Annotated in this window: 40 protein-coding genes and 1 pseudogene (1 of these 41 running past the window's edge); 18 read left to right on the top strand and 23 right to left on the bottom strand. The window is 38.4% G+C overall.

The window, feature by feature from the left end; genetic code table 11:
* Window positions 1-61: 61 nt before the first annotated feature.
* The 4 genes from B9O19_RS06460 to B9O19_RS06445 all read right to left on the bottom strand — a co-directional run bounded on the left by B9O19_RS06460 (window position 62) and on the right by B9O19_RS06445 (window position 7002).
* Window positions 62-1480: a DHHW family protein gene (locus B9O19_RS06460; protein WP_102365645.1), complete on the bottom strand. Its 1419-nt coding sequence runs from the start codon at window positions 1478-1480 to the stop codon at window positions 62-64.
* 247 nt (window positions 1481-1727) lie between these two features.
* Window positions 1728-2591 (bottom strand): DMT family transporter, encoded by an 864-nt coding sequence (locus B9O19_RS06455; RefSeq protein WP_102365644.1) that lies wholly within the window; start codon window positions 2589-2591, stop codon window positions 1728-1730.
* 30 nt (window positions 2592-2621) lie between these two features.
* The gene (locus B9O19_RS06450) at window positions 2622-5264 is read right to left on the bottom strand and encodes a M13-type metalloendopeptidase (RefSeq protein ID WP_102365643.1); all 2643 of its coding nucleotides are present in this window, start codon (window positions 5262-5264) and stop codon (window positions 2622-2624) included.
* 64 nt (window positions 5265-5328) lie between these two features.
* Window positions 5329-7002: a 2-isopropylmalate synthase gene (locus tag B9O19_RS06445; protein WP_102365642.1), complete on the bottom strand. Its 1674-nt coding sequence runs from the start codon at window positions 7000-7002 to the stop codon at window positions 5329-5331.
* Between the two features lie 1008 nt (window positions 7003-8010).
* Here B9O19_RS06445 and ruvC point away from each other — a divergent pair.
* The gene (gene ruvC, locus B9O19_RS06440; protein WP_102365641.1) at window positions 8011-8511 is read left to right on the top strand and encodes a crossover junction endodeoxyribonuclease RuvC; all 501 of its coding nucleotides are present in this window, start codon (window positions 8011-8013) and stop codon (window positions 8509-8511) included.
* A gap of 458 nt (window positions 8512-8969) precedes the next feature.
* Here ruvC and tuf read toward each other — a convergent pair whose 3' ends face one another.
* The 5 genes from tuf to B9O19_RS06415 all read right to left on the bottom strand — a co-directional run bounded on the left by tuf (window position 8970) and on the right by B9O19_RS06415 (window position 14010).
* Window positions 8970-10172 (bottom strand): elongation factor Tu, encoded by a 1203-nt coding sequence (gene tuf, locus B9O19_RS06435; protein WP_102365640.1) that lies wholly within the window; start codon window positions 10170-10172, stop codon window positions 8970-8972.
* 213 nt (window positions 10173-10385) lie between these two features.
* Window positions 10386-12467 carry an elongation factor G gene (gene fusA, locus B9O19_RS06430; RefSeq protein WP_102365639.1) on the bottom strand — a complete coding sequence of 694 codons (2082 nt, stop codon included), beginning with the start codon at window positions 12465-12467 and terminating at the stop codon, window positions 10386-10388.
* A gap of 234 nt (window positions 12468-12701) precedes the next feature.
* Window positions 12702-13172: a 30S ribosomal protein S7 gene (rpsG, locus tag B9O19_RS06425; RefSeq protein ID WP_102365638.1), complete on the bottom strand. Its 471-nt coding sequence runs from the start codon at window positions 13170-13172 to the stop codon at window positions 12702-12704.
* A gap of 130 nt (window positions 13173-13302) precedes the next feature.
* Window positions 13303-13713, bottom strand: coding sequence for a 30S ribosomal protein S12 (gene rpsL, locus B9O19_RS06420; protein ID WP_102365637.1), 411 nt, complete (start codon window positions 13711-13713; stop codon window positions 13303-13305).
* A gap of 54 nt (window positions 13714-13767) precedes the next feature.
* Window positions 13768-14010, bottom strand: coding sequence for a ribosomal L7Ae/L30e/S12e/Gadd45 family protein (locus B9O19_RS06415; RefSeq protein ID WP_102365636.1), 243 nt, complete (start codon window positions 14008-14010; stop codon window positions 13768-13770).
* A 1078-nt stretch (window positions 14011-15088) separates the two neighbouring features.
* Between B9O19_RS06415 and B9O19_RS06410 the strand changes: the two genes are divergently transcribed.
* Window positions 15089-17866 carry a response regulator gene (locus B9O19_RS06410; protein WP_102365635.1) on the top strand — a complete coding sequence of 926 codons (2778 nt, stop codon included), beginning with the start codon at window positions 15089-15091 and terminating at the stop codon, window positions 17864-17866.
* A gap of 741 nt (window positions 17867-18607) precedes the next feature.
* Here B9O19_RS06410 and ppdK read toward each other — a convergent pair.
* The 3 genes from ppdK to B9O19_RS06395 form a co-directional block, all read right to left on the bottom strand.
* The gene (gene ppdK, locus B9O19_RS06405; RefSeq protein ID WP_102365634.1) at window positions 18608-21229 is read right to left on the bottom strand and encodes a pyruvate, phosphate dikinase; all 2622 of its coding nucleotides are present in this window, start codon (window positions 21227-21229) and stop codon (window positions 18608-18610) included.
* A gap of 100 nt (window positions 21230-21329) precedes the next feature.
* Window positions 21330-21761, bottom strand: a complete 432-nt coding sequence (locus B9O19_RS06400) for a nucleoside deaminase (protein WP_102365633.1) — start codon at window positions 21759-21761, stop codon at window positions 21330-21332.
* Between the two features lie 138 nt (window positions 21762-21899).
* Window positions 21900-22127, bottom strand: coding sequence for an HPr family phosphocarrier protein (locus B9O19_RS06395; protein ID WP_102365632.1), 228 nt, complete (start codon window positions 22125-22127; stop codon window positions 21900-21902).
* Between the two features lie 153 nt (window positions 22128-22280).
* Between B9O19_RS06395 and mtaB the strand changes: the two genes are divergently transcribed.
* The 6 genes from mtaB (at window position 22281) to B9O19_RS06365 (ending at window position 29892) form a co-directional block, all read left to right on the top strand.
* Entirely contained in the window at window positions 22281-23627 is a 1347-nt protein-coding gene (mtaB, locus tag B9O19_RS06390; protein ID WP_102365631.1) for a tRNA (N(6)-L-threonylcarbamoyladenosine(37)-C(2))-methylthiotransferase MtaB, read from the top strand.
* A gap of 48 nt (window positions 23628-23675) precedes the next feature.
* Entirely contained in the window at window positions 23676-25556 is a 1881-nt protein-coding gene (locus B9O19_RS06385; RefSeq protein WP_102365630.1) for an NAD(+) synthase, read from the top strand.
* 14 nt (window positions 25557-25570) lie between these two features.
* Window positions 25571-26305 (top strand): copper amine oxidase N-terminal domain-containing protein, encoded by a 735-nt coding sequence (locus B9O19_RS06380; RefSeq protein ID WP_102365629.1) that lies wholly within the window; start codon window positions 25571-25573, stop codon window positions 26303-26305.
* Window positions 26306-26493: 188 nt separating this feature from the next.
* Window positions 26494-27630 (top strand): LCP family protein, encoded by a 1137-nt coding sequence (locus B9O19_RS06375; protein ID WP_102365628.1) that lies wholly within the window; start codon window positions 26494-26496, stop codon window positions 27628-27630.
* A 165-nt stretch (window positions 27631-27795) separates the two neighbouring features.
* Entirely contained in the window at window positions 27796-29436 is a 1641-nt protein-coding gene (locus B9O19_RS06370; protein WP_102365627.1) for an RCC1 domain-containing protein, read from the top strand.
* Between the two features lie 15 nt (window positions 29437-29451).
* Window positions 29452-29892: a hypothetical protein gene (locus B9O19_RS06365; RefSeq protein WP_102365626.1), complete on the top strand. Its 441-nt coding sequence runs from the start codon at window positions 29452-29454 to the stop codon at window positions 29890-29892.
* Window positions 29893-30603: 711 nt separating this feature from the next.
* Here the strand turns inward: B9O19_RS06365 and B9O19_RS06360 are convergent.
* Window positions 30604-30927, bottom strand: a complete 324-nt coding sequence (locus B9O19_RS06360; RefSeq protein WP_102365625.1) for a helix-turn-helix domain-containing protein — start codon at window positions 30925-30927, stop codon at window positions 30604-30606.
* A gap of 234 nt (window positions 30928-31161) precedes the next feature.
* Window positions 31162-31485, bottom strand: coding sequence for a helix-turn-helix domain-containing protein (locus B9O19_RS06355; RefSeq protein ID WP_102365624.1), 324 nt, complete (start codon window positions 31483-31485; stop codon window positions 31162-31164).
* A gap of 182 nt (window positions 31486-31667) precedes the next feature.
* Here B9O19_RS06355 and B9O19_RS06350 point away from each other — a divergent pair, with 182 nt between their 5' ends.
* The 10 genes from B9O19_RS06350 (at window position 31668) to B9O19_RS06305 (ending at window position 42182) form a co-directional block, all read left to right on the top strand.
* Entirely contained in the window at window positions 31668-32597 is a 930-nt protein-coding gene (locus B9O19_RS06350; RefSeq protein ID WP_102365623.1) for a ComEC/Rec2 family competence protein, read from the top strand.
* Between the two features lie 230 nt (window positions 32598-32827).
* Window positions 32828-33544: a tRNA 2-thiocytidine biosynthesis TtcA family protein gene (locus B9O19_RS06345; protein ID WP_102365622.1), complete on the top strand. Its 717-nt coding sequence runs from the start codon at window positions 32828-32830 to the stop codon at window positions 33542-33544.
* Between the two features lie 68 nt (window positions 33545-33612).
* On the top strand, window positions 33613-34491 hold the full coding sequence (gene galU, locus B9O19_RS06340; protein WP_102365621.1) for a UTP--glucose-1-phosphate uridylyltransferase GalU: 879 nt from the start codon (window positions 33613-33615) through the stop codon (window positions 34489-34491).
* A gap of 2 nt (window positions 34492-34493) precedes the next feature.
* Complete coding sequence (locus tag B9O19_RS06335) at window positions 34494-35294, top strand: ABC transporter permease (RefSeq protein ID WP_102365620.1); 801 nt, start codon at window positions 34494-34496, stop codon at window positions 35292-35294.
* A 308-nt stretch (window positions 35295-35602) separates the two neighbouring features.
* Window positions 35603-38200 carry a cation-translocating P-type ATPase gene (locus B9O19_RS06330; RefSeq protein ID WP_102365619.1) on the top strand — a complete coding sequence of 866 codons (2598 nt, stop codon included), beginning with the start codon at window positions 35603-35605 and terminating at the stop codon, window positions 38198-38200.
* 146 nt (window positions 38201-38346) lie between these two features.
* Window positions 38347-39147 carry a prolipoprotein diacylglyceryl transferase gene (locus B9O19_RS06325; RefSeq protein ID WP_102365618.1) on the top strand — a complete coding sequence of 267 codons (801 nt, stop codon included), beginning with the start codon at window positions 38347-38349 and terminating at the stop codon, window positions 39145-39147.
* Between the two features lie 92 nt (window positions 39148-39239).
* The gene (locus B9O19_RS06320) at window positions 39240-39623 is read left to right on the top strand and encodes a hypothetical protein (protein WP_102365617.1); all 384 of its coding nucleotides are present in this window, start codon (window positions 39240-39242) and stop codon (window positions 39621-39623) included.
* A gap of 253 nt (window positions 39624-39876) precedes the next feature.
* Window positions 39877-40644, top strand: a complete 768-nt coding sequence (locus B9O19_RS06315) for an amino acid ABC transporter substrate-binding protein (protein WP_407937704.1) — start codon at window positions 39877-39879, stop codon at window positions 40642-40644.
* Between the two features lie 100 nt (window positions 40645-40744).
* Window positions 40745-41395, top strand: coding sequence for an amino acid ABC transporter permease (locus tag B9O19_RS06310; RefSeq protein WP_102365615.1), 651 nt, complete (start codon window positions 40745-40747; stop codon window positions 41393-41395).
* A gap of 10 nt (window positions 41396-41405) precedes the next feature.
* On the top strand, window positions 41406-42182 hold the full coding sequence (locus tag B9O19_RS06305; protein WP_102365614.1) for an amino acid ABC transporter ATP-binding protein: 777 nt from the start codon (window positions 41406-41408) through the stop codon (window positions 42180-42182).
* Between the two features lie 925 nt (window positions 42183-43107).
* On the opposite strand, the gene B9O19_RS06295 is transcribed toward B9O19_RS06305, so the two are convergent.
* The 9 genes and pseudogenes from B9O19_RS06295 to rny form a co-directional block, all read right to left on the bottom strand.
* Window positions 43108-43815 carry a hypothetical protein gene (locus tag B9O19_RS06295; protein WP_102365612.1) on the bottom strand — a complete coding sequence of 236 codons (708 nt, stop codon included), beginning with the start codon at window positions 43813-43815 and terminating at the stop codon, window positions 43108-43110.
* Window positions 43816-43835: 20 nt separating this feature from the next.
* Window positions 43836-46421, bottom strand: coding sequence for a DNA gyrase subunit A (gene gyrA, locus B9O19_RS06290; protein ID WP_330400509.1), 2586 nt, complete (start codon window positions 46419-46421; stop codon window positions 43836-43838).
* A 724-nt stretch (window positions 46422-47145) separates the two neighbouring features.
* Entirely contained in the window at window positions 47146-47898 is a 753-nt protein-coding gene (locus tag B9O19_RS06285; RefSeq protein WP_102365611.1) for a nitroreductase family protein, read from the bottom strand.
* 390 nt (window positions 47899-48288) lie between these two features.
* Window positions 48289-50100, bottom strand: coding sequence for a pectate lyase family protein (locus B9O19_RS06280; RefSeq protein WP_102365610.1), 1812 nt, complete (start codon window positions 50098-50100; stop codon window positions 48289-48291).
* Window positions 50101-50674: 574 nt separating this feature from the next.
* Complete coding sequence (locus tag B9O19_RS11900) at window positions 50675-53674, bottom strand: hypothetical protein (protein ID WP_179947302.1); 3000 nt, start codon at window positions 53672-53674, stop codon at window positions 50675-50677.
* A 470-nt stretch (window positions 53675-54144) separates the two neighbouring features.
* Window positions 54145-55569: an S-layer homology domain-containing protein gene (locus tag B9O19_RS06270; protein WP_154058631.1), complete on the bottom strand. Its 1425-nt coding sequence runs from the start codon at window positions 55567-55569 to the stop codon at window positions 54145-54147.
* A 297-nt stretch (window positions 55570-55866) separates the two neighbouring features.
* Window positions 55867-56826 carry a glycosyltransferase family 2 protein gene (locus tag B9O19_RS06265; RefSeq protein WP_102365608.1) on the bottom strand — a complete coding sequence of 320 codons (960 nt, stop codon included), beginning with the start codon at window positions 56824-56826 and terminating at the stop codon, window positions 55867-55869.
* 418 nt (window positions 56827-57244) lie between these two features.
* Window positions 57245-57463: pseudogene (secG, locus tag B9O19_RS12285) on the bottom strand (preprotein translocase subunit SecG); the annotation flags it as partial.
* A 197-nt stretch (window positions 57464-57660) separates the two neighbouring features.
* Window positions 57661-57671: the end of a ribonuclease Y gene (gene rny, locus B9O19_RS06255; protein WP_281254348.1), read on the bottom strand. It continues 1564 nt past the right edge of the window; the window shows 11 of its 1575 coding nt (coding positions 1565-1575); its start codon lies off the right edge, out of view — the gene reads right to left on this strand; the stop codon is at window positions 57661-57663.

The raw sequence follows: 57671 nt of genomic DNA, 5'->3' as shown, positions 1-57671 counted from the left end.
AACAATTTACCTAAAATATAAAACCGCATTACTTAAAGCAATGCGGTTTTGCATAGTTATCCTATTTCATATTCTTTAAAAGATTTCTCATTGAACCATATGCCATCATTGGCGGATATGTAATTATAACAAGATCGTCAAAATGAATATCCTGATAAAGTGATGAAAGACTAAACGTATTAGCGTTTCCGTCATTTCCGTTAAAACGGCGAATATCAACGATATATACTTCGCTGTAATCATTTACTGTCCATGTTGAAAACGCATTCCCATAAGATTCTTTAAGAATAACCAATTTCTTTCCATTGCCGGCTGATGTTTTATAAACCGTCATCGGATTGTCGCCTGCAATAAAAGCTATATAAGAATTGTAATCTTTAATTACCGGAACATTTTCGTATTTAACCTGCTGTCTCTCCTGGTCATTATATATTGTGCCATTCGCTTCAACCAACGGCATAAATTTTTCAACATAATCAGGATTATCTTTTAAAATCTCCTCACCGGGAGTTCCCTCCATTTTCGCTGCAAATGAGCCGACGTAGTTTTCACTCACCTGACGTTCATAACTATCAAGAGGCGGCGCAGTTTCACCCTTTGCCTCTTTAAATGCCTGATAAGCATAATATGAACCGCGTTGAGTCCAATGGTGGTCAGTTGAAAAATAAATCTTTTCAGACGCATGATCCCACAGTGGTTTTACAGCATTTACTGCGGTCACATTGTCGTTCAGATTTTCATATACAGTCTTAAACGCACTGAGTTGGTCCTTATAATATGACTTTGGAGCATAAAATTCATCTGAGGTTGGAATCAAAATATTATATGTATTAACACCCGGCAAACTGTCCGCCACCTCATTTACTACACTTGCATAAGCTTTCGCGCTGTCCTGTGTAAGTTCCTCAGGGTGCATAGCCATTGTTCCGAACACAAGTATTCCGTTATATGTTTGGACGCCTTCTTCTGATACTCTATAGTCATCACCAATATATGTATCCTTCATAACTAGAGAATTAGCACTAGGAGCATTGCCTGGTGCAGAACCGCTTGTTATTTGAACAGTCTGTGTATCTTCTATCCAGCTGACATTACAGCCCAAACTCTCGGATATAGCCCTAACCGGTACCAATGTGCGCCCGTCTATCTCAAGCGGCGGAACATCCATTTCTATCTGCTGACCGTCTTTAGTTAGCATTTTGTTGCCAATCTGCATCACTATTGTGGTTGAACCCTTATAAGCTGTTATTGTTTGGGTCGAATCCTCCCAATAAACCTCTGCTCCCAATTCCTCAAAAATCACTCTCATAGGAACCATTGTACGCCACTCGATTGTCTGCGGTGGAACATCAAACTGAAGCTGTTTTCCGTCTAAAATAACCTTTATACTTTCGTCAGCTGAAACAGTGACAGCTGAAAGCGAAGTTATCAGCATAGCCGCAAATAAAACAGTGCAAATAATTCTCTTTATATGTCTCATTATACTACCTCCTTATTTATTATACTAACTTCTAAAATATATATAAATCTATTATACATTATTTAAATAAAATTCGCAATGAAAATTAACCTCATATTTTTTCTGACAATATAAAATCCGCCGTATATCAACAAATATTTGTTAATATACGGCGGATTACCTTTACCTATTATCCCGTTTAAAACATTAGAACGCTATAAATTTAATTAAAACATTCTTCTCTAAACGCATTACATTACTTGTTATATTATGACTTCATGTTTCTTTCATATAAAAACATACATATTGAAACTAAAATTATGATTAAGTAACCTATTATGCTGAATATATCGGGAAGCTCTGAAAAGAAAATCAAACCCAATACTGCCACAAATATTATCTGAGTATAATCAAATACTGAGATTTCTTTAGCCGGTGCATATGAGTATGCGGCCGTTATTGCAAACTGTCCGCCGGTTGCCGCAAGCCCTGCTCCCAGTAAACTTAAAAGCTGCCACCATGCCATAGGCCGAAAATCCGCAAGCATTAACGGCAAGGTCGTTAAGCATGAAAACGCTGAAAAGAAAAATACAATAAACGCGCCTCTTTCACCTCGTTTACTCAAAAGCCTGACCATTGTATAAGCGATACCGGCGCCGACGCCACCGATTACTCCTGCCAAACTTGCAGAATTAAAACTCACGCCTGTCGGCTTTATTATAAACAACGCTCCGACAAACGCGATAACAACGGCTAAACTTTGCCATATATTTACCTTTTCACGTAAAATTATAAATGAAAATATTATGGCAAAAAACGGAGAAAGCTTATTCAGCATTGAGGCGTCCGCAAGAACAAGATGGTCGATAGCATAAAAATTTCCTAATATGCCGACTGTCCCAAAAAAAGCTCTCAAAAGAAGATACGGCAGATTCTTTTTATCAAACCTGAATTTTTCTTCTGTTCTCAGCAGCATCACAGCCGCAAATATAAGCGCTACAAAATTCCTGAAAAAACTCTTCTCAACTGACGGCAAATCTCCTGCCATTCTAACAAATGTATTCATAAACGCGAAACAAAACGCCGATATTATTATGCACGTTATTCCTTTTGTTTTACTGGCAGTTTTCAAATTATCTCTCCCTCTTCTTTATAATCTAATTTACCATATTGATAGCCTGCTGCTTTCGTTTCTATACATACCGTCACCGGACTGCAAATGATATAGATTTATAAACTTTTCAAAGTTAGATAACACCATATTCACACGCACTTTATTTGGTGCATGTTCATCAGTCACCAACAGCATTTTAGCATATTCTTCAGTGCAGACAGACCTATAGGTTCTAGTGTAGGTTTTAAAAAGCTCATCCAGGTTCGGATTGTCTTCGCCGGCAATATCAAGCACGCAGGCCATTCCTCCGATATCCGCAATATTTTCACTCAGTGTAAGCTTCCCGTCAACAAAACAACCATCCATCACTTCAAGCTTATCATACTCTGATACAAATTGTTTACATATCTGATTAAACGCAGAAAAATCTTCGGCCTTCCACCAATCATTTAAATTTCCATCTTTGTCAAACTGAGAACCAACATTATCAAACGCGTGAGTAATCTCATGTGCTATAACGCTCCCTATTCCTCCCAGGTTTCCTTCATAACTTGCGTTTGGACTATAATACGGAGCCTGCAGTATACCGGCTGGAATGACTATGCAGTTATTGGCTCTGTCATAATAAGCGTTAACAGTCTGCGGAGTTAATGTCCAGCTTTCCTTGTTAACCGGAACTTTCTCATTTATCAAAGTAACATCCTGATTATGCGCCATCTTATTATAGTCAATAAGATATTCCATAATGGTTCCGCCATCCTCAATGCTGCGAATTGAATAATCACGGTTCGTATAATTTATAAGATAATCAGGATAGCCTATTCTTATTGATATAGCGCTCAGCTTTTCAATAGCGACATTTTTCGTTTCATCACTCATCCAATCCAATTCTTTAATCCTGTTTTCAAAAGTATCAATTATCACTGACGCCAGGTCTTCTATTTCCTTTTTGGAATCGGAGGAAAAATAACGTTCAACATATTCTTCACCAAGCTCCAATCCCATAAGAGACTGGGTTATTGTTACAGCATAAGCGTCAGGTGTGATTTGGGCGTTAACTCCGCTGATACTATTAATATAATTCTGATATGCATTAAACATCTCAGTATTCAAATACAAAGACGAGTAGTCTAAGACAGACGCCCGCAAGTATTCTTTAAGCATAGGAATGTTATCTCTGTCCAGCAAAGAGTTAATGGTTTTAGCCAATTCTTTATCATATACCATAATCTCACTGACATTATTATACCCTAACTTTTTAAGATATCCCAGCATATTCATATTTGAAAATAAATTTTCCAAACTATTTGTAGAATAGACATTATAAATATCACCGGGATTATCCCACTGAGACTCGTCCATAGTAGCATTGGCGAGTTTAAGACAAAACCTTACTGCCAAGTCAGCCTTCTTTTCAGCTTCGGCCGGCGACTGACCGCTGATTATAAATAATGTTCTGATATAGTTCTTGTAATTTTCTTCAATTTTTTCATATTCCCCGCTTTTAACGACACCCGATTCAATACCTGTATAGCAAGATTCAAACGTAAGCGAATATTTTGTGGAATCCTTAAAATCATTATTAACCCTAATCGGAATCAATGAATGAAATCCATTGTTTTCAAGCTCAGCCATAACATTTGTAAAATCAGAAATATTCTGAATACCGTCTATCATATCAAGATATTTTCTTATTGGCTCTATACCGACGCTGTCACGGTATTTAACATTTGCCGAAGCCTTATATATATCAAGTATTTTTTGTTTATTGCTGTCCTTCGGCGGGATATTTCCTATATAATATTCTGTTATAATATCACCGATTATATTTTGTATTCGATAAGCATTATTTTGAGAAAGCTGCTCAACGTTTGACCATTTAGCATAACCTTCAGGAAGCTGCGTCTCAGAAAGCCACTGTTCATTTACATATTCATAATAATCGTTTTTGTAAAGATTATTTGTAGGAAGAGCATTCTGATATTTAAGAAGACGGGAATACACAAGCAGTACCTGCTCATATGTCATAAAATCGTCCGACCCCAAAGTTCCGTCGCCATAACCTAAAATAAGCCCAGCATTTTTAAGGCGGCAAATATCAGGAACCGCCCAATCCGGAATATCATTAAAAAATGATTCACCATCCCCTAAATCCGTAGGCAAATCATCCTGAGATAAGACGCGGCTCACTATCGCAAACGCCTCAACTCTTGTTATGTAGTCATTACCATGGAGCTTGCCGTCATCAGAGCCATTGACTGCCCCCAAAGAAACTGCAAGACCAAGACTTTTCTGATATATAGGCTCAATTTCAGAACTGTCAGAAAAAACTGATAAATCAGCCGGTTTAACAGCCTTAAGCTCGTCTCCCAAACCGCTTACTAAAACATATACCGCCTGGGCTCTAGTCACATATGCTCCAAGCTCTATGTTTAAGGATGCAAGTTCATTTTCTTCAGAAAGTTTCTCCGGTTCAGGACTTGGCTGCTGACCGACTGTAGATAAAACTTTTACATTATCAAGCGCAACATTGCCGCCCGGTCTGTTTAAAACTCCGTCACTATACTTTACTGATAATGTGTCAAATCTAAATAGACCCTGATAGATATCAGAATCCGCAAACACAGAAAAAGGAGTTAAGATACATATCGATAAAATTATAGCCTCTAGCAGTATAATTATCTTTTTCATGTATCCCAACTCCTATAAAATCAATATTAAATTATTAAAATAATAGAAAAATCTTTCTATATAATTATTTACCCCTTTTGTTTACAGTACGGTTTATGGCGCTGATTAAGGCAATAATTGAAGCGTTTATAATGTCATCATGGATTCCAACACCCCATGTAATATTACCATAGCTGTCTGATAATCCAATATAAGCACACGCCTTCGAATTTGAACCGGTACCTATAGCATGTTCCTCATAAGTATCTATGGTGTATTTACCCATAAGGATGCTGTCAAACGCATTATTAACGGCGTCAAGACGGCCGTTTCCGCTTCCGGTCAGCACTTCATTCTCTCCATCACGCGACACTGTTATATGTGCAACAATACCATTATCCTTCTGCTCAAAATGAGTTTCTATCATCTTCATAGACTTATCTATATTAATATATGTATCTTTGAATATATTAAAAATCTCATCAGGCTGGAGCTCTTTATGTAAATGGTCAGAAACACCCTTTACAATGTATCCGAAATCTTCACGCATCTTCTTTGGTATATTAAAACCAAACCTCTGCTCCATCAGATATCCGATACCGCCCTTGCCCGACTGGCTGTTTATACGAATCACATCGCCGTCATATTCACGTCCCAGGTCTTTAGGGTCAACAGGAAGATACGGAACAGTCCAGCAGTTTTCGCATTTTTCTTCTCTATATTTCATACCTTTGGCTATTGCGTCCTGATGTGAGCCCGAAAAAGCAGCAAAAACCAATTTTCCGCCATACGGTTGTCTCGGGTCAACATTCATTCCTGTTAATCTTTCATATGTCTCGACAACTTCAGGCATATTTGAAAAATCAAGCTTCGGGTCAACGCCATGGGTATACATGTTCAATGCTAATGTTACTATATCAACATTACCTGTTCTCTCACCATTGCCGAAAATTGTTCCTTCAACACGGTCAGCTCCGGCAAGCAGCCCAAGCTCTGTATCAGCAACACCTGTTCCTCTGTCATTATGAGGATGCAGAGATAAAATCACATTTTCACGGCAATTCATATTATCGCTCATATATTCTATCTGACTCGCATAAACATGCGGCAGAGACATCTGCACGGTAACCGGAAGATTAATAATAACCTTTTTTTCAGGTGTTGGCTGCCAAACATCTATGACAGCATTGCAGACATCCAAAGCATACTCAGGCTCAGTTCCGGTAAAGCTCTCCGGGCTGTATTCAAACCTAAAATTACCTTCAGTCTCGTCAGCAAGCCTTTTAAGCAATTTTGCGCCGTCAACAGCAATCTGTTTAATTTCTTCTTTTGATTTTCTAAACACCTGTTCGCGCTGAGCCAAAGAAGTCGAATTATAAACATGAACAATTGCTTGTTTAGCTCCGTCCAAAGATTCAAAAGTCTTTTTTATTATATGTTCTCTCGCCTGAGTCAAAACCTGAATAGTAACGTCATCAGGAATGAGATTATCCTCAATCAATCTGCGAAGAAAGAGGTATTCTGTCTCAGAAGCGGCAGGAAATCCAACTTCAATCTCCTTAAAACCCAGCTTACATAGGAAAACAAAAAACTCCAATTTTTCTTCTAGGCTCATCGGCACCACCAAAGCCTGGTTTCCATCCCTTAGGTCTACGCTGCACCATATTGGCGCTTTTTCGATAGCGTCTTTTTCTACCCATTTTAATGATTTAACGGGCGGCATAAAATAGCCCTTCTTATACTTGTTAAAGTTTTTCATAATAACCTCCTCCTTTCAAAGATATTTACAATTACTGAAAATTATATTGAAAACTCTAACTTACCAAAAGATTATGATTTTAGTAAGGAATTTATTATAGCACAATAACAAACCTTTTGCAATATAATTTTATACAATATTTTTCATTTATACACTTTTGTACAAAATGTTCTATGACCAAGTATTGCGCTATATTTATTTTTAAATATAAAAATTAATTAAACAAAATTATATTTTTAGTTTTATAAAATAAAATACATAACACCTTAATATTTTTTATACCTTAGATTGGTCTGAATAGCTTTATCATCTCAAAATTTTTGACTTAATAACAAGAATATGATATACTGCATGTAGTATTATATTTGATTTATGGTATGAGATAGATTTAGCTAGAATAAGGCCAGCTGATATTATCACTATATTTAAAATTTCAAAAGCATGTAAAATAAAATACAAACTAGATAAAATCCCCGGACACCTACTACTAACAGGGTTCTTTGCACATCAGCTAAATATCTGCAAATTACGGCTTTATCTTCAAACTTAGCATAAAACGGACATTTTCTTGGTGTGATTTTGCTTTAAAGCAAAATAATTCAGCTATGAGTTTTATCAATATTCTATAGTTGTAATCACTATGATAAACTGAATTAGACATGAAACAATAATTGCAGTTTCTTTTTAAACGCTGCATATAAAAGCTACACAAATATAAATCAACTTCCTAAATATATATTTGAAGAAACGATTCATTTCTTTTCATTATATAACTTTGGAAAGAAAAAGAAGCATGAAAAATGAACTATGCGATTATGACATTACATCAGAAGTAATGTCCAAATTAATTAAAAAAATATAAAAACACATTTAACGCAGCAAAGTTAATATCAAGCATTTCAAATAAATTATATGTTTACATAAGTTTTTCACAACATGTTTTTTAGAATTACAACTTTACATATCATATAAACAAACAGAGATTAAAAAGAAATGGAGTAATAAATTTTGAGAATAATTGGAATTGACCCCGGATATGCTATAGTCGGCTACGGAGTTATAGATTATATAGGCAACAAATTTAAGATAGTCGAATATGGCGCGATAACAACTGAATCGAATCAAAATATGAATGAGAGATTTAAATCTATACATGATGACCTCAACACGATAATAGAACGCACAAAACCCGAATTTTTAGCTATTGAGGAACTGTTTTTTAACAGCAACCAAAAGACAGCTATAAACGTCGCACAAGCACGGGGAGTTCTTTTGTTATCAGCTCTTAATCATGGCATAAGCGTACACGAATATACACCGCTTCAAGTAAAACAAGCAGTGGTTGGATATGGCAGAGCCGAAAAAAAACAAGTGCAATTACTGGTAAAATCAATTCTTGGACTGGAAAAAGTGCCGAAACCGGATGATACAGCAGACGCTTTAGCTATTGCAGTATGTCACGCCCATTCATATAATCCCAGAGTTCAAAATATACTGAATCAATCTTAATAGCCGGGAACAAAAAATAAAATATTTCAAATTCATAGTTTGATTATTTTCCAAGATAAAACAATTCCGTTTATTACATAGACTTATCAGTAAATTAACATATAAAAACATATATATTTAATTCTATAATTATTTCACAATTTATTTTTTTATTAAAAATATAGTTGGCTCAATTCATATATTTACATGGTAAATTCTTTATATGCTAAAATACTTTTTCATTAATCTTACATTGACAAATCAAACATAGATAATAAACTAAACCTTTATTACAACTCAAACAGAAGCAACATAATACAACAGTAATAAAAACATTGTATAATCCGTATTTATCTGTATAGAAAATACGTTGGTTAGCCAAATGTTAGTTAAAACTCATATTAATATAATTTTGTAAATAATAAACAACCCCCGAAAACTATAAGTTTTCGGGGGTTAATAAATTATAATCAATAAAATTATTTAATGATTTCAGTAACAACGCCTGAACCAACGGTTCTTCCGCCTTCACGGATAGCGAAACGAAGTCCTTCTTCAATAGCGATTGTTGTTGTAAGTTCAACAGACATTGTGATGTTATCACCAGGCATACACATTTCTACGCCGTCAGGAAGATTAACAACACCTGTAACGTCAGTTGTTCTAAAATAGAACTGAGGTCTGTAGTTTGTGAAGAATGGTGTATGACGACCGCCTTCATCCTTTGTCAGGACATAAACCTCACCCTTAAACTGTGTGTGCGGTGTGATTGTACCCGGCTTAGCAAGTACCTGACCTCTTTCGATTTCATCACGTGCAACACCACGGAGAAGAGCACCGATGTTATCTCCAGCTTCAGCATAATCAAGAAGCTTTCTGAACATTTCGATACCTGTAACAACAACCTTACGTGTCTCGTCTGAAAGACCAACGATTTCAACTTCATCATTAAGGTTAAGCTGACCTCTCTCAACACGGCCTGTAGCAACTGTACCACGGCCTGTGATAGAGAAGATATCCTCGATAGGCATCAAGAAAGGAAGATCGCTCTTTCTTTCAGGTGTTGGGATATAGCTGTCAACAGCGTCCATAAGCTCATGGATGCACTGATACTCAGGAGCGTTTGGATCTGTAGATGTAGATTCAATAACCTTAAGAGCTGAGCCCTTGATAATCGGAATGTCGTCTCCCGGGAATTCATACTCTGAGAGAAGCTCTCTGATTTCCATCTCAACCAATTCAAGCAATTCTTCGTCATCAACCTGGTCAACCTTATTCATAAATACGATGATGTAAGGAACGCCAACCTGACGTGAAAGAAGGATATGCTCTCTTGTCTGAGGCATAGGACCATCAGCAGCAGATACAACCAGGATAGCGCCGTCCATCTGAGCAGCACCGGTGATCATGTTCTTAACATAGTCAGCATGTCCTGGGCAGTCAACGTGAGCATAGTGACGGTTCTCTGTCTCATACTCAACGTGAGCTGTTGAAATTGTGATTCCTCTTTCTCTTTCTTCCGGAGCTTTATCGATCATATCGTAAGCTTCGTACTCTGCTTTTCCATCCATAGCCAATACCTTTGTAATAGCGGCTGTAAGAGTTGTCTTACCGTGGTCAACGTGACCAATCGTTCCAATATTAACATGAGGTTTGCTTCTTTCGTACTTTTCCTTTGCCATTTTACAATGACCTCCTTATGTTTAATAATTAAATTTTTAACTTTAACCAAATAATTCCGGCATTATGAAATTACTATCCCATTGTACTATTAAATTATAGAAATTTCAAGACTTTTTTGTTAAAATTTTTAAAATTTCAAATTCGTCACAAAAATGACATTTATCGTCAATAATCTCATACACAGTCAGTTAAATAACCGCATCCGGTTTTAATTAGTCCTCGCTTGATCTCTCTTTTATAATCTTTTCAGCAATACTCTTCGGCAGCTCTTCAAAATGACTCGGCTCCATTGAATACTGACCGCGGCCCTGTGTTCTGGAACGCAGCTCTGTCGCATATCCAAACATTTCAGAAAGCGGCACGTTTGCAGTAATTTCCTGAGCACCGGTTCTTGCTTCCATACCCTGAATTTGTCCACGGCGTGAGTTAAGGTCACCCATAACATCTCCCATGTATTCTTCAGGAACATTAACAACAACCTTCATGATAGGCTCCATGATAACCGGATTACCTTTCTTACAGCCGTCTTTGAATGCCATAGAACCGGCAATCTTAAACGCCATTTCAGATGAATCGACTTCATGGTAAGAACCGTCTACCAAAGTACATTTTACGTCAACAACCGGGTAACCGGCGAGAACACCTGTCTGCATTGCGCCTTGAATACCTGCGTCAACAGCAGGAATATATTCCTTAGGAATAGCACCGCCGACAATCTTATTCTCAAATACATAACCTTCTCCAGCCGGAAGAGGTTCCATATCCATAACAACATGTCCGTACTGACCTTTACCACCCGACTGACGAGCATATTTATGGTCAACATGTATCTTGTTTCTTATAGTCTCACGGTAAGATACCTGAGGATTACCTACATCAGCTTCTACCTTAAACTCACGCAGAAGTCTGTCAACGATAATTTCAAGATGAAGCTCACCCATACCGGCAATAATTGTCTGACCTGTCTCGTCATCAGTATAAGTTCTGAATGTCGGATCTTCTTCAGCCAATTTTGCAAGGGCAATACCCATCTTTTCCTGTCCGGCTTTTGTCTTAGGCTCTATCGCAACACGGATAACCGGTTCCGGGAATTCCATAGACTCAAGGATAACCGGAGCACTCTCATCACAAAGTGTGTCACCTGTTGTAGTATTCTTTAGACCGACAGCAGCAGCAATATCACCTGCATAAACAGTGTCAATATCTTCTCTGTGGTTAGCGTGCATTTGAAGAATACGTCCTATTCTCTCTTTGTTTCCTTTAACAGAGTTATAAACATGGGAACCACTGTTAAGTGTTCCTGAATAAACTCTAAAGAAGCACAGCTTACCAACAAACGGGTCTGTCATAATCTTAAACGCCAAAGCAGCAAACGGCTCATCGTCTGATGAATGTCTAACAGCTTCTTCCTCTGTTCTCGGCACAACACCCTTAATAGGCGGTACGTCAAGAGGTGACGGCATAAAGTCTATAACAGCGTCAAGCATATTCTGAACGCCCTTGTTTCTGTATGAAGAACCACACAGAACAGGTACCATTTCGTTTGCTATAGTAGCTTTACGGATAGCCTTCTTGATTTCGTCGATACTAAGGTCGCCCTCCTCAAGATACTTATCCATCAGCTCTTCATCTGTCTCAGCAACAGCCTCCAGCATTGCTTCTCTGTATTCAGCAGCTTTATCAGCCATATCTGCTGGAATCTCTTCTATTCTTTCATCCTGTCCCAGTTCATCATAATAAATGAAAGCCTTCATTTGAATCAAGTCAATAAGACCTTTGAACTCGTCCTCAGCTCCGATAGGAAGCTGAATAGGAACAGCATTACATTTCAGACGGTCTTTCATCATGGAAACAACATTATAAAAATCAGCGCCCATGATATCCATCTTATTAACATATACCATTCTTGGAACCTGATACTTATCAGCCTGTCTCCAAACGGTTTCTGACTGAGGCTCAACGCCGCCCTTAGCACAAAGAACAGTAACACTTCCATCAAGTACACGCAGAGAACGCTCAACCTCAACTGTGAAATCAACGTGTCCAGGTGTATCAATTATGTTAATTCTGTGGTCTTTCCACTGTGCTGTAGTAGCAGCAGAAGTAATGGTAATACCACGTTCCTGCTCCTGCTCCATCCAGTCCATGGTAGCAGCACCTTCATGGGTTTCACCAATCTTGTGCACACGTCCAGTATAGAACAAAATACGTTCTGTGGTGGTAGTCTTACCGGCATCAATATGAGCCATGATACCTATATTTCTGGTTTTCTCTAATGAAAACGCTCTACCCATAATTTTCTCCTTCCCGACTAATGTCGTATTACACGCAGGCAAATCCTGCAGCATATCAAGTATTACACACCGGCAGCACCGCCGGCAAAACAATTTCCATTATATAGTTTCCTATATTATCATTTTTATTTACAAGAAAATTTGCTCAGATTTGTCTTTGCAGGAAGCCGACGCGTACATTCGGTACGCTAGGGTTCCGAAAAGACTAAGATGAGTGAATTTTTAAAGTAAAAATTACCAACGGAAATTAGCGAATGCCTTATTCGCTTCTGCCATTCTGTGTGTATCTTCTTTCTTCTTATATGCACCACCGGTGCTGTTTGTAGCGTCAATCAACTCATTTGCAAGTCTTTCAGCCATCGTTCTTTCAGAACGCTGTCTTGAGAACTGAGTAATCCATCTAAGTCCGAGAGTTTGACGTCTTTCCGGTCTAACCTCAATCGGAACCTGATAGTTAGCACCGCCGACACGGCGAGCCTTAACCTCCAGAACCGGCATTACGCTGTTCATTGCTTCTTCAAATACTTCAACAGGATCCTTTCCTGTCTTTTCCTTTATGATATCAAATGCATCATAAACTATTCTCTGAGCAACACCTTTTTTTCCGTCGAGCATGATGTTATTTACGAGACGTGTAACAGTCTTGCTGTTATACATAGGATCAGGCAATACATCACGACGAGCTATATGACCTCTTCTTGGCACTTTCTTCCCCTCCTTCGCTAGGTTTATTCACCATAAGGTACTCAATGTTTTTTAACACTGTCGCGCACATAGGTCATATATAATCAAATTTTATATATAAACATATGCACACATTTTTCAATTAGCGAGACTATTTAGGTCTCTTTGCACCATACTTAGACCTTGACTGTCTACGTGCGTCCACACCTGATGTATCAAGAGTACCGCGGATAATGTGGTAACGTACACCAGGAAGGTCCTTTATACGTCCTCCGCGAATCATAACAACACTATGCTCCTGCAAATTGTGTCCGATACCCGGAATATAAGCAGAAACCTCGATTCCGTTTGTGAGACGTACTCTGGCAACCTTACGCAGGGCTGAGTTAGGCTTTTTAGGAGTCATAGTTCTAACAGAAGTACATACTCCTCTCTTCTGAGGAGAAGCCTGGTCTGTAGGACGCTTTTTGATTGTATTAACACCTTTCAATAGCGCCGGAGCTGTTGACTTCTTTTCTATTGTAGCTCTGCCCTTTCTAACTAATTGGTTAAACGTTGGCAATATGTTCACCTCCATACATAATATAATAAATTTATAAAAACGCCTAAGGCGGTTTTAACTTTTTAATGTTGCGGCAGCAGCTGTAAAAACATCAATGCCGCAGGCTCTTCCGAGCTCTTTTCGTGTTTCGACAATAATAGGTTCTATACCGTTTTCACGACACATTTCAAATATTGATTGTGTCACAGAGGTATCAGCGTCATCTGCAACATAAACCATGTCAGCACGTCCGCTTTTCAAAGCATTTTTCACTTGCTTGACACCAATAACCTTATTTCTATGTTTCAAATTTTCCATAACAAACCTCAAAAATAAATGTAAACGGTAAATATATCCTATTACACCATTCATTACACGAACCATTCTATTATAACACATAAGAGCGGTTTGTCAAGCACTTTTTTATCTACTTTTTTTATAAAAAATTAAAGGTAAAGTAAATAAGAATATATAACTGAAACAAGTGCAGAACTGAAATTTCAACAAAAAACTAGACAGAAAAATTAAGGTCATATAAATTATAAGTAAATTATATAAAAAACGCAGTTTATCAAACATGGGATAGTTTGTCTGATTCATATTGTCTCTTTTTGATTATACATCAATGTTAATAATTTCTTAGTTGTGAAGTATCTGTTTACATACCTTATTAAGTTAAATACCATATTATTTTAAACGCGAATATTAAAGCACGAATACACTTAGAAAAGTTCATTATAAACCTTTTTATAATAAACTTTTGCGTAACTGCGCGCCTTATGCGGCAGATTTCATATGCACTCCGATGTTTGCTATATCACTTTTTTATATAATTTCTATTTTATGATTATTATCCTAGATACAGCGCTTTTTGCTAAACACCGGTATATATGTAACCATGAACACACCGGTAAGGCGTGTGTGATGCAAAGTGATTTATTTTCTATAACCTTCAATGTAAATATTTTGATTACACAAACTCTGACTACATTTTAAAAACTAAGCATTATAAATTTTACTAAATTATATATAACCCTGCAGCGTCAACAATCATACTTAGTTGTGATGTGTACGCAATCACGCCATTTGCTGCTTGTCATACTAGATTTTTATATAGTTTTTTCTGCTTTTATTATACTCACCTTAATTTTTTATACACTTTATTATAACCTTTTCAGCAGTTTAATCAACATTATACTACATTATAAAAACCAAATACTTGTAGCCTTATATGTTTTATATAATTTTTAACAATAAATAATGTTTATTTCTTAATTAATTAAACTAAGTCATATTAATGTTTTCTTTCTCTTGTTTTTTTGCATAAGATAGTGTATAATAAAATGTAATTTTAATAATTGTCAAAAAATTATTTAGGAGATATGATAACATTTATATGAAAAAATTCGTAAGTATATTTCTTATATTTTATATAATATTTCTTTCTGTCTCACCTGTTTTTGCTTATGAGCCGAAGCAGGTTATTCGTGTTGCTAAATTTAACAGCGGAAACTATTTTATTTCTGAAGATGACGGAACCGTTAAAAGTTATGACAAAGAATATCTGGACAAAATTTCTGAATATACCGGAATGCAATATGAATTTGTTGATTGCGGAACATGGCAAAATGCTGTTAAAATGTTGGAGAATCATCAAATTGATTTAGTGGGCACAATGCAAACCAGTGATGAAAGACTGCAAAATTATGACTTCTGCAAATACGAATACGGCGTTACATACGCTTCGCTTGCCTGTCTGCCTGATAAAGATTATACCTTCCAGGATTACACTTCATTTTCAGACGCCAGTATCGGCTGTACTATAGACTATGTCCGCAAAAGCGAGCTTTATAATTGGATGTCTGAACATAACATAACCGGTTCTTTAACTTTTTATGATACCGAACCTCAGCTTGTCAACGCTTTGCAAAATGGAGAAATAGACATTATGGCGGCAAGCGTTCACACTATCCTTCCTGAATGGAACATCTTAGATAAGTATTGTTTCTCTCCATTTTATTTCACCACCTGGAAAGGCAACTCAGCTCTCACCGAAATGATTGATAATGCTATTTTAAAAATAAAACTTTATGAATCTGAATTTGAAGATTCCCTGATTGAGTATTACTTTCCTTATATATCTGTTGACCCTTTAACTTCCGAAGAAAAAGATTATATAAACAATTCAAACGGCATAGAACTCTTTTTCGATCCGGAAGCTGCTCCCATAACTTTCGTAGATAAAAAAAGCGGAAATATGAAAGGCGTAATTATTGACAACTGTGAACTCATTTCACACTCTACCGGGCTCAAAATACAATATAAATCTTTAGTTGACAGAGCTTTAATTGACGATTCAAAAAATCAATATGCTTTTATAAGCATAGTTAATAATTATACATCAGAATATACTAAAGAGAGTGATAACGAAAAAATCACCAAACCAATTTTTGAATTCCCATTCTATTTATACTGTAACTGGGGATTTGATTATAATGTCAATTCTTCATATACAGTAGCTATGACTTCCGGAAGACCGGCAATCAGGGACTATCTTGAACACACTAATCCAAATTATAATATTATAGAATGCAATACTATAAAAGAGTGTTTTGACCTTTTAAAAGAAGGAAAGGTTGATCTCGTTTTTTCAAGCCTATATACCTCAAATAATATACTAATCAAAGAAAACCGCACCGATGTAAATTTTATTCCCACAACTGAAACTAATATAGGAATCGCTATAAAATTTACCGGAAGCGATTCTGAAATACTTAAATCTATCTTTAATAAAGAAATAAGCACTATTAAAAGCGAGGATCAGACGCAAGCCCTTTTGAACTACACAACAAATATGGCTCCGGAAGCAAGCTTAAGTTATTTTATACAAACAAATACAGGAGTTTTTATTTTCATTTTATTTATTATATTTTTAGTTCTTTTATTTGCCTGCATATGGTTAATCAGATACTACGCCATCTCAAAACAAAAAGCAGCTTTATCATCCATAAACGATGAGCTAAGAAAAGCAAATGCTGCAAAAACTGATTTTCTTTCCAGGATGAGTCATGACATAAGAACTCCAATGAACGCAATTATAGGTATGACCAACCTTGCAAAAAAAAGTGCCAATGTATCGGAAGAAACTTTAGATTATTTGGAAAAAATAAATTCATCAAGCAATTTTCTTCTAGGTTTGATTAATGACATACTCGATATGTCAAAGATTGAGAGCGGCAGTCTCAACTTTAATCCTTCGGTATATTTTTATAATGATTTTTTAAGTAACATAAGCGCCATGTTTACTCCTTTGTGCAACAATAAAAATGTGACGTTTATTATTGAAAGAGGATTAACTGAAAACACAGCGCTGTTCGTTGATAAGGTTCGTTTTAATCAAATATTTTTCAACATATTAAGCAACGCTATAAAATACACCCCAAACGGCGGAGAAGTTAAATATGAAATGAAAAATATCTTAGTTAATAATAAAAATTTATCTGCTGATTATATAATTTCCGATAACGGTATTGGGATGAGTGAAGAATTCCAAAAAGAAATGTTTAATCCGTTTGCCAGGGAACATGATGATACTAACACCACAGAAGGAACCGGTCTCGGTTTAGCCATTACAAAAAATATTCTTGATCTCATGGGCGGGAATATTAATGTAAGCAGTAAAGAAGGAAAGGGTACAACAGTAATTATTCATCTTGAAATTCCATTGGCTGCAAAAGAGCAGATTGTTACTAATAAAATAGCTGATAATTTAATAGGTGATTTAAATGGAAAAAAGGTGCTTTTGGTGGAAGACCATCCCTTAAACACCGAAATAGCAGAAAAAATTTTGGAAAATAAGGGAGTCACAGTAGTAAGCGCCAAGAACGGCCTTGACGGTTTAAATAAGTTTAGGTCATCAGACCAATATGAATTTGACGCAATTCTTATGGACATAAGAATGCCGGTAATGGACGGACTTGAGACTACAAAAAAAATAAGAAAACTTAACCGCCCTGACGCTAAAAATATACCTATAATCGCCATGTCCGCAAACGCTTATCAGGAGGATATCGAAAAATCTTTATCAGCAGGTATAAACGAGCATCTTGCAAAACCTATTAATCCGGAACTTCTGTATGCAACTTTAGAAAAATTTATTGGAAAGAATAAATAAAAATCATGCACAGCTTAAGTATATCTAAGCTGTGCATTTTTTATATTTTATTTAGTTTTTTATATGTTTATCAGGTTAATATTTCAAGCTTCAAAAATTACATAATAATAAAGTTTTAATTATTTTTATATATAGCGAAAGAAATATTTACAATTGAATTAAATTGCTGTAGAATAGCTGACAATTTACAATAAATCAGGCAAAAATGTTAAGGTTATATATCAAAAAATAAATATTAAAACTATATAAAAATGTGGTTTTGCAGGCATTGGAGGCGTAACCGAACTTGTAATGCGGAATCAAACCGACCCAATTTCACTATAAACACCTTTAATTTTTCTCTACAATTTATTGTAGTTTACCAAGAGGTGAGTTTTACAGAACTTCCTTTGTTTCACATACTGTGATTACAAAAACTTTAAACATAATTCATTATCTCAAATATTATTCAGTCCAAAAAATTATATTTATGAAAAGAATTTTAATATGATATATCAAGACATTTAACCAGAGCTTACTTTTATTTACTATACTCATATATTATCATTATATTTACCCGCTTATAAGCTGCACTGTCAGACTTACAGGCAGAAAAATACTTCAATTTAATATTATTTATCTGATATTCTCTAACGTATTTAATCATATTTATAAAATCATACTTTTGTTGACAAAAAACAAGCGTATTACTGCCGCCAGCAATACGCTTATTATGATTGAATTTATTTTTTAATGAAATAATTACTTATTATTTACTGCTGCATGAGCTGCCGCAAGCCTTGCTATTGGAACACGGAACGGTGAACATGATACATAGTTCAGACCAACTCTATGACAGAAATCAATAGTAGAAGGATCACCGCCATGTTCTCCGCATATACCTAATTTAATCTCAGGACGAGCTTCTCTGCCTGCCTCAGCCGCCATGCGAACCAGCTTACCAACACCTATTTGGTCGAGCTTAGCAAACGGATCGGATTCAAATATCTTCTTTTCATAATAGTCATTAAGGAATGCACCTGCGTCATCACGCGAGAATCCAAAAGTCATCTGCGTCAAGTCATTGGTTCCGAATGAGAAGAACTCAGCTTCTTTTGCAATTTCTCCAGCTGTTAAAGCTGCACGGGGAACTTCTATCATGGTTCCAACCTCAAAATCAAAGTCCATATTATTTTCTTCAAGAACCTTCTTTGCAGTTTCAACAACAAAACTCTTTACATATTTAAGTTCCTTAACTTCTCCAACCAACGGTATCATAATTTCAGGAACAACGTTTAATCCGTCTTTGTTGCAGGCTACAGCGGCTTCCATTATGGCACGTGCCTGCATCTCAGCGATTTCAGGATATGTTACGGCCAAACGGCATCCTCTGTGACCCAGCATTGGGTTGAATTCTTTAAGACCCTCAACAGTTGCCTTAAGGTCAGCAAATTCGAGTCCCATTTCCTTTGCCAAATCCTTTATTTCTTCATCTGTATGCGGAACAAACTCATGAAGCGGCGGGTCAAGCAGACGAACCGTCACAGGTCTGTCACCCATTACTCTGTACAGCTCTTCAAAATCTCCGCGCTGCATAGGTAAAAGTTTATCAAGAGCTGCCTTTCTTTGCTCAACAGTCTTTGACACTATCATTTCACGTATAGCGGCAATTCTGTCTTCAGCAAAGAACATATGTTCAGTACGGCAAAGGCCTATACCCTGAGCTCCGAACTCAACCGCATGTTTAGCGTCACGCGGAGTGTCAGCGTTTGTATAAACTTTAAGAGTTCTGATTTCATCAGCCCAGCCCATAAACGTTTCAAAATCACCTGCCAGCTTTGCTTCCTCTGTAGGGATTTGTCCAAGATAAACGTTACCTGTTGAGCCGTCAAGAGAAATATAGTCTCCTTCTGAAACTTTCGTATCATTCACATAGAAACAGCTGTTATCATAATCAACTTTAACATCACCGCAGCCGGCTACACAGCATGTACCCATTCCGCGGGCAACAACAGCAGCGTGACTTGTCATGCCGCCTCTTGAGGTCAAAATACCTTCAGCAGCGTCCATACCCTCAATATCCTCAGGCGACGTTTCCAAACGCACAAGAACAACCTTTTCGCCTCTTTGAACCGCTTCAACACAATCTTCAGCAGTAAAATAAACCTTACCGCAAGCAGCACCTGGTGACGCTGCAAGACCTTTTACAAACACATCAGCTTTTTTAAGTTCATCTTGAACAAATGTTGGATGAAGCAGGGAATCAAGCTGCTTTGGCTCAACCTTTAGAATAGCTTCCTCTTTGGTAAGCATACCCTCGTTAACCAAATCAACAGCTATTTTTATTGCAGAAGCTGCAGTTCTTTTACCATTACGGGTTTGAAGCATGTAGAGCTTTCCTTCTTCAATTGTATACTCCATATCCTGCATGTCTCTGTAATGGTTCTCCAATTTTGTTGCAATCTCTGTAAACTCTTTATATACCTCAGGCATATCGTTTTCAAGCTGAGCAATTGGGTTAGGTGTTCTTACACCTGCAACAACGTCTTCTCCCTGAGCGTTTATGAGATACTCTCCATACAGTTTTTTCTCTCCGGTGGATGGATTACGCGTAAACGCAACACCTGTACCGGAAGTCTCGCCCATGTTACCGAATACCATAGCCTGAACATTAACAGCAGTACCCCATGAATAAGGAATATCATTCATTCTTCTGTAAACATTAGCTCTCGGGTTATCCCATGAACGGAACACAGCTTTTATAGACTCTATCATCTGAACTTTTGGGTCCTGAGGGAAGTCTTCACCTTTTTCAGACTTATAGAACGCTTTGAACTTCTCAACCATTTCCTTGAGGTCTTCAGTTGAAAACTCGGTATCAAATGTGATACCTCTCTCCTCTTTCATCTCATCAATAATTTCTTCAAAACGTTTCTTTGAGAGTTCCATAACAACATCTGAGAACATCTGTATAAAACGGCGGTAACTGTCATAAGCGAACCTCTCATTATTTGTCTTCTTAGCAAGACCCTGAACAGCTATATCGTTTAATCCTAAATTTAATATTGTATCCATCATACCGGGCATTGACGCGCGCGCACCGCTTCTAACAGATACCAGGAATGGATTTTCTAAATCTCCAAACTTTTTTCCGACGATTTTTTCTGTCTCGGCCAAAGCCGCATATATTTGCTCTAAAATCTCATCAGATATTTTCTGTCCATCCTCGTAGTATTTTGTACACGCCTCTGTTGAAACCGTGAATCCCTGCGGAACCGGAAATCCCATTCTTGTCATTTCCGCCAAGTTAGCACCTTTGCCTCCGAGAATGTTTCTCATTGACGCGTCGCCTTCGCTGAAAAGGTATACATATTTTTTAGACATTTGTATTTTCTCCTTAAATTTAAGTTTTTTCTAACGTTATATTTTCACTAATTAAATTTTATTATCAAACTATCATTTTATCAGCTTTAAAACATATATATTATTTCCTCAGCTTATCAAAAAACTTTACCAAAGCTGATTTGCATTCTTCTTCCATTATACCGCAATAACATTCAGGCAATTTCAAACCCGGAACAAAATTCGACGCCATATAACCGTTTTCGATATCATAGGCGCCAAAAAACACGCGTCTTATTCTTGACTGAACGACAGCACCGGAACACATAATGCAAGGCTCCAGCGTAACATACATATCGCAGTCGTCAAGCCGCCAGTTATTAAGATAACGGCAAGCACTGTTAATAGCTGAAATCTCCGCATGACACAAAGCGTTCATGTACTTTTCCCTGGTGTTGTGGGCTTTTGCTATCACCACACCATTTTTTACAATCACGGCCCCTACCGGAATATCGCCCGAGGCTTCCGCCAAAGCAGCCTCATTGAGGGCAAGACGCATATATTCGTTTTCCAAACTAACCTCCGCGGCATATTTATACGCCAATATTAAAAATGACAGACACACCACAACCCGATAAAACCGCATACCCCGGAGGCTAATGAATACATCAGCCCCAAAATACGGTATCGGAAAACCTATTACAAATTAAAATTAAACAGTAAACGGCTTTATTTCATCAATAAATGAATCACAATCATCAGTCATAACCTCAACATCAATCGGCTTAGACAAATCAAGACTGAATATACCCATTATTGACTTAGCGTCAACAACGTATCTGCCTGAGATTAAGTCAACATCAAAATCATACTTTGAAACAATGTTTACAAAACTTTTTACATCGTTGATTGAAGCTAATGATACAGTAACCTTTTTCATTTCTCTCTACCTCCAATAAAATTGTTTTAACTTAATTTATTTTTATCCATTAAATTATATAATTTTATCTTGCATTAGTCAATCAAAAATACTATAATTATTGTATAATTTTCTTTAAAGATTTTTATGCAACATTTCCAGCATTTTCAAACAATGTGGCTAAAAATCTGTAAGACTTTCATTTTTCGAGAGGAAGTGACAAAAATTACAGTAAAATTTATTACACTAGGCTGTAAAACAAACATATACGAGAGCGAATCAATGGCTGAGCTGTTCAGAGAATCAGGATATGAAATAATAACCGATGACAACGCTCCTGCTGACGTCTGTGTTGTAAATACCTGTACAGTTACAGGCATGGGCGCAAGAAAATCAAGACAGCAGATACGCAGAGCAAAACGCCAAAACCCGAACGCCTTAATAGCTGTGACAGGGTGTTTTTCACAAACATCACCCGAAGAGGTCAGAGAACTTGGCGCTGATATAATAATCGGCAATAAAGGACGCTCAAAAATCGTTGAATTAGTTAAGGCTGCAGAACAAGGCAAAAAGGCAGATATTGTAGATAATATTCTAACCGAACACGAATATGAAGAACTTCCGGTCACTCATACTCAAAGCAGAGTCCGCGCCAATATCAAGATAGAGGATGGCTGCAATAACTTCTGTACTTACTGCATTATTCCATATGCTAGGGGGCCGGTGCGTTCCCGTAATATAGAAAAAATTGTCAGCGAAGCTGAGACCCTGGCTGAAAATGGGTATAAAGAAGTGGTATTGACCGGTATACATATCGGCTCATACGGCAAAGATTTAAACAATGGACTTAAACTTATAGATGTGATAGAATCTGTTAATAATGTAAAAGGCATAGAAAGAATACGTCTAGGTTCTATTGAGCCTGTAATTATCACACAGGATTTTGTCAGCCGTGCAAAGAACCTAACAAAACTCTGTCCTCAGTTTCATCTGTCCCTTCAAAGCGGTTCAAATGCAACTCTCAAACGTATGAACAGGCATTATACATCAGAAGAATTCAAAAAAGCTGTTGAACTTTTAAGAGAAAATATTCCTGACACATCAATAACAACTGATTTAATGGTAGGATTTTCGGGAGAAACACAAGATGAGTTTCTTGAATCTTATGAGTTCTGCAAATCCATTGGGTTTATGCAGATGCACATTTTTAAGTATTCTATCAGAGAGGGTACTGCCGCTGAAAAACTGCCTGACAGAATACGCGGCGAGATAAAAGAGGACCGCAGCCGGCAAATGATTGAACTGGCAGAGAATATGAAAGAAAAATTTTACAGAAAATATGAGGGAAAGATTGTTTCCATACTGGCAGAGCAGGAAAAAGAAGCTGGTATATATCATGGAACTACCCCGAATCACATGGACGTGTTATTTAATTGTCCTTCCCACAACATAGCAGGAGAGACGTTAAAAGCAAAACTCACAGAATATAAAAACGGGTTTATACATGGAGAATTACTATAAAGAAAGGATGCGTACTGAAGCCACGGCCTCAAGTACCTGGTAAAAACTATGAAAGACGGATTTATAAAAGTTGCCGCAGCCACACCGCGAATAAAAGTCGGAGATACAAACTTTAATGCTAAACAAATTATTGAAAATGTCAAAGAAGCCGCAAGTCACGGAGCAAAACTGATAACTTTCCCGGAACTATGTGTTACCGCATACACATGCGGCGACTTATTTATGCAGGACGCTTTGATTAAAAATGCTCTAAAATCTGTTTTTGAAATTGCTGACGCAACAGTAAATCTAGATATACTGATTGCCGTAGGACTTCCCCTAGCAATAGAAAGCAAACTTTATAATGCCGCGGCTATAATAAAAGACGGTGATATTCTCGGTTTTGTTACCAAAAGTCATCTTCCTAATTACTCAGAGTTTTATGAAGCACGGCACTTTAATACTTTAGATAGCAATACGACAGTCAGAATTGGATGTAAGGATTATTTTGCGGGTCCTAAATTGATATTCTGTGCGGAGTATCCCTCAGATTTTAAAGTAGGAGTTGAAATCTGTGAAGATTTGTGGGTAACAAATCCGCCTTCAGGTTACCTTTCTGAAAACGGGGCTTCTATAATTTTAAACCTCTCAGCCAGCGACGAGGTTATCTCAAAAGCTGAATACAGGAGAAAACTGGTTACTTCTCAGTCCGCCAGAGCGCTTTGCGGCTACGTATACGCGGACGCCGGAGACGGAGAATCGACAACTGATTTGGTCTTTTCCGGACATAATTTAATTGCCGAAAACGGTTCGTTGCTTACTGAATCTACACTGTTTAATAATGGAATCATATACTCAGATATAGACATAAACCGAATAATGCTGGAAAGACGAAAAATGACCACCTATACTGAGAAATTCGACAATGAGTATCAAAAAATTTACTTTTCTACAGCAGTAAACGATGCAGAACTTGAGCGGCGTTTTGACCCTCACCCGTTTGTTCCCAAAAATACTGCGGACCTAAATGAACGCTGTGAACTTATTTTCACAATGCAGGCTGAAGGTCTCAGAAAAAGACTTCAGCATATCGGCTGCAACACTGTTACAATAGGAATTTCGGGGGGGCTTGACAGCACCTTAGCGCTTTTGGTTGCCGCCAAAGCTTTTGAAATGCTCAGAATATCATTTCGCGGAATAAAAGCCGTAACTATGCCATGCTTTGGAACTACAGACAGGACTTACAACAACGCCAAAAAGTTGATTGAATATATCGGCGCTGAACTTGTGGAGATTCCAATAAACGAATCTGTCACTCAGCACTTAAAAGACATAGGCGCAGACATCAATAACCATAATACAACATATGAAAATGCGCAGGCTCGTGAGAGAACACAGGTTTTGATGGATTATTCCAACGAAACCGGCGGTATAGTCGTCGGTACAGGAGACCTCAGCGAGCTTGCATTAGGGTGGGCAACTTATAACGGAGACCACATGTCAATGTATGGAGTTAACGCCTCTATACCGAAAACATTGGTTAAATATCTTGTTAAGCATGTTGCTGATATAAGCGACCATAAACTTAAATTCACTTTGTATGATATATTAGAAACTCCGGTAAGCCCTGAGCTTCTTCCGTCTGAGGACGGCAATATATCACAGCAGACAGAAAGTTTGGTAGGCCCCTATGAACTGCACGACTTTTTCCTATTCTACTTTCTGCGCTTTGGTTTTACCAAATCCAAAATATACAGAATGGCTAAAGCCGCCTTTGACGGAACATATTCAGATAATATAATAAAAAAATGGCTTGATGTGTTCTATAAGCGTTTTTATCAAAACCAATTTAAACGCTCATGTCTGCCTGACGGCCCCAAAGTTGGAACCGTATCGCTGTCTCCTAGAGGTGACTGGAGAATGCCAAGCGACAGTGAAATAATATTTTAAACCGGAGAATAAAAATGAATATAAAAAATACAAGTCATAAGATTATCTCAATAATTACCGCCTTATTGCTGCTATTTTCATTATCAATACCCATATTGTCATTTGCGGAAACAAGTAATATTTCCGTCTATATTGACAATAAACGCGTCTCCTTTCAGGCAAATCCGTATATGGAAAACGACAGGGTAATGGTTCCTATGCGTAAAATTTTTGAGGAACTCGGAGCGGCTGTCACATGGGACGATGACACGCAAAGCGTAAGTGCGGTAAAAGGTCAAACCACGGCTATATTGGCAATCGGCTTAAATATAATGTATATAAACGGTGAACCGAACACTCTTGACAATCCACCCAATCTCGTATATGATACAACATTCGTGCCGCTCCGGGCAATTTCAGAAGCGTTGGGCTGTATTGTGGAATGGGAAAACGATAAAAATAGAGTAAACATTACTTCAGCGCCTTTAGATAATTCGGCAACGGTATTTTATCAAACCTATACAACAGTCCCTGATTTTGGAGCTTGTGTTGGTATCAGTCCAGTCTCGGTTTTGGAAAACGGAACCATATACAATTATTCAAAAACCGGGCTGGAGACAGGAGCTCAGGAAAAATACCGGTTAGTTATGACATCAAACGGATTTACTGTCTTAGAAAAAGAGAACTACTATATATATACCAAAGACAGCCTAACTGTTCTAGCCGGTTACATGGGAGATATATTCAGAATAGTTATACTTCCCCTCTAAATACTTTTATGAATATTTAGTTAACTATTAGATTGCTTTATTGACAAGCCCACAATATATGGTATAATTAGCATAGTATTTTTTGTCGAATAATGAACTCGAATTTTTATTTGATACTTGAATATATTTGAATAAGATATTTTCTGACCATAAAAATATAAAACACAAACATTACGAGGGGAATCTCAATGACAAGAAGATTTAAAGTTGTTGCTATTATAATTACTATAATAACTTTGTCCGTATCCACTTACTGCGGAGTTTTGGCGTCACAAAAACTTTCGGGCTTGTCGCTCGGAACAATTAGAAATTATTCATCTTTGGACGCGCTTGACGGAAATGTGGGTATGGTAAACGTTCTGCTTATAGGCGTAGACGACGGCGGTTACAGGAGCGATACTATAATGCTTGCCTCTCTTGACGGATACTCAAACCGAGTGAGCATATTATCAATCCCCCGTGACACAATGGTTACAATAAACGGCACTACGCAAAAAATAAACGCTACTATGGGTATAGTTCCGACCACGCCTACTGCAAGCCCTTCACCCAAACCGGAAAAGAACAGCGAGCCTACTCCGGAACCTACCCCTAAGCTTTCACAGGCTGAGCTTGACGCTCTTCCTTCAAAACTCAGCACAACAGAAGGTCACGAAGACCTACTGATAAACAAAGTAAAAAGTATAACTGGTCTGCCTGTTCATTATTTTGTAACAGTTGACTTTGACGGATTTATGGATGTTATCGAAGCCGTTGACGGAGTTGAATTCAACGTTCCTTATGACATGGATTATGACGACCCGGTGCAGGGGCTCCATATTCATCTTGAAGCAGGACAGCAGCATCTTACAGGACAGCTGGCTCACGATTTTGTCCGTTTCCGTCACAACAATGACGGTTCCGCTCCCGGTGAGTATGTAATGGGTGACGAGGGCAGAATGTATTGGCAGCAGCAGTTCTTAAAAGAACTTATAAAGCAAAAACTTAACGCACAGTATTTATCGAAAATTGATGATGTTTATGCAGTCTTCCAAAACAACGTCAGAACCAATCTGACTATGACAGAAATTATGAGAAACCTTAACGCTCTGATGAACGTCAATCTTGACGACATCACTTCATACCAGCTGCCCGGGGACTATGAATACACAAACAATCTTTGGTACTATGTACACAGCGAAAGAAAAACCGAAGAATTGGTAAATAATGTGTTCAGACCTCAAAGCCGTGAGGAATGGGAATCTTATCTCGAAAAACAAGCCGCCGAGTCTTCTCCTGAACCAGACAGCAGCAGTTCGCCCTCATCAGACGATAAGTCCGAATAACAAATATAAATTTAATATGGGATGTTGGATAGGTAAAAATCTCAACATCCCATTGTTTTATTTGCGGTAAAAGATTTATTTTAATCAAACCGGAACTAAGATGACGTTAAATCAGTCTAAATAAGAACAATAGAAATACTAAATATTTTATAAGGAGGAATTAAAATGAAAAGCATATCTAAACTAATCTGTCTTTTTTTAACTATGTCAATATTTATTACTATGTCCGGCTATGCGGCACAAAATCACACAGCATACATAAACGAAAATGGTGAGGTTATAGAGACCGGAATAGATATTATTGTTGACGGCGCAGCTCTGGATTTCAGCGGCGTTCACGAGCCTGTGATTATAGACGGACGAACCCTTATACCAATGCGCAAGCTGTTTGAAACACTGAACGCTGAAGTCTCATGGGATGAAAACGAGCATTCAATTACAGCGTCATCAAACGGCACCACAGTAAAATTGTTTATAGATAATTCTGTTATGTATGTTAACGGAGTATCTACTGTCCTGGACACAGCGCCGAGACTGATGAAATACAATGATAATTTTGACACAACAATGGTTCCTGTAAGGGCAGTATCAGAAAGTTTTTCATGCGATGTCAACTGGGATGAAGAAAATTATTCAGTCATAATCACTACTATACCCACAGAAACCACTGCACCGCAAACCGAGCCGCCAACCGCAACCGGCGCGCCAAATATCTCTGATAAAATCCAAACTCAAAACCGGGTTGCCGTTTACGGAGAGAATATTGCATTCATAAAAGATGACGGAAGCGTTTGGGTTAGCAGTAATGGAGAAACACCTGTTAAAATATCAGGAATTGAGAATGCTGCAGCCGTAGAATTGGGCAGAAATTTTGGTTATGCCCTGCTTCAAAACGGAACTGTCTATTCATGGGGAACATCAAACGACTACGGACAGCTTGGAAGAAATGATTCCATGCTTGATAATACGCCCGGTTTAATAGACGGACTGAAAGATATTATAAAAATAGGATCCGGCACATATTTCGGAATAGCGCTCAGCAGTGACGGAACATTATACACTTGGGGCAGAAACGATAAAGGACAGCTTGGAAACGGAACTACAACGGATTCTACAGTTCCTGTTTCCGTTTCAGAGACAAAATTTAAGGATGCAGCTGCCGGTTCAGGCCATGTGGCGGCAGTCAGCACAAACGGCACAGTATATACATGGGGGGAGAACGGCGAAGGGCAGTTAGGACGCGGCAGTGAATCCAGCAAATATTTAACCTCTCCGGGATATATTAAAACTATGTACGACATAGAATCGGTCTATGCGGGACCTAACTCGTCTGCGGCAATACGAAGTGACAAGAGCATATATATGTGGGGGACGACATATTTGGGTCAGCTGGGGAAAGATGAAAAACCAATTATATTAGATAACAACGAGGAAAATTTGGTAATCACTGACAGTGATGGATATTATAAGTATGACAAGCCGCGCAGAATGCGCTATTGTTATTGGGACATTGACGAAAGGGATTATAAAGGCGGAATAATAACAACTGCCGAAACAGTATCATGCGGAGAATATCAGACGGCCGCTTTATGCGGAGACAAATTGTATATGTGGGGAGACAGTCCAAAGCTCAGTCCGAAGCTTGATTCCCAGTTTGAGCATTTCTGTGCTCAGGAATATACAAGTCTTTCAGGAATTATTGGAATATACGCCGGAGACCAAAAGACTATGTACGCTTTAGACAATAACGGAACGCTTTGGAAGCTGACTTACAATGAAAAGCAGGAATTATTCAATTTAAACTAGATACAGGAGAAAAAGATGGGCAAATCTGCACTTAGAGGATTATTAGGCAGTATATCGGTTGTGGTATTTTTATATGCACTGCTAATATCCACTTATTTTAACTATAACTCAAGCAAGCTTATATTTGTCTCGGAATTTATATTTCCGTTAGGCTGTTCAGTCATAGCCGCACTGTTTATAGACAAAGAGAGGATGTCAAAATTCTTTATCTCTGCGGCGGTTTACGTTATAGCTTCTTTGGGGCTGGTTATAGGTTTAGAAAAATATGGGTTGCTTAAATACATATACAGAATATTCTATGGGATTTCAACCGATTCGCCATATGATGAACAAAGGTTTACTATTTTAATTATGGCCGGCGCCGCAGCTCTTTTGGGTATATTTATTGCGTGCGTCATAAGTATAGTGAATACTATTCGTATTAAGAAATTAATAGATAGTTTAGAAGTGAAGTGATTTTTAATGTGGAACAAGGCTGAAAAAAGACGTTATCCTTGATTTGGGAGAACGTCTTTTATATTTTATATTTTATATTTATATTTTGTATATGATCCCATATAAAATAATTTATTAATTTGCTTATTAAAAAACTATCTATATACTTTGTATATAACCCCATATAATATTTATTATTTTACTTATAATAGGTGTTTGAACCATTTCTTTTTATTTGAGTATTCATATTATTGACATTGCAGGTTATGGAAAAATAAGAACATATGTATAATACACACTTTCAAGGAAAGTGTGGTCACACTCGTAAGAAAAAGAAACGCTTCACCTGTGACCACACCTGAAAGGTGTGTGTAATAAAAAGTTACTTGTTTTAAATAACCTACAATGTCATTATTATGAATACTCAAATAAAAGAAAAAGTACTGCTCGCTTAGGTCGCCTAACGGCTCCAAAGGGCGCTCGCACCCCGCTCATTTCATCATGAAGCCATGCTTCATGATGAAAAAAGCCCTGTCTCTTTCCCGTTGACTTTGTAAACTACCGTGAAAATAGATATTTCGAGTTCTTGTTTATTTTCTCTATCAAAAACTGTTGCTTTGGCAAACATCGGTAGGGCGGCTGTGCCGCCGCGTGAGGTGCGCAGTTGCGGAATTGTATATATAATAAAATAAGACTTCCAAATTATATGAAAGTCTTATAAATCGTTACAATTTATTCTGTCATACCAATAACTAATCCCAATGCTTTTACTTTTTTCATAGGGGATAATTTTCTAAAATATTCGATGAGTTCGAGTTCCTCAGATGATAAACTCAAATTAGTCACTTCTTTTGCTGTATAACGTATATCTGTTCTATCAAGCAGATAGTCTGCTGAAACATTTAAAATATCACACAACTTTATAAAGGTTTCAATGGAAGGTGCTGCCTCTCCGTTTTCATAGAGACTTATAGACTTCTGTGTTATTCCTAATTTTGTACTTAAATTTTCTTGTGTTAAATTTTTTTCTTCCCTTATTTTGCGTAAATTATCCATTAGTCGTCACCTTAGCCATTATTTATATTTTTTATTATACAAAAAACAACTGATAAGTCAAGAGGTATAATATATGCAATTGAATTTTAGCTACTATATTCCTATGATTAAAAGTTTTAAGTGAACTAAAACTGTCATTTCCCGAATAAACTTATAGCACTATTTATAGTTGCTTTTGGCAAACATCGGTAGGGCGCATTTATGCGCCGCGTGAGGTACGCAGTCGCGGAAATGTTAATATTTTTTATTATTGTCCTTATAACTTTCTATTAGATTAATTATTAATTCTGTATCCTTTTCATTTAGTTTTTTTATTCCTTTTATTATTTTATGTATTTTTTCAGGATACTTTATATTTTCATTAAAAAATTCATATGGCGTTATTCCAAAATATCTGCATATTTCAAAAAATTCACTCATTGACGGCATCGCTTTTCCTGATGTTATATGATTTATATATCCTTCCGAACGTCCCATATCTAAACTCATACATCTTTCTGATATGTTTTTTCTCATCCTCAGTTCTGTTATTCTTTCCCTTATATATTCTTCATACATCTTTGTTCTCCACTCTCTCTAATTTTTTTTTTATTTTTAAATTTTACCCTTAAATTTAACTTGTACTTATATTAGTATAACTAATATACTTGTCTGTTTCAGATGTACTACTTATACTTACAGAATTAGAACTTGTATTTTGCAAAACGAATATAATAATCTGAATAGAATAGGTGATAGAATTGAAAAAACGTATAGCAGGTGTATTAGCTATAATATCTTTAATAATTTTTATATTTGTAATAAATAATTATACACAGGCACGTTGGGATAAATTGCTTAATAATATAGAAAACACTCCTTCACCAACAGCTAGTGTTATGGAAAACATTCCTTTAGCGACTAATAGCATCATGGAAAATGTAACAGTTCATTTTATTGATGTCGGTCAGGGCGATTGTATATTTATTCAATTGCCTAATAACGAAACTGCTTTAATAGACGCCGGTAGTATTGATGACGGAAAAACAATTGTAGATTATATAAATAGCTGCGGCTATAACTATATAAATTACCTTATCGCTACTCACCCCCACGCCGACCATATCGGAGGTATGCCATATATAATTGAAAATTTGTCTATAGGAAAAATGTATATGCCTGAAAAAGCACATACAACCAAAACGTTTGAGAACATGCTTATTGCTATAGAAAATAAAAATGTTCCGGTTACAAAAGCCGAAAAAGGTGTCATTATTTTAAATGATGAAAAACTTAATATAAATATTCTTTCTCCGGTTAAAGACTACTATTCTGATTTAAATAATTATTCTGCAGTAATCAAAGTGGTATATGGAGACGTATCATTTTTATTTATGGGAGACGGAGAGAAAGAAGTGGAAAACGACATTTTAAATGATAATATAAAAGCAGATATATTAAAAGTTGGTCATCATGGGTCCAATACTTCATCAACTTCTCAATTTCTAAATACAGTAAAACCACGATATGCAATTATCTCATGCGGGTTAAACAATAAATACAATTTGCCGGACGATGATGTGATTTATTCTCTAGTCGACATTGGAACAGACGTCTGCCGAACAGACCGAGACGGCACAATAATTATATTTACAGATGGACAAAATATTTTTGTGTCAAAAGAAAAATAAAAAGTTTTGGTACTACAATCCTATAACTTTTGAAATTAAAGAAGTTTTGGTACTACAATCCCAAAACTTTTGAAATTAAAGAAGTTTTAGTATTATAATTACTAAAACTTCTTGGGTTAAAAACAATTTATTATTGCTTTATTCGGCTGAATGTGGTACAATTACTACCAGCTTATATTTTGTGTCTCAGCCAAAAATCTGAGACATTACGTTGAGGAGATTATTCCGGTATGAGAAAGATTTTAAGCCGTACGCGGCGGGCTGTGGACGACTATCATATGATTGCCGAAGGTGATAAAATAGCCGTCGGCGTATCAGGAGGCAAGGACAGCCTGACGCTTCTCTGCGCTCTTGCTGAACTGCGGCGGTTTTATCCTAATAAGTTTGATATTTTGGCGCTGTCCATTGATATGGGCTTTGACGGCACCGACTTTTCAAAGGTGCAGGAACTCTGTGAAAAAATCGGCGTGGAATACATAATAGAAAAAACCGATATTGCCGAAGTGGTATTTGATATAAGAAAAGAATCCAATCCCTGTTCTCTCTGCGCCAAAATGCGGCGCGGCGGAGTTAATGATTTGGCAGTGAAAAATGGCTGCAATAAAGTTGCGCTCGGGCACCATAACGAGGACGTTCTCGAAACATTTTTTCTGTCTCTGTTTTACGAGGGGCGTTTGGGCTGCTTTTCTCCTGTCACCTATCTTTCAAGAAAAGACATACATGTTATCCGTCCTCTTATCTATGTGGCTGAGGGCGATATAAAGGGATACGCCAACCGCGCGGAGCTTCCTGTGGTTTATAATCCCTGTCCCATGGACGGAAAATCGAAACGTCAGGACATGAAAGAGTTTATCAACAGCGGACAGAAGAATGATAAGTTTTTTAAGAAAAAGATACTTAATGCAATTCAGACAGGACTGCCGGCATGGCAAAAACTCAATAACTAATAATCAAATTGGAATTTGGAAAAACATATAAATTTTTTATTTTTAAAGAGATTAGGAGATGTTTTAACATGGCAAATATAAAAAGAGTTAGAAAAGCGGTTATTCCGGCAGCAGGGTGGGGAACCAGATTTCTTCCGGCTACCAAATCAATGCCGAAAGAGATGCTTCCGATTGTTGATACTCCAACAATACAATATATCGTTGAGGAGGCTGTTAACTCAGGAATTGAGCAGATATGCCTGATTACCAGCCACACCAAAAAGGCAATCGAAGACCATTTTGACAGGACTTTGGAGCTCGAAGCCCTGCTTGAAAAAGGCGGAAAAACCGAGTACCTAAATCAAATCAAATCAATTGCCGATATGGTTGAAGTTGTCGCAGTGCGCCAAAAGGAAGCTAAAGGTCTAGGGCACGCTGTTCTATGCGCTAAATCGTTTGTCGGCGACGAGCCGTTTGCTGTGCTTTTAGGAGACGACGTTGTCTATAACGACGGCACTCCATGCTTGAAACAACTTATTGACGTATATAACGAAAAAGGCGGAAGCGTTTTGGGCGTTCAGACCGTTCCGCATGAAAATATCTGCAAATATGGCTGTGTTGACGGCGAGAAACTGGGTGACAGACTGTACTCTGTCAAAGACATGATAGAGAAGCCGAAGCCTGAGGAAGCGCCGACGGATGTGGGCGTTCTCGGAAGATATGTTATCACTCCTGAGATTTTTGAAAAACTTGAGACAACAAAGCCGGGCGCAGGCGGTGAGATTCAGCTTACCGACGCGCTGAAGGCTTTAGCCAAGGAACAGGCTATGTATGCGTACGATTTTGTCGGTCGAAGATACGATGTTGGCGACCGTTTGGGATTTTTGGAAGCGACGGTTGAATATGCTCTGCGCCGTGAGGATTTAAGCGGTCAGTTTAAGTCTTATCTGAAAGGTTTGGAGCTGTAAAGGTGTCCGTCAAAAAATTTCATTCGTCTATATTTAACCGAGATAAGATTCTTAACATATTTGAACTTGCTAAAAATGATTTCAGGTCAAAGTACGCCGGGAGTGTTCTCGGCGTGCTTTGGGCTTTTATATATCCTTGTTTAACAGTCGTTCTTTACTGGTTTGTATTTCAGGTTGCATTAAAAAGCAAGACCGACGACAATGTTCCATATGTGCTTTGGCTAGTGTCGGCTTTGGTGCCATACCTGTTTTTTTGCGATGGTCTTGGCGGCTGTGCCTCAGCTCTGACTGATTATTCATATCTAGTAAAAAAAGTACGGTTTGACGTCAGTGTTTTGCCGGCTGTCAGACTTATATCAGCATTTTTTATACACGCCGTGTTTATACTGCTTCTGCTTGTTACAGCTTTGGCTTTCGGATATTTTCCAAAGATCGGGAATGTATGGCTGATATATTATGTTCTGTCTGAATCCATATTCCTTTTGGTACTGGGATATTTGCTGTCGGCTTTGACGGTGTTTTTCAAAGATATAAAAAATATTATTTCTGTTTTGACTCAGATTGGTTATTGGCTGACCCCTTTGTTTTGGAGCTCCGACAGTTTAACCCCTTGGATCAGAAATTTAATTTTTATTATAAACCCTGTCTCATATATAAGCGAGGGTTTCAGAAACGCAGTCCTATATGGAGGAACTCCGGTTGTATGGTACACCATTTACTTTTGGGGATTAGTCATTGTTCTAGACTGTTCTGCAAAATTTATATTCGGTCGGTGCCGCAGCAGTTTCTCAGATTATATATGATACAGATGCCGTATGTCATGGACTGACGTATCTTTTCGATATGCAGAATATTAAGAAGAAAAATAAAATTTTGTAAAAATACTTGACAAATATAAAATTTGGTAGTAAAATGTAGTCAATAAAGGGGAGTAGCGGTCTGTGCTTTCAGCATAGGCGTGCGGTGTCGTCAATACGACTGTAAATCGGTCCGTGCCGCACTTGGGCTAATGAATATTTCGCCAACAGCAAGACTTTTATTACACTAATGTTGTGTAATAGAGGTCTTTTTTTATTTGCACAACATAAAATTTTATATGGAGGAATGTTATATGAGGTTTTTTGAGATGACATCCGGCGCCGTCCTTGAAAACTTGCGGACAAGTGAAAAGGGTCTGACGCAGGAAAAAGCCAGGGAGAGGCTTTTGAAAAACGGTCCGAATGAAATTAAAGAAGAAAAGAAAAAAAATGTATTAGAGGTCTTCTTCTCCCAGTTTGAAGACTTGCTGGTAATTATTCTGCTTGTATGCTCAGCCGTTTCTATACTCACCGGCAACGGCGACAGCGCCGCTGTTATTCTTCTTGTTATAGTGATGAACAGTATAATAGGAACGGTGGAGCACTTTAAAGCTGAAAAGTCCCTGGCTGCGCTGAAAAATATGTCTGCTCCCCACGCAAAAGTAATAAGGGACGGAAATGTCTGTGAAATCCCTGCCCGAGAGGTCGTAAAAGGGGACATACTTATTCTGGAAGCCGGCGCTGTCGCGTCTGCCGATGGAAGAGTTATAAAAGCCGCCGGTTTGCTTGTTAACGAAAGTTCTCTGACCGGAGAGAGCGACAGCGTTCTCAAATCAGACAAGGTTTTGGACTCTGATGGTAAAGAAATAGTTTTGGGAGACCGTGTGAACATGGTTTATTCAGGTTCTCTTGTCACAGGAGGACGCGGTGTTGTGGTGGTAACCGCTACCGGTATGGAAACTGAAATAGGCAATATAGCGACCATGATAAACAAGGCGGAGTCAAAGAAGACGCCGCTCCAGAAGAGCTTAGAAAACTTTTCTAAAAAACTTACAATTGCAATTGTTATCATATGTCTGGCGGTTATGGCACTGTCAATTCTGCGCGGCGAAGAAATTCTCGACGCTATGATGTTTGCCGTGGCTCTTGCTGTTGCCGCAATACCTGAGGCGTTAAGTTCAATAGTAACAATCTCGCTTGCTATAGGAACTCAAAAAATGGCTAAGCAGAATGCCATTATCAGAGACTTGAAGGCAGTTGAGGGACTGGGATGCGTCAGCGTTATATGCTCTGACAAAACGGGAACTTTAACTCAAAATAAAATGAAGGTCAGAGAAATTTACAGAGATGGAGTCAGCCACCCGGCTGAGCGTTTTGACAGTAATGACAATCTTATTCTCCCGATGCTTTTGTGTAATGACGCAGCTTTCTCTGCCGACGGTGAATCTATCGGTGATCCGACAGAAACAGCTTTGATCGAGTTTTTCGGTAAGGAACGATGCGACAAAGTACGTTCCGCATATCCGAGGCTGGCAGAAATCCCATTTGACAGTGACAGGAAGCTGATGAGCACCCTACACAAAATAAATGGAAAGCCCACTATGCTGACAAAAGGCGCGATTGATAATTTTCTTGACCGGCTGACATCAATTGAAGTAAACGGACGCGTACGCGATATAACCAACGAGGACAAAAAAGAAATAGTACATATGAACGTCTTCTACTCTGAGCGCGGAATGCGCGTATTATGTTTTGCAAAACGTGAGTTTAGCAATAAAACAGATATTAATGAAAATGATGAAAATAAATACACATTTATTGGATTATGTGCAATGACCGACCCGCCCAGAGAGGAAAGCAAAGCGGCTGTAGCCGATTGTATCAGCGCCGGAATAAAGCCGGTCATGATTACCGGAGACCATAAGATGACAGCTATTGCAGTTGCGCGTGAGGTTGGGATTTTTAAAGACGGTGATTTGGCTCTGGACGGGGCAGAACTTGAAATGATAAGTGACAGCGAACTTTCGGAAATGCTGCCTAAGGTCAGTGTATATGCAAGGGTCAGCCCGGCACACAAGATAAGAATAGTAACACTGTGGCAGGAATTGGGACACATAGTTGCGATGACCGGCGACGGGGTAAACGACGCACCTGCATTAAAGAAGGCTGACGTTGGCGTAGCTATGGGAATAACCGGAACAGAGGTAAGCAAGGACGCTGCTTCAATGGTTTTGGCGGACGACAATTTTGCTACTATTGTCAGGTCGGTTGCCAGCGGCAGAAGCATATACACTAATATAAAAAACAGTATCATGTTTCTTTTAACAGGTAACCTTGCAGGAATAATAGCCGTATTGTACTGCGTAATAATGGGGCTGTCCGCTCCGTTTACGGCCGTTCAGCTATTATTTATAAACCTTTTAACAGATTCACTTCCGGCAATAGCTATAAGTATGGAAAAACCAGACAGAAACCTGCTTAATGAAAAACCCAGAGGAATAAACGACAGCATACTAGACAAAAAGATGATTATAAACACAAGTTTTATAGGGATTCTTATATCTATTTCAACAATAGCGGCGTATTATATAGGGCTGGAACATGGAGCAGAAACAGCCGGAACAATGGCTTTCAGCGCTCTGTGTCTGGGTAGGCTCTTCCACTGCTTTAACTGCCGCGGAAGCAAGCCCATAAACGTTCTTGGATTCGGTTCGAACCCATTTAGTATAGTGGCGTTTGCCGCCGGAGTATGTTTCCTCAGCGCCGTATTGTTTTTTACACCTATCCATGATTTGTTCTCTATTTCACTGCTAGGACCGTCAATGATAGTCGAAATAATATTTTTCGCAGTATTGCCAACTGTGATAATTCAAATATATAAAAACATAAGATACTTTTTAGGCAACAGATAATGATTGCAAAATATAGAGAATTATGATATAATCTCTATAAGCTGGAAGCCGGACAGATATTTAACCGCTGTCCGGCTTTTATTCTTTGATATGAAAAACAAAAATCTGCAGACAGCTTATATAAACCATTTATTTGGGAGAGTAAAATGATATCAGAAATCATAATTTGGGGCAAAACAATTCCTATGTATGGCGTTTTGGGAGTAACCGGAGCGCTGCTCGGCATGCTGTATATACTGCTCATGGCTCCGAAATTCGGAGCAGACAGGGAAAACTCCGTTTATATCTATGTTCTTGGCGCCGTTGGGGCAATGGCCGGCGCAAAATTGCTTTTTATTTTAGTTGAAATCCCGGATATACTGCGCGCATTAGAATCAGGAATTTCGAATCCATCTGAAATTATTTGGTCGCTGGCAAACGGTGGTATGGTGTTTTACGGCGGATTACTCGGAGGAATATCAGCGGCTTGGTGGTGTTCCAAAATTATTAAAACTAAGTTAACAGACTATTTGGTTTTATTGGTTCCCGCTCTTGCGCTGGCACACTCGATAGCAAGAATCGGCTGTTTTTCGGCCGGCTGCTGTTATGGTATTGAGACAACATCATGGATTGGCTATACATATACTAACTCGCTTGTGGCTCCAAACGGTATTCCTCTTCTGCCTATACAGCTGATAGAAGCATTTTGCGTATTTTTGATTTTTATTTTTTTAGTTTGGTACACTTCATCACCTAAACGAGAACCTTATACTTTGGCAATGTATATTATATTATATGCGCCGATAAGGTTTATCCTGGAATTTTTTAGAGGTGACAGTCACAGAGGTTTTATGCTCGGTCTTTCTACTTCTCAATGGATAAGCGCAGCTCTGTTCATCATAACCGTGATGTGGCTTATAAGAAAAACCAATGTTTGTCACTGGTTTTCAAAAAAACATCTAGATTGACATTTTATAGAAAATGTGATAATATGTAACATATTTTGCAAACTGTATCAAAAGTAAGATAAATTAAAATTTAATAAGGGAGAGGATTTTAAATGGCGGACAATTACAATCCTAACAACGGCGCTCCGAATAATTATGGATACCAAAATAATAACTATCAAAACAATGGTTATCAAAACAACGGATATAATAATTATCCCCAGTATGAACCCGGAAAGGGTCAGGCTATTGCAAGTATGGTACTCGGTATTGTGGGTATTGTATTTTGGTGGTTTGGCTATTCTGCATTTGTTTCAGTAGTTTTGGGGATTATTGGTATTATTTTAGCGGCAATGTCAAAGGGAGCCGGATATTACGGAGGTATCAGAACAGCGGGTTTTGTGCTTTCGTTGATTTGTGTTATAGTAGGAGCTATTATTTTCTGTGCCTGCGTTATCGCTTGTGCTGGTATAGGCTGCGCCGCGGCGTTCAGCTAAATATTGTTCAATATATTTTTAAGCCGCCTGTCTTAAAGGATAACACCTATAAGTCAGGCGTTTTTTTACTCTCGATATCGTAAAATCAATTTGTTTTGACTGCTAGTTTATCTTGACTTTTTATGCTGTTTATGATAATATCTTCCTATAAAACAGATTGGACTTCTGCATGAATAATCAGTCGTCCAAAATTAACAGGGGGTTATAAGTTATGAAGTTAAAAAAGCTGGTAGCATTTATTCTTGCCGGTGTAATGGCAGCGGCTCTGTTGTCCGCCTGCGGAAACAGTCCTAGCGGCAATCAGCAAGACGCTGCAAAAACAACGTTTACAGTTGGGTTTGACCAAGATTTTCCGCCTTACGGTTATGTAGGAGATGACGGTCAGTTTACAGGATTTGATATTGAAATGGCAACAGAATGCGCTAAGCGCATGGGTCTTGAAATAAAGCTCCAGCCTGTTGACTGGGATTCTAAGGATTTGGAACTTTCTTCAGGTTCTATAGACTGCATCTGGAACGGATTCACAATGACCGGACGTGAAGATGATTACACATGGACAGAGCCTTATATGGATAATAGCCAGGTGTTTGTTGTTAAGAAGGATTCTGGAATTACAAAGGTAGCCGATTTAAAAGATAAAGTTGTTACTGCGCAAGCTGATTCAGCGGCGCTTAATGCTTTAAACGATGAGGAGCATGCTGATACAAAAGCGCTTTTCTCTAAGCTTTTAACCTGCCAGCAGTATAATTCCGCTTTTATGGATCTTGAAGCCGGAGCGGTAGATTCTGTGGCAATGGATATCGGAGTTGCCAAGTATCAAATTCAGGGCAAGGAAGACCAATATGTTATACTTGACGAGCCTATACTCGAAGAGCAGTATGGCGTTGGGTTCTTTAAAGGCAATACTGAACTGCGTGACAAGGTTCAGAATACTTTAAAAGAAATGGTAAAAGACGGCTTCTTTGCAGAACTTTCAGATAAATACTTTGGATATGATGTATGTATCTTGAAAGCGGATTAAGTATTTTTAAAAATTTAAGATAAAAATAAAGGGCTTTGCTCTATAACAAATTCGGCAATCAATAAATTGGTTGCCGAAAATTTTTGAACGGGGTATAGATATGGATTTAATGACAATGTTAAAGGAACTTTGCGGCGGAATGCTGACGTCCGTTGAAATATTTTGTCTTACTCTAATATTTTCGCTTCCTCTTGGACTGCTTATATCTTTCGGGCGCATGTCTAAGCATAAAATCATCAGTTTTATTTTCAAGATTTACATATCAATCATGCGCGGCACTCCGCTTATGCTTCAGCTTCTTGTAGTATACTTCGGGCCATACTTTATATTTGGAATTCAAATCAGCAACACTTACCGTTTTGTAGCGGTAATTATTGGTTTCGCTTTGAACTATGCCGCATACTTTGCAGAAATATACAGAAGCGGTATTGAAGCCATGCCAAAGGGACAGTATGAAGCTGCTGAAGTTTTGGGGTATTCAAAAGTACAGACGTTTTTTAAGATAATTTTTCCGCAGGTAATAAAGCGTATAATTCCTCCTATAACCAATGAAGTTATAACACTGGTAAAAGATACGTCTCTTGCGTTCGCGCTGGCTGTGACCGAAATGTTTACAGTGGCAAAAGCGATTGCAGCCAACCAAAAGACGATGACAGCATTTATAGCGGCTGCAATTTTCTATTATGTATTCAATCTGCTGGTAGCTTTCATAATGGAAAAGGTAGAGAAAAAACTGGCGTACTACAGATAGGGGTGAGAATATGAATGGTGAAAAGGAAAAGATATTTGAGATAAAAAACGCAAAAAAGTCTTTTGGCAAGACCGAGGTGTTGAAGGATATATCCGTTTCTGTGGAAAATGGGGACGTTTTAGCGATAATTGGGCCGTCAGGCTCAGGAAAATCAACACTGCTCAGGTGCGCAACATTACTTGAAAAGCTGGACGGCGGTGAAATGAGATACCAGGATTTGCAAGTGACAAAAAATGACGAAAACGGGAACGCTGTCTACGCCGATAAAGCGGCTTTAAAAAAGGCCCGTTCATATTTCGGATTGGTGTTTCAGAACTTTAATTTGTTTCCTCACTACTCTGTGTTAAAGAATATTATGGACGCACCTTTACATGTACAAAAGCGGGATAAGGCTGAGGTCCAAGCTGAAGCTGCAGAACTTTTGAGAAAAATGGGGCTTTCAGACAAAGGCGACGCGTATCCGTATCAATTATCAGGAGGGCAGCAGCAGAGAGTTTCTATAGCTCGGGCTTTGGCTACAAACCCGAAAGTATTGTTTTTTGACGAGCCCACATCTGCACTTGACCCGGAGCTGACCGGAGACATATTAAAAACGATAAGAAGCCTGGCCGCCGAACGAAAAACAATGGTTATTGTAACCCATGAAATAGAGTTTGCACGAAACGTGGCTGACAAAGTAGTTTTCATGGCTGACGGTGTTATTATTGAGGAAGGTCCGCCGGAGCAGGTAATCGGCAATCCAAAAAATGAGCGTACAAGAATGTTTTTAAATAAACTAAGCAGATAAAATAATTTATCTTGAATCGAATTTGCTGGTTTTGACGATATTCATACAGTCACAAATTCCACTTTTTATATAAGTAATATTTTTTTTAGTTTAGTACGAAAGCAACAATAATGTTGTCTAAAAATTAATGTCCTGTATAAAGAAATAAACATGACCATATAAAAAACAATTCTTATATAGCTAGATATTTGTACCGGCAAATAGAATTTTTTATTACAGAAACTATAAATTTAATATCCCGACTTTGGAGCGATATAATAAATCTTCTATTAGATAATTGGTGGAAACAGTGAAAATATTCAGGTTTGTTTGATAAAAAGAGATAAAATTGAGCTGCGATAATTAGGATATAGTAACACCCATTTTCAATATACTTTAGCGTAGTATATTTGATATATCAAATAAATTTATATAAATTATTTTTTGATATTTTTATATTGATATTATTATTTTCTTATCATTACTCCAATATTATAATAATCTGAAAGTCAGGTAAACCGGCAGCTTACTAATCTAGTATATTGTCCAATACGGACTTAATTCTTAAAACGAACATCGAAGTTTGACGCCGCATCGCTATCTCAGACAGCCGCTTACAAGCGGCTGTCTTTTTAGATTAACTTCTTCCTGCTATCCTTAAACCAATCTGCTTAATCTTTTTCTAATAACCTGAACCAATACGTATCTTTTCTCTAAATTATTCCTAATATCTCGCTATTATCTTCCTTTTCTTTCCTGCTATGTCTACAAAATATCCTCTGCACAAAAAAGTCTGCTACCATATTTACACCTCTTTTGGCAGATTTCTGCTTCTTGCTAAAGCTATTTTCCTTCCGTAATAAAACATGAATATTATTTCTACCGTTAAAGTCCAGCAAAAAAGCCTTCCGGCTGTATTAGCAGAAGACTTCTTTGCAATTTTCTTTTATCCATATGCCAGCGGTTCACTTGAGATTTCCTCAATCTCACCATTTTTGTATACGTTGACTATTTTTCTGAGATTCTCATTTTTCAATTCAATCTGAAGCTGATAATACTCAGTTCCTCCTGAATTTGTCTGAAGCTGAAGCCCATTGGTATCATAGTTAATCGTTATACCATAATGGTCTTCAACAATCTTAACAGCCTCCTGAGGAGTATATCCGCTTGAAGATGAGCCTCCGGAATTCTCGTGGTTTTCTAAACGGCTTTCTATTGACTCGTATTGAGTGAGCTGACTGTCGCTCAATCCACTCTTGTCTATAGAATTCAACATTTCACGGGCGTCTGTATACATTCCTGAATTCAAAAATGACTCCGCGTCATCAAGTTCGGACTGAGACTGTGAAGGCACCGAATTGTTAGAGACGGAAGAACTCCCTGTCTTATTATTAGTGCCTGAATCAGCGCTTCCCGGAGACGAACTTGAATATGGTCTCTGTGTAGTCTGAACTCTTTTTTCTGGCGAAGCAGACTTTTTATCTCCGCTGAACTTGGACGTTGTTGTCTCCCCCTCGGCTTCGTGCTTTGCTGAAGCCGAGCTCTCCGGCTTGCTGTCTTTTGGCTTGTCATTTCCGCAGCCAAACAGCATAGAACATGATAAAACAACAGCAGCAGTCACAAGTCCGGCTTTTAAAAGCTTCTTATTCTTCATTTTATCACAACCTTAAAACATTAAATATTTTCATCAGTCGGCTCCGTGGCTTCGCTCAGTTCTGTATCTTCGACTGATTCCATTGTTTCTGTTGGTTCAGAAGTTTCAACTGTACCTTTGCTCTCTAAGCTGTCTACCTCTTCTTCAAATTCCTGTTCCTTTTCAACTCTGGCTATCGTTGCTACCTTAACGCCTTCAGCCAGTCTCATAAGCCTTACGCCCTTTGTTACCCTGCTGTATGTGCTTATGTCTTCTGAATCAAGCCTGATTATAACGCCTTCTGATGTGATTATTATAATATCATCTTCCGGCGATACAACTTTTATACCGGAAACATTGCCTGTCTCAGGTGAAATTTTATATGTTGAGCAGCCTTTTCCGCCTCTGCTTTGGGTCTTATATTCTTCAAGTTCTGTCTTCTTTCCGAACCCATTTTCTGATACGACAAGCATTTTACCGCCATCGCGGTATACACTCATGCCGACAACATAATCATCGTCTTCAAGCTTAATAGCCCTAACTCCTCTGGAAACACGCCCCAGTTCTCTGACATCCTTTTCATTGAACCTAATCATCTTTCCTTTATGAGTTCCGATAAACAAATCAGTGTCTCCGTTTGTGAGTTTTACTCTGAGCAATTCGTCATCGTCGTCCAGTTTTATAGCTATCTTTCCGCCCTTCGGAGCGTTTTGATAATCCATTATATCTGTCTTTTTAATAATACCGTTCTTAGTGCACATAGTCAGATACTGCCCTTCAGTATACTCGCGTATCGGAATGAGCGCTGAAATTGTCTCCCCGGGCGCAAGATCCAAAAGATTGACAATAGCCGTCCCCTTTGCCTGGCGGCTTGCCTCGGGTATTCTATATGCCTTTATCCTGAACATTCTTCCTGTGTTGGTAAACAGCATAATATATGAATGTGTAGAAGACACAAACATAGTTGAGACAAAGTCTTCCTCCTTTGTCTGCATTCCCACAATTCCTTTTCCTCCGCGGTGCTGGCTCTTATATGTGTCAACAGGCAGTCTCTTTATATATCCCTGATGTGTCATTGTTATGACATTGTCTTCCTCGGCGATTAAGTCCTCAATATCTATATCGTCCACAACCGGCTCGATAGATGTGCGCCTTTCATCGGAAAATTTATCTCTGATTTCGGTTATTTCTTTCTTTATAATGTCAAGCACCATCTGTTCGCTGCCTAATATTTCTGCAAGGTGCTCAATAAGCTCAGTTATTTCTTTCAGCTCGTTCTCGACCTTTTCACGCTCCATGCCTGCCAAACGTCCAAGACGCATATCAAGAATAGCCTGCGCCTGTATATCAGTGAAACTGAATCTCTCGATAAGGCGTGGTTTTGCGTCATTATAGCTGTTTTTAATTATATCAATAACCTCATCGATATTATCAAGCGCTATTTTGAGACCTTGAAGTATATGAGCCCTGGCCTCTGCCTTTTTCTTATCATATTTGGTCCTGCGTACTATGACCTCTTTTTGGAAGTCAACATACTGCTCCAAAATTTGTTTTAGAGAAAGCACCTGAGGCGAAGTTCTGTCTACCAGCGCCAGCATAATTATACTGAAAGTATCCTCAAGCTGAGTATACTTATACAGCTGATTCAAAACGATAGAAGCGTTCGCATCGCGTTTTAGCTCGATAACTATTCTGAGACCATCCCTATCGGACTCATCACGGAGGTCAGAAATACCATCAATTCTCTTTTCGTGAACAAGATCGGCTATCTTTTCAATCAACCTAGCCTTATTAACCATATATGGAATCTCGGTTACGATTATACGTTCTCTTGTTTCCTTCCACGGTTCAATCTCTGCACGTGCGCGTATTTTAAGCTTCCCTCTGCCCGTAGTATAAGCCGCACGAATTCCGCTTGTGCCCATTATCTGCGCACCTGTAGGAAAATCAGGTCCCGGAATATATTCCATAAGCTCGTCTACAGTAATATCCGGATTGTCAATAAGCGCAATGACGCCGTCTATAACCTCGCCCAAATTATGCGGCGGTATTTTTGTAGCCATTCCGACCGCAATACCGTCTGAGCCGTTGACCAGCAAATGCGGTATACGCGACGGAAGCACTACCGGTTCCTGTCTGCTTTCATCAAAGTTTGGCATAAAGTCAACTGTCTCTTTGTCAATATCGGTCAGCATATTGAGAGAAAGCTTAGACATTCTTGCCTCAGTATATCTGTATGCTGCGGCGCCGTCGCCATCGACTGAGCCGAAATTTCCGTGTCCGTCAACAGTTGGGTAACGCATTGAAAAATCCTGCGCCATACGTACCATTGCGTCATATACCGACGCATCACCGTGCGGATGATATCTTCCCAAAACATTTCCGACAGTGGTCGCACACTTTCTGTACGCCTTGTCCGGAGTTATTCCGTCCTCATACATTGCATAAAGTATTCTTCTGTGAACCGGCTTAAGTCCGTCCCTCACATCCGGCAGTGCACGTCCAACGATAACAGACATAGAATAGTCAATATACGACTTTTTCATCTCATTATCAAGGTCAACCGGTATTATATTAAGCTTGGCCGGGTCGAACATAGGTTCATTTGATTTGTCTCTTGACGCCATATTATGTATTCTCCTTTTCTTTACGGCTGAAAAAGACGATTGCCGTCAGAGTTAAAAATTTAATATTTAAAACGCAAACCGTCTTTTTCGTACCTTTATAAAATTCGACATTAGGAAGTAAATCCCTTCTAAAATCAAAAATTTTATATCTTTTTCATTACGTATATAATATTTTATAATTATGCAATAAAATAAGCTATAAAAGGTTTGCTTGAAATAGATATTCTCAACATTTTTCACCTGTCAAGTCCAAAACATTAAGAATATAAAACATACAAGGAAGCAAAAAATCAGTTATATATACTTTTATAACATTATAACAATACAGTAAAAAATAAAACCACCGCAAAGGAATACCGGTAACAGTATATTAATCAAAATAAAATATTTTTACCAAACCGGTATTTCTTGTGCTGTCTATAAAAATTTGAGCTGTCAACTCTAAATTTTAACTTAGCTTTTATATGATATTTAATTTAATTTACTTCACTTGCAGCCGCAAAACGATTAATATCTTGGAACAAAAAAACTTTAAGTAAACTGATTTAAAAAATTTCTCTGAACTAAAAATACAATAATTAAAATATAACTAATACACATGATTTTTAATTCTATAAACAACTTCTATTTTATAGTATTACCGCCTTATAAAAGCTTTTAATTAATATAAAAAACTGCCTAGCCTCAAAACCTCAGAAAAAAGCAACGCTACATAATATTATAATCAGATAAATTTATATTTTGCCGTCAATGTCTTCTCCTTTTCATTATCATTGTTGTCAGCAAAAATTTCTCTTTCAAATTCTATATTTTCATGATTAAGACACAAATCCATAAAACACAGAAAAATTCCAATATCTATTCTGTTATAATAATTCACTTTATCCGCCGGCATTATCCCGCGCTTACCGGGCTTTTTGTATCTAAAAACCTCTATATACCCATTTGTGTTCTCCGCTATCCATGGCTGTGTATTACAAGCGCTCGGTGCAAACCTAACAACCTCTGTTACGTTTTTAATTTTATCGCCTGTCCATATTTCTTCTTCCGTCTTTCTTTTGCTCTTATACATATTTTTTCTGAATTTTGTTTCCCCGACTTTTGCTATGGCTATCATAATTACAAAATCCATACCGTTATACGATTTTTCTTCTGTCTTTCCTATTCCAAACCATAGAGAGCCTATATTTTTAGAAGCAAGATATAAATCCAGCTGCTCTCCAATATAACCTATGTTTTGCAGATAGTTATCCTTCTTTTCGCTATATAAAAGAATACAGTATTCCTGACCGCGTCTGCATGTTGTTGCTTTGGCAGGAACAATTCTGACAGCTGTTTTTATGTCTTCCGCAAGCGGCAAAAAACTTCTATATTTTTCCTCTATTTCACATAATTCTGCGGCAGAAATGGTTCCTATATCCTTAAAAATATGAAATGATTTTCTCTTAAATATCATGTTGTAGAGCATATCCTGCATAAAATAAAACCTCGCATTCTAATTTGACTAATTCCACGATTTTAAATTATATAAAATATAAATCAATAAAAAATCCGGAGCATAAAATATAACAAGAAGATAATCCCTTTCGTTAAAAAATATGAGCTGCTGTTAGCAGCTCATAGAACAGTTATTAATGAATGGAATACAGCTGCTGAGAATTCCGGTACTTGTGTCCTCGTAAGAGAAACAAAACAATTTCCGCGCCTCTGACTTGATTCATAGTACAATCATTATATCAATCTAATATTATTGTCAAGACTAATTTAAATTCAAAATTAATTATTAAATATTTCTAATATTTAAAATCTTTAATATAAAACCATATTTTACAATCAAATACAAACTCTATTTTTATTTTAAAGTGCTTTAGTTTCTGGCCGGTTCCAGCCTGCTGGTCCAAAGATACGTTTTTATGTTTTTATCGCTTTTTAACGTTACGTTTATATCCTGAGGAATATCAGACTTAGGGATTCTGACAATTTTAACGTCTGTCATTATTTTTCCGCTTTCATCATATGAACATGCCGCAAATACAGCACCGCTCTCATCATTTTCATTCACAATAGAGGCGGTAATATTTGCACCGCTTATCTCAGGGGATTTCGCATAATATATTCCTCTGGCAGGCGCGCTTGTAGGTAATGGTGACGATGTCGGATCCTCAGTAGGTTCAGGCGGATTTTCAAGTATGTCAAATGAATACGCCTCTATATTAAGGTATCCGGTATATTTTCCGTCATACTGGTTTTCATTCGCTATCTTCAACGAGTCCGCCGGATTGTTTTTATTTAGCTCGTGGCTATCCTCCCAATCGTCAGGAATACCGTCGCCGTCACTGTCGAGCTTTCCGGTTCCATAATATTCAGGCTTCTCTAAAAGTATAAACTTGTCATAGTTTAAAATTCCATTTTCTCCGACCGTTGATATTCTTTTTACCGTGTCATTTACCGCCCGTTCATCGACGCTATCTCTCGGGAAATTATGTCCGGCGCTTTGAACAACACTGCCGAAAGCTTCTATAGCACTCTCTGTTGTTATGGGATAATCTTTGATATACTGAGTATGCGACTTTTCAGACGGTTCTGCAGTCTCATCGTATTTCTCTAAATTATAAGTTTCTGTATAATTATCAAACTCTACGCCAAAAACATTATCACTGTTAATCAATGCAACCTTTTCAGATGGTTTTATTGCGTCATAATAGTTTCCGTCTATTGCTAAATCTGTTGCAGCGCCGACTATCGGATAACTGCTCTGATTTTCAGGCTGAGTCCCCATCATTTTATAGAACCTCTTTAAGTCTTTGCTGGCAGGCCCCATTTTATAATAATTGTTTACCAGATTAACCCTAACCATGTTCTGACCGCCATGCGACGAGTTGCTCTGCCAATTATAAAAAACATTATTCCTTATATCCAGCAGACTCATATAGTCAGGTTCATAGTTGTAAGAATGAACAGTTGCGGATGTCCCGACCAGCGGATAACGGCTTATAGACGACGCTACAAGGTTATGATGATACGACATATTCTTGCCGCCCCATATGCCGCCGTAGCCATGAGCCTGGAGCTGCCCTTCCTCATAATGGATTCCTATATTTATAGGCTCAGTTATTATACACCACTGAATAGTGCTGTCCTTAACTGCATACACCGAACAGCACTCGTCGCTGGACCAGCTCATACTGCAATGGTCCACAATCAGGTTTGAAGTATTGTAAGTACCTCCGAAAGAATCAGCGTCGTACTTATGATTTTCATAATCATATACTCCCATTCTGAATCTCATATATCTTATTATAATATTATCAGCGCTTACCGTTGTTGGAGCTCCTGAAACACATATACCGTCACCGGGTGAGGTTTGACCCAATATAGTTATATTAGGGGCTTTCAATGTCAGACCTTTTGTCAGATTTATCGTTCCAGCAACATCGAAAACAATTATCCTGTTGCCGATGGACACAGCGTCACGCAGTGAACCCGGCCCGCTGTCGTTCAGGTTTTCAACATGGTAAATTTCAGGAATCGGAACGGCACGAGCTCCTGTTGTATACATACCTCCGCCTTCGGCTCCCGGGAAGGCCGGCAGCCCCCCCGGCAATATATCAACAGCATACACCGCATTGCTCATAACAAGCAAGCTCAGCAACAAAAACATAACAACAGCCTTTTTCATAGTAAAGCCCCCAAACTATTCTTTTTATAACATGGCCAAAGCCAAATATTTTTTACTGTTTTCTATTTTTAATCTTCAATATATAAAACTGTCTTAAAACCTATCTCTTTTTCAATTCTATTTATATTTGTTATATTAAATTTAATTAGTATTTTTCTATAGCAGTACATACAGCTGTCTCACCTTAATATAAAAACATATATCTAATTCATCTTTAATAAACGGCATACTTTTATATCTTTTATAATAATTTCACTAACCATTTTGATAAATTAATATTTCAATTCTATTGATACTCGTTTCATAGTAGTCTCTGATTTGTTTTTTCCTATCCCTATATATGATTTGCATTTCACGCTATTTCAGAAACACATATAATTCCGCCGTCCTGTAAAGACAAACTTTTTTTATTTATGCAAATTGTTTCGTGCATGGTCTATGTTATATAGTAATAAAAATTTATAAAATCCTACTTTTTCAGAATAGTTAACTTCAATATCTTGATTATTGAAATTTTCTATGCCTGGCCACATAACACACACAATTCCATTATCGCTAGATTTGGATACCTTTGTTAATCCTGCGGAACCATTTCGCTGGACCATAAAAATGTTTTTATATTTCCGCCCTTTTTCAAATCTATTGATACTCGTTTCGGTATATCTGATTTTGGTATTATCTCAATTGCAGCGTCAGTTAAAACATCCCCTGCATCATTATAAGAGCATACTATAAACATAACCCCATTATCATCAGTTTTATTAACTATTTCAGCTGTCACGTTCAATCCGTTTATTACCGGAACTTCTTGATAATAGATTCCGCTCGGCGAACTGCTTGGTTTTGGTGTCTCCGATGATGCCGGCGGATTTGTCGGCTCTGTTTCCGGTGTAGCAGTCGGAACAAATGACGGAACAGCAGTAGGGGATACTGTAGGAGACGAACCCGGATCATCAGTTGGTGAACTTGTGGGCTCTGCCGTTGGCGGTGCAATCGGCTCACTTGTTGGACCTGCAGTGGCACTGGGCTCAGGTACCGGCGTACTTGTAGGGCTTGAGGTCGGAGATGATGTTGGTTCTGCTGTTGGTGCATTCGTCGGCTCCGCTGTCGGAGGAGATGTCGGCACCGGTTCAGCATTAAATACAACATCTAAACCTATATTTTCACTGGGCATAACAAACGTATTGTTATATACTACAGAATTGCCATTTGACGTACGCATAGTAATCTGCGCGTTCTGCCCTGCAATACCCGGCACTGCGTCAACTAAAACCACAGACTTCTCACCGATACTATACTTATTTGAATTATCCGCAGAATAGCTAACTCCATATATCGGTGGTTTTGAACCGTTTAAAAAGAAATAATATGTGCTTCCGGCTTCCAAATCAATATTCAAAACCATATCTTTCTGGCCTCCGCTTGAGGTATACGCCTTATAGTTAACCCCGGTCAGCGCGTCTGTCATATACGCACCCGGAACACCGTTTTCAGTTACTCTGACAAAATTCATCGGTTTTGCAGTGTTCCAGCTTATCGCCAGTTGAAGCCGTCCCGTCTCACTTGGTGAAAACTTCAAAAAAGCTCCTCCGTTCGGCGGATTGTCATACGTTCCGTTTTTGCTTCCTGAACCACTATAATACATTGCATTTTGTGAACCTGTGAGCGTTGCTGTATATGTTACGCCGTCGATTTCAACAGGTTCTACCTGTGCGGTGGTAAACACATTTTTTGTGCCGCCCTTATCGTCTGCTTCTCCGAACACAACACTGAGACCATCACCAGCCTGAACAGTCTTACCGTTTTCATATGAAGCAGCAGTATCTATTTTATATATCTCCCTTGCTTTCGGAAACTCAACGCCAGCTGCATCCGTAAGCTTAACATACCCCTCGCCGGACACGTTTATTTCCGCATCATATGCAGGAGAAGTTGGGGTTGGCGTTTGTGTTGGAGCCGCCGTTGGAGCCGCCGTAGGTTTAGCCGTCGGCTTAGGCGTTGGAGTTGGCTTTGTCGGATCAAGAGTCGGTGCCGGAGTCATCGTAGGAGACGGCTCATCCCCAGCTATATCGAATGAATATACTTCTATATTATAATACCCTGTATACTCCGGATTTGAAGAAAAATACATTGAATCTGCCGGATTGTTCTTATCAAGTCTGTGGCTGTCCTCCCAGTCGTCCGGTATTCCATCGCCATCGCTGTCAGCTTTCGGTGTTCCCTTATACTCATATCTATCCATAGTCTTTAATTCTGACCAGTCAATAATTCCATTTGTCCCAACCGTAGAAGTTCTTTCTGACGCATTTGCTACAGCACGGTTATCAACATCGTCACGCACTATATTTGCCCCGGCTCCAGCCAAAACCTTATCGTATGCCTCTTGTGCTGTATCGGTTGTTATCGGATAATCATTTATATACTGAGTGTGCGAGAACTCTGCCTCCGGGTCATCAGAACCATTATACTCCACTATATTATAAGTCTTAGCTTTTGAATGCGCAACTCCCAAAGTATTGTCAGCATTAATTTCATCAACTGTGGTGCTGCTCTTCTTTGGGTCATAGAAATTTCCCGCAATAGCCAAATCAGTACCGGCTCCAACTATAGGATGCTTGCTGTTGCTTTTGCTTTCAGTAGCATACATTTCATAGAATCTTTTAATACTGCTGCTCGCGGGTCCTTCCTTATAATAATTGTTAACAAGATTGACCCTAACCATATTTTCGCCGCCGTAAGATGTATTAGAACGCCAATTATAAAAGATATTATTTCTTATGTCAACCAAACTGTTTGAATCCGGCTCGCTCTTATACGATTTTACTGTAGCGGAGGTTCCGACACGCGGAAATCTGCTGTTAGCGCTTGATACTAGGTTATGATGATATGTAGAATTAACCCCTCCCCATATTCCGCCATATCCATGCTGCTGGAGTTTTCCCCCCTCGTAGTGTATAGATGTATTTAGAGGTTCTGTTATTATACACCATTGTATGGTGGAATTCTTAATCGCATATACAGAAACGCATTCGTCAGTAGACCAGCTCATACTGCTGTGATCTACAATCAAATCTGAGGTCTGGGATATTCCGCCGAAAGCGTCGTCATCATACTTTTTATTTGCCTCGTCATATACTCCCATTCTGAAACGCATATAACGGATAATTATATTGTCCGCATTTATAGTTGTAGGAGCGCCGGACACACATATGCCGTCTCCCGGCGCAGTCTGTCCTAAAACAGTTATGTTAGGCTGACTGAAACGAAGATAATTCGTCAAATTTATTGTTCCCGCAACATCAAAAACCACTATTCTACCCGGCTCCGATATTGCGTCTCTCAAAGAGCCGCTGCCGCTGTCGTTTAGATTGGTTACATGATAAATCTCGGGAGAGCTGTCCCCTCTCGCTCCTGTAGTATACATTCCGCCGCCCTCTGCTCCAGGGAATGCCACTAATTTTGCTGATTCTAAAACTGCACTTTTTTCAGGCTCCGCATATCCGGTTCCAAAACAACCGAAAAGGGGTATCATAACAAGAGCCATAGCTAAAAACAGTGATGTAAACTTTTTCATACTAACCTCCATAAAGTAAAATTTAATTATGTGGATTTTAAAAAGCAGTACCAAAAAAGACTACAACACAATAAACGCCACTCTTGGCACCCATTGAGTTGTAGTCTCGCAAATCTATAAAAAAGACTGCAGTCTCCGGGTGCTGACCGCACCGTGATGACGAAAACCGCAACAGATATAATCTGTATGCTACTCCCTAAAACCATATCTATTTTATCACAGTTTTACGACAAAATCAATCTTTGTTATACTGAAAGATTGCCACAAAATCATAGTATGTTATGTAAAAAAAACTGTACATAATTATACAATTGAATAAATCGCCGTGATTACGGGCAATTCTCTAAATTACTAACATTCTCAGCACAAAAAATTTACAATAATTACATATTCTTTTCTCACTTAAAACTCAAAATGTTAAAAATAAAACGGCGTTTAATCCGGCATATGCAGAATTAAACGCCATAATTTTATTGTTTACCTAAATAAGTAAAGTGCATATAGTCATATGTACCGCTGACCCATGCGTTTCCTCCCCACAGCCAGCCGTATTTTGCAAAAGTCTGCACAACAACGCCTGTTGGTGAAAATGAAAACACTGAAGTCGACGGGTCATAGAATGTTCCTATCTGCTGTCCGTTTTTGTAAACACAATAATTTTCATTATAGTTAAGGTCTATAACCGTACCAAAATTATGTTCTGATACGCTTCCTCCTGAAAGAGCATTTCTCCATGAATACCCTACCGCATCCTTTATTGGAGGCTTCTCCGGCGAATTATATATCTCGCTGAATATAGCCTGAACATCTTCAGCTAGTACCGAATTCACCTTAAATGAACGCCATCCGGTTTGAAGCTGGTCTCCGTCTCCAAATTCCCATACAGGAACCACGACTTCAACCATATGTGCCTCGGCTTCTTCGTGAGTTGAATACCTAGCGCCGACAGAACCAAATATCCTTATTTCTTTGTCAGTTGCTTCACCTGTGGCTAAAGTTTCTGAATATGTTTTAAGCTGATACAGTCCGTCGCTGTCCGGAACCTGCAGCGGTGTTCCGCTTGGCGCATATCCGCCTGTTCCGTCCGGAACCGGTTCAGGATCTTCCTCAACTATTGGTTCCCCTCCGACAACTTCTCCGCCAGGTGTAACAAGCTGCTTATCAGGAGCGTTACGTAAGGCAATAACTGTTCCATTACTCTGCATTACTGTTTTTTCCAATGTATATACCAAACGTCCGTTTGAGTCAGTTCCTGATTTAAGAGCAGACTGAATACGGCCGTCAACATCCCTGCCGTATTTTACAAAGCAGCGGTATGCAATTATTGCTGCTTCCTCACGTGACACATAATCTTTTGGTTTAAACATTCCATCGTATCCTGCCATCAGATCATTATCCAGCATAAACGCCACATAATCTTTAGCCCAGTCATCTATATCCCATGCGTCCTGAATATCATCAAAAACGCCTGTTGAAGGGAAATATGGACCTAAAACACCGGCAGCAGACAGCATACTTGTTATTACCTTACACATTTCCTGACGGGTTATAAAATCCTTAGGAAAAAAGTGTCCCTCACCGTCGCCGCTGATTATTCCAACATAATAAGCCATATTAGCAAACACATTATCGGTATCCACAAAAGGCGTATATGCGTTTGATGTAACATTTTCTGCTGTAATGGTACAATAAATATTTACAGCAACATTTATAAAGTCAAGCCTGTTTATAGCGTCTGTATACGGCTTGTCTCCATACTCAGTGGAAATAAGACTGTATTCCATCGCCCCTTTAACCGTGTCAACTGCCCACCAATTCGGCTCATACGCAAAGACTGCTATGCTGGATAATGACATACATAATGTCAAAAGTACCGCAGTAATCCTCTTTTTCACAAAATTCACCTCTGATAAAATTTCTGCTCCGCCAATCTAAGTCAACACAAAACTTCAAATTAAATATATATATCAGCGAAAGCATTATATTTGTGTGCGTAAACTGAGAGTAAATTATAACACAAAATTCGACTTTTCTCAAGTTTTGACTTCAATTTTTAATAGAATGTTCACAAACTATGAATATATTTACAAAGCGTTAAACAACCTTTTTCACCTTCCTAATAGTGGAAGTATCTCTTATAAATATACTTTTTACACTAAAAAGCAGGTATAGATAAAACAGCAGATTAAATATTAATTATTTGCTTCCTTTTTATATTCCTCGATTATGTATCTTGGTCTAGCCTTGGATTCTTTATAAATTTTTCCTATATACTCTCCTATTATTCCAATAGACACAAGCTGAACACCGCCCAAAAACCAAATTGAACACATGAGAGACGCCCAGCCGTCTGAGGTATAACCAAAAAATTTGCTGACAAGAGTATATATCGCAGCGATAACAGCTGCAACACACACAATCAACCCCATAGACCACAGAACTTTAATAGGCTTAACGCTGAACGAAGTTATACCGTCAAAGGCAAAAGACAGCATCTTTTTTAACGGATATTTGCTTTCACCGGCAAAACGTTCCGCTCTTTCATAATACACACTATCGCTTTTATAACCGATAAGAGGAACCAATCCTCTTAAAAACAGATTTACTTCTTTAAAACTTTCCAGGTCATTAAGCGCCCGCCGGCTCATCAGACGGTAATCTGCATGATTGTATACAACGTCTACACCCATCATAGCCATAAATTTATAAAAGCCCTGGGCAGTAGTGCGCTTAAAAAACGAATCGGTCTTTCTTTCACTTCTAACGCCGTATACCACGTCGCATCCATTGTCAAACTTCTTCACCATCTCAGGAATAACATTAATATCGTCCTGCAGGTCGGCGTCTATCGAAACCGCACAGTCGCACTCGTCCTTTACAGTCATCAAACCTCCCAAAAGAGCGTTTTGATGTCCGGCATTATGCGCCAGCTTTACACCCCTGTAAATATTGTTTTGCTCGCATAGTCCGCTGATTATTTCCCATGTCCTGTCCCGGCTTCCGTCATCTACAAAAACTATCTTACTCTCAGGACTGACTGTTCCTTCGCTAATCATTTTCCCATATAATTCCAGCAAGCGCTTTGAGGTTTCCCCCAGCACTTCCTCCTCGTTGTAGCACGGCAGAACTACAAATAATTTTGTATCCTTCATATCGTCCTCCTATTAAAACTTTAAAAATAAAAGGGCAGGCGTAAGCCTACCCTAAATCCAATTTACAAATTAATTGTCAGACTGTAACGGGCAGTCATAGTTAAAATTACTGACCTTCACCCTGCTGTGCTGCGTCTTGCTGTGCCGCACCATCAGCGGCTCCGTCCTGAGCAGCACCCTGATCTGCTGCATCGCCTTCAGCTGCACCTTGCTCAGCTGCGCCATCTGCCCCTTCAGCCGCACCGGCTTCAGCTTCCTGCTGCGCCTGAGCTGCCTGCATATCTTCAGCAGTCATGATTATATTACCGTTTGCATCAACCAGATTTCCATTTTCATCAGTAGAAACATTCATAGTTCCTTCGTCTGACGCACTGTCTGAAACTGCATTCTGAGAAGCATACTCCTGTATTGAAACATAAGTAAGCACAACAGATGAAACTATAAATAATATAGCTACAACAGCCGTGAACTTCTTGAGCATCGCATCAACAGTTCTTCCTTTATTCTTTCCAAAAAATGTTTCAGCGCCGCCGGCAATAGCACCAGACAGACCCTGCTGTTTTCCGTGCTGCATCAAAACAATCACTGTAAGCACCACGGCGATAATCACGTGGATAATAACTAAAGCTGTTTGCATTTTTAAACTTCCTCCTCATACGTTCAATAACGTATATTAGTAAAATATAGTATTTTGCTTAGTTTCAAAGCACCAGTGCACTAGATTATATCACAGCACCTGGTAAAAATCAAGTCTTTTTTTAAAAATTTCTATTTTTTCCGCACAAAACCAAACAGCCGCCGGCAAACAAGACAGCGGCTGTTCCCGTTTAATATTTATTTCGCGT

It is taken from the genome of Monoglobus pectinilyticus, assembly GCF_002874775.1.
Lineage (GTDB): Bacteria > Bacillota > Clostridia > Monoglobales > Monoglobaceae > Monoglobus > Monoglobus pectinilyticus.
The sequence above is the reverse complement of the archived record's forward strand: the minus strand, read 5'-3'. Positions and strand labels throughout refer to the sequence as shown.

What these genes read in the sequence shown, in the direction of transcription:
- B9O19_RS06460 (WP_102365645.1), bottom strand. Translation starts at nt 1,480, where the DNA reads ATGAGACATATAAAGAGAATTATTTGCACTGTTTTATTTGCGGCTATG.
- B9O19_RS06450 (WP_102365643.1), bottom strand. Translation starts at nt 5,264, where the DNA reads ATGAAAAAGATAATTATACTGCTAGAGGCTATAATTTTATCGATATGT.
- B9O19_RS06445 (WP_102365642.1), bottom strand. Translation starts at nt 7,002, where the DNA reads ATGAAAAACTTTAACAAGTATAAGAAGGGCTATTTTATGCCGCCCGTT.
- tuf (WP_102365640.1), bottom strand. Translation starts at nt 10,172, where the DNA reads ATGGCAAAGGAAAAGTACGAAAGAAGCAAACCTCATGTTAATATTGGA.
- fusA (WP_102365639.1), bottom strand. Translation starts at nt 12,467, where the DNA reads ATGGGTAGAGCGTTTTCATTAGAGAAAACCAGAAATATAGGTATCATG.
- B9O19_RS06415 (WP_102365636.1), bottom strand. Translation starts at nt 14,010, where the DNA reads ATGGAAAATTTGAAACATAGAAATAAGGTTATTGGTGTCAAGCAAGTG.
- B9O19_RS06410 (WP_102365635.1), top strand. Translation starts at nt 15,089, where the DNA reads ATGAAAAAATTCGTAAGTATATTTCTTATATTTTATATAATATTTCTT.
- ppdK (WP_102365634.1), bottom strand. Translation starts at nt 21,229, where the DNA reads ATGTCTAAAAAATATGTATACCTTTTCAGCGAAGGCGACGCGTCAATG.
- B9O19_RS06395 (WP_102365632.1), bottom strand. Translation starts at nt 22,127, where the DNA reads ATGAAAAAGGTTACTGTATCATTAGCTTCAATCAACGATGTAAAAAGT.
- mtaB (WP_102365631.1), top strand. Translation starts at nt 22,281, where the DNA reads ATGTGGCTAAAAATCTGTAAGACTTTCATTTTTCGAGAGGAAGTGACA.
- B9O19_RS06385 (WP_102365630.1), top strand. Translation starts at nt 23,676, where the DNA reads ATGAAAGACGGATTTATAAAAGTTGCCGCAGCCACACCGCGAATAAAA.
- B9O19_RS06380 (WP_102365629.1), top strand. Translation starts at nt 25,571, where the DNA reads ATGAATATAAAAAATACAAGTCATAAGATTATCTCAATAATTACCGCC.
- B9O19_RS06375 (WP_102365628.1), top strand. Translation starts at nt 26,494, where the DNA reads ATGACAAGAAGATTTAAAGTTGTTGCTATTATAATTACTATAATAACT.
- B9O19_RS06370 (WP_102365627.1), top strand. Translation starts at nt 27,796, where the DNA reads ATGAAAAGCATATCTAAACTAATCTGTCTTTTTTTAACTATGTCAATA.
- B9O19_RS06365 (WP_102365626.1), top strand. Translation starts at nt 29,452, where the DNA reads ATGGGCAAATCTGCACTTAGAGGATTATTAGGCAGTATATCGGTTGTG.
- B9O19_RS06360 (WP_102365625.1), bottom strand. Translation starts at nt 30,927, where the DNA reads ATGGATAATTTACGCAAAATAAGGGAAGAAAAAAATTTAACACAAGAA.
- B9O19_RS06355 (WP_102365624.1), bottom strand. Translation starts at nt 31,485, where the DNA reads ATGTATGAAGAATATATAAGGGAAAGAATAACAGAACTGAGGATGAGA.
- B9O19_RS06345 (WP_102365622.1), top strand. Translation starts at nt 32,828, where the DNA reads ATGAGAAAGATTTTAAGCCGTACGCGGCGGGCTGTGGACGACTATCAT.
- galU (WP_102365621.1), top strand. Translation starts at nt 33,613, where the DNA reads ATGGCAAATATAAAAAGAGTTAGAAAAGCGGTTATTCCGGCAGCAGGG.
- B9O19_RS06330 (WP_102365619.1), top strand. Translation starts at nt 35,603, where the DNA reads ATGAGGTTTTTTGAGATGACATCCGGCGCCGTCCTTGAAAACTTGCGG.
- B9O19_RS06325 (WP_102365618.1), top strand. Translation starts at nt 38,347, where the DNA reads ATGATATCAGAAATCATAATTTGGGGCAAAACAATTCCTATGTATGGC.
- B9O19_RS06320 (WP_102365617.1), top strand. Translation starts at nt 39,240, where the DNA reads ATGGCGGACAATTACAATCCTAACAACGGCGCTCCGAATAATTATGGA.
- B9O19_RS06315 (WP_407937704.1), top strand. Translation starts at nt 39,877, where the DNA reads ATGGCAGCGGCTCTGTTGTCCGCCTGCGGAAACAGTCCTAGCGGCAAT.
- B9O19_RS06310 (WP_102365615.1), top strand. Translation starts at nt 40,745, where the DNA reads ATGGATTTAATGACAATGTTAAAGGAACTTTGCGGCGGAATGCTGACG.
- B9O19_RS06305 (WP_102365614.1), top strand. Translation starts at nt 41,406, where the DNA reads ATGAATGGTGAAAAGGAAAAGATATTTGAGATAAAAAACGCAAAAAAG.
- B9O19_RS06295 (WP_102365612.1), bottom strand. Translation starts at nt 43,815, where the DNA reads ATGAAGAATAAGAAGCTTTTAAAAGCCGGACTTGTGACTGCTGCTGTT.
- gyrA (WP_330400509.1), bottom strand. Translation starts at nt 46,421, where the DNA reads ATGGCGTCAAGAGACAAATCAAATGAACCTATGTTCGACCCGGCCAAG.
- B9O19_RS06285 (WP_102365611.1), bottom strand. Translation starts at nt 47,898, where the DNA reads ATGCAGGATATGCTCTACAACATGATATTTAAGAGAAAATCATTTCAT.
- B9O19_RS06280 (WP_102365610.1), bottom strand. Translation starts at nt 50,100, where the DNA reads ATGAAAAAGGCTGTTGTTATGTTTTTGTTGCTGAGCTTGCTTGTTATG.
- B9O19_RS11900 (WP_179947302.1), bottom strand. Translation starts at nt 53,674, where the DNA reads ATGAAAAAGTTTACATCACTGTTTTTAGCTATGGCTCTTGTTATGATA.
- B9O19_RS06265 (WP_102365608.1), bottom strand. Translation starts at nt 56,826, where the DNA reads ATGAAGGATACAAAATTATTTGTAGTTCTGCCGTGCTACAACGAGGAG.